The sequence below is a fragment of the Sphaerisporangium rufum genome, assembly GCF_016863395.1.
Lineage (GTDB): Bacteria > Actinomycetota > Actinomycetes > Streptosporangiales > Streptosporangiaceae > Sphaerisporangium > Sphaerisporangium rufum.
This window is the reverse complement of sequence record NZ_BOOU01000058.1, coordinates 1-57671: the sequence shown is the minus strand read 5'-3', so window position 1 is coordinate 57671 and position 57671 is coordinate 1. Positions and strand designations below refer to the sequence as shown.

At 73.1% G+C, this 57671-nt stretch carries 50 protein-coding genes and 1 pseudogene (1 of these 51 running past the window's edge); 25 read left to right on the top strand and 26 right to left on the bottom strand.

The features are described 5' to 3' along the window. Positions 1–1154: the 3' portion of a steroid 3-ketoacyl-CoA thiolase gene (locus Sru01_RS21655; RefSeq protein ID WP_203989320.1), read on the top strand. The gene continues 7 nt to the left of window position 1, outside the view; only the last 1154 of its 1161 coding nucleotides appear in the window; the start codon falls outside the window, past its left edge; it ends in the stop codon at positions 1152–1154. Positions 1155–1188: 34 nt separating this feature from the next. Here Sru01_RS21655 and Sru01_RS21650 read toward each other — a convergent pair whose 3' ends face one another. Beyond that, positions 1189–2082, bottom strand: a complete 894-nt coding sequence (locus tag Sru01_RS21650; RefSeq protein ID WP_203989318.1) for a LysR family transcriptional regulator — start codon at positions 2080–2082, stop codon at positions 1189–1191. A 73-nt stretch (positions 2083–2155) separates the two neighbouring features. On the opposite strand from Sru01_RS21650, the gene Sru01_RS21645 reads away from it, so the two are divergent. Beyond that, positions 2156–3073: an EamA family transporter gene (locus Sru01_RS21645; RefSeq protein ID WP_203989316.1), complete on the top strand. Its 918-nt coding sequence runs from the start codon at positions 2156–2158 to the stop codon at positions 3071–3073. 106 nt (positions 3074–3179) lie between these two features. Here Sru01_RS21645 and Sru01_RS21640 read toward each other — a convergent pair whose 3' ends face one another. Beyond that, complete coding sequence (locus Sru01_RS21640) at positions 3180–5105, bottom strand: serine/threonine-protein kinase (protein WP_203989314.1); 1926 nt, start codon at positions 5103–5105, stop codon at positions 3180–3182. A gap of 100 nt (positions 5106–5205) precedes the next feature. After that, positions 5206–5901 (bottom strand): superoxide dismutase family protein, encoded by a 696-nt coding sequence (locus Sru01_RS21635; protein ID WP_203989312.1) that lies wholly within the window; start codon positions 5899–5901, stop codon positions 5206–5208. Between the two features lie 513 nt (positions 5902–6414). Between Sru01_RS21635 and Sru01_RS21630 the strand changes: the two genes are divergently transcribed. The 4 genes from Sru01_RS21630 (at position 6415) to Sru01_RS21615 (ending at position 11711) form a co-directional block, all read left to right on the top strand. Continuing rightward, complete coding sequence (locus Sru01_RS21630; protein WP_203989311.1) at positions 6415–7617, top strand: cytochrome P450; 1203 nt, start codon at positions 6415–6417, stop codon at positions 7615–7617. 161 nt (positions 7618–7778) lie between these two features. Beyond that, entirely contained in the window at positions 7779–8225 is a 447-nt protein-coding gene (locus tag Sru01_RS21625; RefSeq protein WP_203989309.1) for a DUF6220 domain-containing protein, read from the top strand. Continuing rightward, positions 8222–10111, top strand: coding sequence for a multicopper oxidase family protein (locus Sru01_RS21620; RefSeq protein ID WP_203989307.1), 1890 nt, complete (start codon positions 8222–8224; stop codon positions 10109–10111). The genes Sru01_RS21625 and Sru01_RS21620 overlap by 4 nt, the downstream gene beginning before the upstream one ends. Before the next feature lie 172 nt (positions 10112–10283). Continuing rightward, positions 10284–11711, top strand: a complete 1428-nt coding sequence (locus Sru01_RS21615; protein WP_203989305.1) for a mannosyltransferase family protein — start codon at positions 10284–10286, stop codon at positions 11709–11711. Between the two features lie 42 nt (positions 11712–11753). Here Sru01_RS21615 and Sru01_RS21610 read toward each other — a convergent pair whose 3' ends face one another. Then, the gene (locus tag Sru01_RS21610; protein ID WP_203989304.1) at positions 11754–12779 is read right to left on the bottom strand and encodes a GDP-mannose 4,6-dehydratase; all 1026 of its coding nucleotides are present in this window, start codon (positions 12777–12779) and stop codon (positions 11754–11756) included. A gap of 326 nt (positions 12780–13105) precedes the next feature. Here Sru01_RS21610 and Sru01_RS21605 point away from each other — a divergent pair, with 326 nt between their 5' ends. The 3 genes from Sru01_RS21605 to Sru01_RS21595 are packed head-to-tail and all read left to right on the top strand — an operon-like array spanning position 13106 to position 16215. Further along, positions 13106–14383 carry a glycosyltransferase family 4 protein gene (locus Sru01_RS21605; protein WP_239137635.1) on the top strand — a complete coding sequence of 426 codons (1278 nt, stop codon included), beginning with the start codon at positions 13106–13108 and terminating at the stop codon, positions 14381–14383. After that, complete coding sequence (locus tag Sru01_RS21600) at positions 14384–15097, top strand: class I SAM-dependent methyltransferase (protein ID WP_203989302.1); 714 nt, start codon at positions 14384–14386, stop codon at positions 15095–15097. Continuing rightward, complete coding sequence (locus Sru01_RS21595) at positions 15094–16215, top strand: prenyltransferase (protein WP_203989300.1); 1122 nt, start codon at positions 15094–15096, stop codon at positions 16213–16215. Before Sru01_RS21600 ends, Sru01_RS21595 begins: the two co-directional genes overlap by 4 nt. 156 nt (positions 16216–16371) lie before the next feature. Here the strand turns inward: Sru01_RS21595 and Sru01_RS21590 are convergent, their stop codons facing one another. Together Sru01_RS21590 and Sru01_RS21585 are read right to left on the bottom strand one after the other, a co-directional pair. Continuing rightward, a complete protein-coding gene (locus Sru01_RS21590; protein WP_239137634.1) occupies positions 16372–16974 on the bottom strand; it encodes a PPOX class F420-dependent oxidoreductase in 603 nt (200 codons plus the stop codon). Further along, positions 16971–17885 (bottom strand): NADP-dependent oxidoreductase, encoded by a 915-nt coding sequence (locus Sru01_RS21585; protein WP_203989298.1) that lies wholly within the window; start codon positions 17883–17885, stop codon positions 16971–16973. The genes Sru01_RS21590 and Sru01_RS21585 overlap by 4 nt, the downstream gene beginning before the upstream one ends. Positions 17886–18147: 262 nt before the next feature. Between Sru01_RS21585 and Sru01_RS21580 the strand changes: the two genes are divergently transcribed. Further along, positions 18148–18735, top strand: coding sequence for a TetR/AcrR family transcriptional regulator (locus Sru01_RS21580; RefSeq protein WP_203989296.1), 588 nt, complete (start codon positions 18148–18150; stop codon positions 18733–18735). A gap of 61 nt (positions 18736–18796) precedes the next feature. On the opposite strand, the gene Sru01_RS21575 is transcribed toward Sru01_RS21580, so the two are convergent. Further along, positions 18797–19432, bottom strand: coding sequence for a class I SAM-dependent methyltransferase (locus tag Sru01_RS21575; protein ID WP_203989294.1), 636 nt, complete (start codon positions 19430–19432; stop codon positions 18797–18799). Between the two features lie 139 nt (positions 19433–19571). Here Sru01_RS21575 and Sru01_RS21570 point away from each other — a divergent pair, with 139 nt between their 5' ends. The 3 genes from Sru01_RS21570 to Sru01_RS21560 are packed head-to-tail and all read left to right on the top strand — an operon-like array spanning position 19572 to position 21386. Next, entirely contained in the window at positions 19572–20048 is a 477-nt protein-coding gene (locus tag Sru01_RS21570; protein ID WP_203989292.1) for a pyridoxamine 5'-phosphate oxidase family protein, read from the top strand. A gap of 34 nt (positions 20049–20082) precedes the next feature. Next, entirely contained in the window at positions 20083–20274 is a 192-nt protein-coding gene (locus Sru01_RS21565) for a ferredoxin (RefSeq protein WP_203989291.1), read from the top strand. Positions 20275–20300: 26 nt separating this feature from the next. Then, positions 20301–21386, top strand: coding sequence for a Zn-dependent alcohol dehydrogenase (locus Sru01_RS21560; RefSeq protein ID WP_203989290.1), 1086 nt, complete (start codon positions 20301–20303; stop codon positions 21384–21386). A 51-nt stretch (positions 21387–21437) separates the two neighbouring features. On the opposite strand, the gene Sru01_RS21555 is transcribed toward Sru01_RS21560, so the two are convergent. Both Sru01_RS21555 and Sru01_RS21550 read right to left on the bottom strand, forming a co-directional pair. Next, positions 21438–22793, bottom strand: a complete 1356-nt coding sequence (locus tag Sru01_RS21555; protein ID WP_203989289.1) for an FAD-dependent oxidoreductase — start codon at positions 22791–22793, stop codon at positions 21438–21440. 1 nt (position 22794) lies between these two features. Continuing rightward, the gene (locus Sru01_RS21550; protein WP_203989288.1) at positions 22795–23367 is read right to left on the bottom strand and encodes a PadR family transcriptional regulator; all 573 of its coding nucleotides are present in this window, start codon (positions 23365–23367) and stop codon (positions 22795–22797) included. A gap of 149 nt (positions 23368–23516) precedes the next feature. Between Sru01_RS21550 and Sru01_RS21545 the strand changes: the two genes are divergently transcribed. Then, entirely contained in the window at positions 23517–24320 is an 804-nt protein-coding gene (locus tag Sru01_RS21545; RefSeq protein WP_203989287.1) for an ArsR/SmtB family transcription factor, read from the top strand. Positions 24321–24482: 162 nt separating this feature from the next. Here the strand turns inward: Sru01_RS21545 and Sru01_RS21540 are convergent, their stop codons facing one another. From Sru01_RS21540 to Sru01_RS21485, 12 genes are all read right to left on the bottom strand, one after another. After that, positions 24483–25037, bottom strand: a complete 555-nt coding sequence (locus Sru01_RS21540; RefSeq protein ID WP_203989285.1) for a dihydrofolate reductase family protein — start codon at positions 25035–25037, stop codon at positions 24483–24485. A 340-nt stretch (positions 25038–25377) separates the two neighbouring features. After that, entirely contained in the window at positions 25378–26382 is a 1005-nt protein-coding gene (locus tag Sru01_RS21535; RefSeq protein ID WP_203989283.1) for a sugar phosphate isomerase/epimerase family protein, read from the bottom strand. A gap of 100 nt (positions 26383–26482) precedes the next feature. Beyond that, positions 26483–27661 carry a Gfo/Idh/MocA family protein gene (locus Sru01_RS21530; RefSeq protein WP_203989281.1) on the bottom strand — a complete coding sequence of 393 codons (1179 nt, stop codon included), beginning with the start codon at positions 27659–27661 and terminating at the stop codon, positions 26483–26485. 19 nt (positions 27662–27680) lie between these two features. Beyond that, a complete protein-coding gene (locus tag Sru01_RS21525) occupies positions 27681–28739 on the bottom strand; it encodes an ABC transporter substrate-binding protein (protein WP_203989279.1) in 1059 nt (352 codons plus the stop codon). 108 nt (positions 28740–28847) lie between these two features. Beyond that, a complete protein-coding gene (locus Sru01_RS21520) occupies positions 28848–29915 on the bottom strand; it encodes an ABC transporter permease (RefSeq protein WP_239137633.1) in 1068 nt (355 codons plus the stop codon). Next, the gene (locus Sru01_RS21515) at positions 29912–31420 is read right to left on the bottom strand and encodes a sugar ABC transporter ATP-binding protein (protein ID WP_239137632.1); all 1509 of its coding nucleotides are present in this window, start codon (positions 31418–31420) and stop codon (positions 29912–29914) included. The genes Sru01_RS21520 and Sru01_RS21515 overlap by 4 nt, the downstream gene beginning before the upstream one ends. A 58-nt stretch (positions 31421–31478) precedes the next feature. After that, on the bottom strand, positions 31479–32660 hold the full coding sequence (locus Sru01_RS21510; protein ID WP_203989277.1) for an ROK family protein: 1182 nt from the start codon (positions 32658–32660) through the stop codon (positions 31479–31481). 132 nt (positions 32661–32792) lie between these two features. Then, positions 32793–33689: an SDR family NAD(P)-dependent oxidoreductase gene (locus tag Sru01_RS21505; RefSeq protein ID WP_203989275.1), complete on the bottom strand. Its 897-nt coding sequence runs from the start codon at positions 33687–33689 to the stop codon at positions 32793–32795. A 116-nt stretch (positions 33690–33805) separates the two neighbouring features. After that, positions 33806–34384 (bottom strand): DUF305 domain-containing protein, encoded by a 579-nt coding sequence (locus tag Sru01_RS21500; protein ID WP_203989273.1) that lies wholly within the window; start codon positions 34382–34384, stop codon positions 33806–33808. Between the two features lie 103 nt (positions 34385–34487). Then, entirely contained in the window at positions 34488–35609 is a 1122-nt protein-coding gene (locus Sru01_RS21495; protein WP_203989271.1) for an MBL fold metallo-hydrolase, read from the bottom strand. Between the two features lie 51 nt (positions 35610–35660). After that, positions 35661–37055, bottom strand: a complete 1395-nt coding sequence (locus Sru01_RS21490; RefSeq protein ID WP_203989269.1) for an MFS transporter — start codon at positions 37053–37055, stop codon at positions 35661–35663. Further along, positions 37052–37630, bottom strand: coding sequence for an ArsR/SmtB family transcription factor (locus tag Sru01_RS21485; RefSeq protein WP_203989267.1), 579 nt, complete (start codon positions 37628–37630; stop codon positions 37052–37054). Before Sru01_RS21485 ends, Sru01_RS21490 begins: the two co-directional genes overlap by 4 nt. Positions 37631–37942: 312 nt before the next feature. On the opposite strand from Sru01_RS21485, the gene Sru01_RS21480 reads away from it, so the two are divergent. The 6 genes from Sru01_RS21480 to Sru01_RS21455 all read left to right on the top strand — a co-directional run bounded on the left by Sru01_RS21480 (position 37943) and on the right by Sru01_RS21455 (position 47215). Next, entirely contained in the window at positions 37943–40522 is a 2580-nt protein-coding gene (locus Sru01_RS21480; protein ID WP_239137631.1) for a glycoside hydrolase family 9 protein, read from the top strand. An 80-nt stretch (positions 40523–40602) separates the two neighbouring features. Beyond that, a complete protein-coding gene (locus Sru01_RS21475) occupies positions 40603–41289 on the top strand; it encodes a B3/B4 domain-containing protein (RefSeq protein ID WP_203989264.1) in 687 nt (228 codons plus the stop codon). Positions 41290–41487: 198 nt separating this feature from the next. Continuing rightward, the gene (locus tag Sru01_RS21470; RefSeq protein WP_203989263.1) at positions 41488–45255 is read left to right on the top strand and encodes a multifunctional oxoglutarate decarboxylase/oxoglutarate dehydrogenase thiamine pyrophosphate-binding subunit/dihydrolipoyllysine-residue succinyltransferase subunit; all 3768 of its coding nucleotides are present in this window, start codon (positions 41488–41490) and stop codon (positions 45253–45255) included. A 116-nt stretch (positions 45256–45371) separates the two neighbouring features. Then, on the top strand, positions 45372–45551 hold the full coding sequence (locus Sru01_RS21465; protein ID WP_203989262.1) for a DUF6104 family protein: 180 nt from the start codon (positions 45372–45374) through the stop codon (positions 45549–45551). Between the two features lie 99 nt (positions 45552–45650). Continuing rightward, positions 45651–46445: a DUF4097 family beta strand repeat-containing protein gene (locus Sru01_RS21460; protein WP_203989261.1), complete on the top strand. Its 795-nt coding sequence runs from the start codon at positions 45651–45653 to the stop codon at positions 46443–46445. Beyond that, positions 46442–47215 carry a PadR family transcriptional regulator gene (locus Sru01_RS21455; protein ID WP_203989260.1) on the top strand — a complete coding sequence of 258 codons (774 nt, stop codon included), beginning with the start codon at positions 46442–46444 and terminating at the stop codon, positions 47213–47215. Before Sru01_RS21460 ends, Sru01_RS21455 begins: the two co-directional genes overlap by 4 nt. A 94-nt stretch (positions 47216–47309) precedes the next feature. Here the strand turns inward: Sru01_RS21455 and Sru01_RS21450 are convergent, their stop codons facing one another. Then, entirely contained in the window at positions 47310–48275 is a 966-nt protein-coding gene (locus tag Sru01_RS21450; protein ID WP_203989259.1) for a zinc-binding dehydrogenase, read from the bottom strand. Between the two features lie 703 nt (positions 48276–48978). On the opposite strand from Sru01_RS21450, the gene Sru01_RS21445 reads away from it, so the two are divergent. After that, a complete protein-coding gene (locus tag Sru01_RS21445) occupies positions 48979–49710 on the top strand; it encodes an Ig-like domain-containing protein (protein ID WP_203989257.1) in 732 nt (243 codons plus the stop codon). Between the two features lie 125 nt (positions 49711–49835). Further along, on the top strand, positions 49836–50675 hold the full coding sequence (ldtCP, locus tag Sru01_RS21440) for a L,D-transpeptidase (RefSeq protein ID WP_203989255.1): 840 nt from the start codon (positions 49836–49838) through the stop codon (positions 50673–50675). A gap of 208 nt (positions 50676–50883) precedes the next feature. Here the strand turns inward: ldtCP and Sru01_RS21435 are convergent, their stop codons facing one another. The 4 genes and pseudogenes from Sru01_RS21435 to Sru01_RS36285 form a co-directional block, all read right to left on the bottom strand. Next, a complete protein-coding gene (locus tag Sru01_RS21435) occupies positions 50884–51744 on the bottom strand; it encodes an AraC family transcriptional regulator (protein ID WP_239137630.1) in 861 nt (286 codons plus the stop codon). A 111-nt stretch (positions 51745–51855) separates the two neighbouring features. Continuing rightward, complete coding sequence (locus tag Sru01_RS21430; protein ID WP_203989253.1) at positions 51856–53076, bottom strand: RNA-guided endonuclease InsQ/TnpB family protein; 1221 nt, start codon at positions 53074–53076, stop codon at positions 51856–51858. Continuing rightward, positions 53073–53369 (bottom strand): annotated as a pseudogene (locus tag Sru01_RS21425) (recombinase family protein); the annotation flags it as partial. The gene Sru01_RS21430 and the pseudogene Sru01_RS21425, both read right to left, overlap by 4 nt. 162 nt (positions 53370–53531) lie before the next feature. Then, positions 53532–54281, bottom strand: a complete 750-nt coding sequence (locus Sru01_RS36285) for an SSI family serine proteinase inhibitor (protein WP_203989250.1) — start codon at positions 54279–54281, stop codon at positions 53532–53534. 288 nt (positions 54282–54569) lie between these two features. Between Sru01_RS36285 and Sru01_RS21415 the strand changes: the two genes are divergently transcribed. The 3 genes from Sru01_RS21415 (at position 54570) to Sru01_RS21405 (ending at position 57245) form a co-directional block, all read left to right on the top strand. Beyond that, the gene (locus Sru01_RS21415) at positions 54570–54980 is read left to right on the top strand and encodes a DUF2000 domain-containing protein (RefSeq protein WP_203989249.1); all 411 of its coding nucleotides are present in this window, start codon (positions 54570–54572) and stop codon (positions 54978–54980) included. 244 nt (positions 54981–55224) lie between these two features. Beyond that, on the top strand, positions 55225–55599 hold the full coding sequence (locus Sru01_RS21410; protein WP_203989248.1) for a DUF1622 domain-containing protein: 375 nt from the start codon (positions 55225–55227) through the stop codon (positions 55597–55599). Positions 55600–56033: 434 nt separating this feature from the next. After that, positions 56034–57245, top strand: a complete 1212-nt coding sequence (locus Sru01_RS21405; protein ID WP_203989247.1) for a trypsin-like serine peptidase — start codon at positions 56034–56036, stop codon at positions 57243–57245. The last annotated feature ends 426 nt before the right edge of the window (positions 57246–57671 follow it).

Here is a 57671-nt window from a genome sequence, read left to right as displayed (position 1 = left end):
CGCCGGTGATCGTCGAGGCGGTGCGCACCCCGATCGGCAGGCGGAACGGGGCGCTGGCCGGCATCAAGCCGCAGGCACTGCTCGCCGCCGCGCTGCGCGGCGTGCTCGACCGGTCCGGCGTCGATCCCGCGGCGATCGAGCAGGTGTTCGCCGGCTGCGTCACCCAGGCCGGCGAGCAGGGCGGCCACATCGGCCGGCACGCCTGGCTGTACGCCGGGCTGCCCCACCAGGCCGGCGTCACCACCGTGGACGCCCAGTGCGGCTCGGCCCAGCAGGCCGTCCACCTGGTCGCCGCGCTGATCCAGGCAGGCGTGATCAAGGCGGGCATCGCCTGCGGCGTGGAGATGATGAGCCGGCAGCCGCTCGGCAGCAACGTGCTGCCCGCGAACCCCCGGCCGGACGACTGGTCCCTCGACCTGCCGGACCAGTTCACCGCCGCCGAGCGCATCGCCCACCGGCGCGGGCTGACCCGGGAGCGGCTGGACGCCTTCGGGGTGCGCTCGCAGCGGCTCGCCGCCGAGGCCTGGGCGGCGGGCCGGTTCGACCGCGAGGTGCTGCCGGTCACCGCGCCGGTGCTCGGCACGGACGGCACGCCCACCGGGGAGACCCGGGTGGTCCGCCGGGACGAAGGGCTGCGCGAGACCACCGCGGGCGGGCTGGCCCGGCTGCGGCCGGTCCTCGGCCCGGACGGGCTGCACACCGCCGGGACCTCCTCGCAGATCTCCGACGGAGCGGCGGCGGTGCTGCTGATGAGCGCCGCAGCCGCCGCCCGGCACGGGGTGCGGCCGCGCGCCCGCGTGCTGGCCCAGGCGCTGGTCGGCGCCGAGCCGTACTACCACCTGGACGGCCCGGTGGAGGCCACCGCCAAGGTGCTGGCCGCCTCCGGCTGCGCCACGCGGGACATCGACCGGTTCGAGGTGAACGAGGCGTTCGCCGCCGTCACGCTGTCCTGGGCCTCGGTGCACCGGCCCGACCTGGCCGGCGTCAACGTGAACGGCGGGGCCATCGCGCTCGGCCATCCGGTCGGCGCCACCGGGGCGCGCCTGGTCACCACGGCGCTGCACGAGCTGGAGCGGTGCGGCGGGGCCACCGCGCTGGTGACCATGTGCGCCGGCGGCGCGCTGGCCACCGCCACCATCCTCGAACGCCTCTGAGCCGTCCGGCCGCCGCCCGCCGGCCGTCGGGCGGTCACAGGGTGGCGGCGTGAGCGCACAGGGCCGAAAGCAGCGGCGTGGGACCGCTGCCGCGCCGCACCGCGGCGTACAGCAGACGGACCGGGACCCGGGGGCCGGTCAGCGGGCGGACGGTCACCCCGGCGGTCCCGGCGCTGCCGATCAGCCGGGGTATCAGGGTGACGCCCAGCCCGCACGCGACCAGCGCCAGCGCGGCGCTGAAGTCGGTCGCGCCGTGCATGATGCGCGGCTGGAACCCGGCCTGGCGGCAGCCGGCCTCCAGCACCTCGCGGCAGGCGGTCCCCGGCAGCGGGGCCACCCAGTCCTCGCCCGCCAGCGCGGCCAGGTCCACCTGTTCCTCGCCGGCCAGCCGGTGCCCGGCGGGCAGCGCCGCGTCCTGCGGATCGACCATGAGCTCGACGAGCCGGATCCGCGGATCGTCGGCGGCCGGAAGCTTCGCCGACGACATGACCACCACGATGTCGAGCTCGCCCCGGACGAGCATCGGCAGCGCCACCTCGGTCTCCACCTCGGAGATCTCCACCCGGCGGTCGGGGTGCGTCCGGCGCAGCGCGGCGGCGGCCGGGGCCAGCAGCAGCACGATGGCGGAGGGGAAGCCACCGGCCCGCTCCACGCCCAGCCGGCCGTCGGCGTAGGCGGCCAGATCCGAGCGCGCCGTCTCCAGCTGGGCGGCGACGGCGTCGGCGTGCTTCAGCAACACCTGCCCGGCGGCGGTGAGCCGGAGCCGCCGCCCGTGCCGCTCCAGCAGCGGCACGCCCGCCTCCCGGCCGAGCACGGCGAGCTGCTGGGAGACCGCCGACGGGGTCAGGTGCAGGGCCCGGGCCGCGCCGGCCACCGTCCCCTCGGCGTGCAGCTCTTGCAGGATGCGCAGGCGTCGCAGCTCCATCATGTAGAAAATCTATCGACGGATGCCAAGAAGAACCAGCTGGACTGCACGATCGGCCCGGCTGGAGACTCGGTCCGTGCGTCCCCGTCACTTCGCCCTCGCCGTCACCGTCGCGGTCATCTGGGGGGTCAACTTCGCGGTCATCGAGATCGGCCTGCGGCACTTCCCCCCGCTGCTCTTCGCCGCCCTCCGCTTCACCCTGGTGGCCCTGCCCGCGATCTTCCTCGTCCCCCGCCCCGCGGTGCCGGTCCGGTGGATCGTCGCGGTGGGCCTGTTCCTCGGAGCCGGCCAGTTCGGCCTGCTGTTCACCGCCATGCACCTCGGGCTGCCCGCCGGGCTCGCCTCGCTGGTCATGCAGTCGCAGGTCATCTTCACCCTCGGCCTGGCGGCGGCGGCGCTCGGCGAGCGCCCCGGCGGGCACCGGATCGCCGGCGTCGTGGTCGCCTCGGCCGGGATCCTGGTGATCGCCCTGGGCCGCGGCGCGCACGCCCCGCTGCTGCCGCTGCTGCTCGCGCTGGGCGGCGCGGCATCGTGGGGGGCGGCCAATGTGTGCATCCGCAAGGCCGAGGCACCGGCCGGCCTCGGCCTGCTGGTCTGGTCCAGCCTGGTGCCGCCGCTGCCGCTGCTCGCGCTGTCGGTGCTGGTCGAGGGCGGCGACCGGATCGGCGCCGCGTTCAGCCTCGCGGCGGTGCCCGGCCCCACCATGGCCGGCTCGCTGGCCGCGCTGGCGTACGTCGTCGTGCTGTCGACGTTCGTCGGCTTCGGCGCCTGGAACGCGCTGCTGCGGCGCTACCCGGCCGGCACGGTGGCGCCGTTCACCATGCTGGTGCCGGTGGTGGGCATGGCCACCGCCTGGCTGTGGCTGGGCGAGCGGCTGAACACCGTGGAGCTGCTCGGCGGCCTGCTGGTGCTCGCCGGCCTGGCCGTGACCCGCCCGCGGCGGCCGGCGCCGGCGGCCCCGGAGCGCGCGGCCCCCGCGACATCGCGGCCCTGACCCGCCGGCGGCCCGCCGGCGACCGGTAGCGCGCCCTGCGGGGGCGCGGCGGGCGGGGCGGACGCGGGCAGGAGGATGCGGGCCGCCGGCGGGGACGGCCGGGCGGTCAGCGAGGGGCGGGTACCCGGTTGACGTGACCGGAGTAGGCCGGAGCGGTGGCGTCCGCGCGCGTCACGCTCAGTGCCAGCCGGTCGCCGGCCGGCGCGGCGAGTTCGAGCCGCCCGGGGTAGCACTCCGCACCCCGGACCTGGTCCAGCCGGAACACCGTGTCGGACGCGCGGTCGCCGAGCCGGGTCAGCCGGCCGGAGCAACGCAGATCCGCGCCCCAGCGCATGCCGCCGCCGGGCGGGTCCCCCTTCAGGCTCAACTCCACCGGGAACACCCGCCCGGCGGCCGGATGCTCGGCGACGCCGGTCCAGCGACCCGCGTACGGCGAACCCTCGCGGCCGGTGGACGGGGAGGCCTCGCGGCCGGACGGCGAAGAGTCGCGGCCGGACGGCGAAACCTGGCGGCCGTCCGACGCCGCCCAAAGGCCCACGCCGGCCGCGCCCACCGCCAGCGCCGCCACCCCGGCCGCCAAGATCCGCGGGTTCACCCACCGGCCACCGGCGCGGGCCGCCGGCCGGCCGGGATCATCCGGGGTTCCCCGGCCACGGCGCAGACCGTCCAGCGTCACCGGACGCCTGGGCGAGACCGTCGCGTCCGGGTCCGGATCGCTGTCGTCCAGCGTCACCGGGCCGCCGGCCGGGTCGTACCCGTCCGGCTCCGGCCCGCCGGCCGGAGCCGGGGCGAACTCGTCCAGCGTCACCGGACCACGAACCGGGTCGTCTCCATCCGGCGTCACCGGACCAAGGACCGGATCGACGTCGTCCAGCGTCACCGGCCCTCGGATCGGGTCGTACTCATCCCGCGTCACCGGGCCATGGACCGGGCCGTACCCGTCCAGCGTCCCGAGGCCAGGCGCCGGAGCCGGGTCGCGCTCACCCGGCGATCGCGGGCCGTCGCGGCCCGGCCGGTCCCCGGTCACCTGACCGATCATGGCGTGCAGGTCGGCCGGCCGGAACGGCAGGGTGGCCGGTCCGCCGGACGCCGCGGCGATGCCGGTGCCCGCCTTCAGCGCCGCGGCCACCGGCCGCTCGCCGCCCAGGGCCGCCGGCCACCCGTCCCCGTCCCGGCCCGCCGGATCACCGGGACCGCCCCGGTCCGCCGGGCCGCCGGGCGCGGCGGTGCCGATCAGCCGGCGCAGCACCTCCTCGGCGGCCGGCCGGTCCGCCGGATCCTCCGCCAGGCAGGCGACCACGATCTCCCGCAGCCGGCCGGACAGCGGGTCGAGATCGGCCGCGCCGAACAGGATGCGGCCGAGGATCGCCTCGAACGACTCCGCCGCGTAGGCGTGCCGGCCGCTGGCGGCGAAGGCGATGGTCAGCGCCCAGCCGAACATGTCGGCGGCCGGACCGGCCCGCTCGCCCTTGAGCTGCTCGGGTGACAGGTAGGCGGGCGTTCCCACCGGCATCCGCCCGCTGGTCGTCGTGGTCCCCGCCGTCCGGGAGATGCCGAAGTCGATGACGCGCGGCCCGTCCGGGCCGAGCAGCACGTTGGCCGGCTTGAAATCGCGGTGCACCACCCCGGCGCCGTGCACCGCCACCAGCGCCGTGGCGGTCCCGACGGCGATACGGTCCAGGGATCCGCCGCTCAGCGGGCCGTTGCCGGCGATGTGCTCCTGCAGCGAGATCCCCTCGACGTACTCGCTGACGATGTAGGGCCGGTCGCCGTCCAGGTCGGCGTCCAGCACCTGGGCGGTGCAGAACGGCGCGACCCGGCGTACCGCCGCCACCTCGGCGGCGAACCGGCGGCGGGCCCGCTCCTCGTCCAGCCGCGAGTGCATCAGCTTGACCGCCACCCGGGTCCCGGTGGCGGAATCCGCCAGGTAGACCACCCCCTGGCCGCCGCGGCCGAGCCGCCCGAGCAGGCGGTAACCACCGATGTGCTCGGGGTCGTCGGCCTGCAGCGGCGCCGGGACGGACATGTGCATATGCCTACCATGACGACGATCACCACGTCCGCGCCTCGGCCGGGACGGCCGTTCCACCAGGCCGGGGGGCGGGCGGCCGCCGCCGCCCGCCCCCGGGCGGTCAGAGGTTCACGTCGACGCAGGCGACCCGAGGGCCGGCCATGCCGGCGTGGCCGGGGGCGGTGCTGGTGCGCTGCGCGTGCACCACTACCGAGCGCCGGGAGTCGCCGCGCACCCGCCACGGCACCTGGGCGCGGGCCTGGCCGTCGCCGCGGCGGTCGGTGGTGAAGTCCAGCCAGATCTCGTTGCGCGGGTTGGCGTAGGCGGGGTCGACGGACGGCTGCCGGGGGTCGGGGACGTTCTGGTAGTGCGGACCGGCGTGCTCGCCGGTGGGCCCGCACGGCCGGACGTGCACGTGCGCGCCGTAGGTGTGTCCCGGGCGCAGGCCCTGCACCCGCAACTGGACGATGGTGCGCCCGTCCTCGCCGGGGGCGGCCGCCAGCGCGACCAGCGTGCCGGGCGGCACCAGCCGGCGGTCGTAGGTGACCGCCGGCCGGCCCGGCCCGTACGGCTCGAACCGCCCGAGGGCCAGGAAGGGCTCGGGACGCGGCGCGGGCGGCCGGGGCGGCGCCGGGCGGGCGCCGGGACCGGGCGGCACCGGCGGGGATCCGGGCGCCGCCGGTCCGGCGACGGGCGGGCCCGGCGTCGCCGGGCGGGCGGCCGGCGTGGCGGCACCGGAGGTGGTGAATGTGGTGAGGGCAGCGAAAGCGGTCAGTGGCGCCAGCACCGCCGGCAGGGCGGCACGCATTTCCATCATGGATTCTCCTCGCTTTTCCAGGTCGTCCGGCCGGCGGTATCCGCGGCCGGTGCCGTCGGCGCCGCGCACCGAAACGGCCGGTCCGGCCGGATCGCCGGCAGCGGCATCGGAGCAGGGTGCGCGGCTGTACCTGCCGCCCATCATTTCCCGTCCGGTAGCACCGGAGTGGCCTTTTAGGAAAACGTCGCCATTATCCGGCCGATCACCTCAGTCGCCATTCCTGAATTCTCGCCACACACACTAATAAGTCAGCCGATCCGGGAAATACCGAAATATCGGTGATTCGTGGGTCAAGCGGCGAGCCCCCGGCCAGGGCGGCGTCCGGCGGTGTCCGGCGGCGGACCGGACGGCCGGAACCGGGACCGACCGGACCCGCGCCGGACGTAGACTCACGGCTCCGGGCGGATCGGCTCCCGCCGGCGGCCGGCCGCCTTGACGGACCCGGCGGGCCGTAATAGAACACGTTGCAGATATCCTTTTCGACCAAGCGCTTGCGCAACCACAGGTGGCCATATGGAGATCGACCTCGTCGACCAGGACCGGTACGCGCGCGACGGCGCCCCGTACGACCAGCTGGCCTGGCTGCGGGCGCACGATCCGGTCCACTGGCACGAGGGGGACGCCGCCCGGGGCTGGCCCGGGTTCTGGGCGGTCACCAGGCACCGGGACGTCGTGCACGTCTCCCGGCACCCGGAGCTCTTCTCCTCCCACCGCCGGCTCGCGCTGTTCAACGAGGTGCCGCCCGAGCAGCTGGAACTGCAACGGCTCATGATGCTCAACCAGGACCCGCCAGAGCACACCCGCACCCGCTCGCTGGTCAACCGGGGCTTCACCCCGCGGCAGATCGGCGCGCTGGAGGAGCACATCCGGGAGATCTGCGCGGACCTGGTCGAGCAGGCGGCGGCCAAGGGCCGGGTGGACTTCGTCACCGACGTGGCGGCCCCGCTGCCGCTGTACGTGATCTGCGAGCTGCTCGGCGCGCCGGTCGAGGATCGCGAAATGATCTTCGAATGGTCCAACCGGATGATCGGCTCGGAGGACCCCGACTACGCCGGCGACCCCGCCGAGGGCCGGGACGCCGCGATGGAGGTCTACGCGTACGCCAACGAACTCGCCGAACGGCGCCGGGCCGACCCGCGGCCGGACATCGTCACCAAGCTGCTGCAGTCCGGCGAGGACGGCCAGGAGCTGTCGGTCCAGGAGTTCGACCTGTTCGTCCTGCTGCTGCTGGTGGCCGGCAACGAGACCACCCGCAACGCCGCCTCCGGCGGCATGGTCGCGCTGTTCGAGCATCCTGAGCAGTGGGACCGGCTGGTGGCCGACCCGTCGCTGGCCCGGACCGCCGCCGACGAGATCGTCCGCTGGGTGTCGCCGGTGAACCTGTTCCGCCGGACGGCGACCCGTGACACCGTCCTCGGCGGCCGGGAAATCCGGGAGGGCGACAAGGTCGTGGTGTTCTACTCCTCGGCCAACCGCGACGAGGACGTCTTCGACTCCCCCGGCACGTTCGACATCGGCCGCGACCCCAACCCGCACATCGGGTTCGGCGGCGGCGGCGCCCACTTCTGCCTGGGCAACCACCTGGCCAAGCTGGAGCTTCGCGTGCTGCTGGAGACGCTGGCCCGGCGGCTGCCCAGGCTGCGCCCGGTCGGGCCGGCCCGGCGGCTGCGGTCGAACTTCATCAACGGCGTCAAGACGCTGCCCGTCGAGGTCTGATCCGGCACTCCCCCGGGAGACCGGCGTACTCCCGCCGTGGTAGCCGGCGCCCGCGCGGCGCGTCCGGCGGGGTAGCCGGAAAGCATCTGCCGGGCGGACGATCGGGCGGCGCCGATCCGCGACGATCCAGGGACTTCCCGAACCTCTAAGAGGAGGTCCCCGTGCGCAAGGTCTACACCGCCCTGGCCGGACTCACGCTGCTCGCCCTGGTCGTGCAGTTCTACTTCGCGGGGGTCGGCGCGTTCGACCGGCCGCTGGACGACGGCTCGTTCGCGTTGCACTCCATCACCGGCATGGCGGTCATCCCGCTGCTGTCGATCCTCGCCACCATCGCCGCCGCGCTGGCCCGGGCGCCCGGCCGGCTGATCGGCCTGACCATCGCCCCCCTCGGCCTGGTGATCGTGCAGGCGCTGATCGTCATGGTGGGCAAGGTGCTGTCCGACGACACCGGCGCCACCACCCCGGTGAGCCTGGCCGTGCTCGGCCTGCACGCGCTGAACGGCATGGCGACCATGGGTGTGGCCGCCACCGCGTTCCGCCGGGCCCGGCTGTTCATGGCCGAGGGCGCGGCGACGGCGGCACCGGCCGGCGCCATGCCCGCCCGATGAGCGTCACGGGCCTGACCGTCCTGGACCTGGTGGCCGCGGTGGCCGCCACCGTGGCCCTGCTGGGGGCGGCCACGGCCGCGGTGACCGGGCGGGCCCGGGCGGCGGCGGCCGCGCTGGCCGCCGGGCTGGCGTTCACCCTGGCCAGGCTGGGCGTCGTGGCGGCGCTCTGGCCGGCCGGGTGGTGGTTCGTCCAGGACAAGGTGACGCTCACCCTGCCGCTCGCCGCCGCCACCGCGGCGGCCGCGGTGGTGATGTCGCTGCCCCGGCTGCTGCCCGCCGCCCGCACCGGCCGGCCGGCCGGCGGCGCGGCCGTGGTGGTGCCGCTGTTCGCCGCCGGGTACGCCGCGGCGGCCGGGCCGGTGGTCACGCTGGTGGGCGGCTACCCGGTGTCATGGACCGCCGCGCTGCTCGCGGTGGCGGTGACCGGTGCCGCGACCCTGCTGACCTGGCGGGCGGCCCGCCCGCCGGTGCCCCGGGCGGGGTGGCTCGCGGCCGGGACGGCCGCGCTCGCGGTGGCGGCCGCCGGGACGGCGCTGGTCCCGGCCGCACCGGTCGACGCCGGCGGCGGCCCGGCCGCCGGGCACGTCCACCAGGCCCGCCCGGTGGCGGAGCTGCGCGGCCCGCGCGAGCCCGCGCCCGGCGGCACGGTCCGCCGTTACACGCTGACCGCGCGCACCGCGACCGTCACCCTGGCGTCCGGGCGGCGGGTCGCCGCCTGGACGTTCGACGGCCGAGTCCCGGGACCGGCGCTCACCGCCACCGAGGGCGACCTGGTGGAGGTGACGCTGCGCAACGCCGACATCGCCGCCGGGGTGACGCTGCACTGGCACGGCTACGACGTGCCGGCCGGCGAGGACGGCGTGCCCGGCCTCACGCAGGAGGCGGTGCGGCCGGGCGGCACCTTCGAGTACCGGTTCCGCGCCGACCAGGCGGGCACGTACTGGTACCACACGCACGAGGTGTCCGACCTGGGCGTCCGGATGGGCCTGTACGGCATGCTGGTGGTCGCGCCGCGGCGCGCCGGGCCCGCCGGGGAGGAGAACATCACCCTGGCGGCGCACACCCTGGGCGGGGCGCTCGTGCTCGGCGACCGGGACGGGCCGTTCGACCGGCGGACGGCGGCGGGCACGCCGGTCCGGCTGCGGCTGGTCAACACCGACAGCACCCCGCACCGGTTCACGCTGGCCGGCACCCGGTTCCGGGTGGCCGCGATCGACGGGCGGGATCTGGCCGGGCCGGGCGAGCTGGAACGGGTGGCGCTGCGCCTGCCGGCCGGCGGCCGGTACGACGTGGTCTTCCCGATGCCGGCGGGCGGCGCCGTGCTCGGGGTGGACGGCCGGCCGTCCTTCCTGCGGCTGGTCGCCGGCGCGGCGCCGGGACCGCCGGAGGGCACCGCCGGCTGGCCGGAGTTCGACCCGCTGGCCTACGGGACGCCGGCGCCGGCGCCGCTCCCCGCGGCGGGCCCCTTCGACCGGCGGTTCACCATGGTGCTGGACCGGGGGTTCGCGGTGTCCGGCGGCCGCCCGATGTACGCGCACACGGTGAACGGCCGGGCCTATCCCGACGTCCCCGCCCAGCTGGTCGGGGAGGGCGACCTGGTCCGGGTCACCGTGGTGAACCGGAGCCTGGAGACGCATCCCTGGCACCTGCACGGGCACACCGTCCAGGTGCTCGCCCGGGACGGCCGCGCGCCGTCGGGCACCCCGCTGCTGCTGGACACCTTCGACGTACGGCCGGGGGAGGTGTGGGAGGTCGCGTTCGAGGCGGGCAACCCGGGTCTGTGGATGAACCACTGCCACAACCTGGCGCACGCCGACCTCGGCATGATGCTGCATCTGGTGTACGCGGGGGTCTCCGGGTCGTTCCACGGCACGCACGGCGGCTGAGCCCGCCGTCCGGCGCCATGAAACTTTCGCGCCGGGCGGCGGCGGGCGGCGCGGCCGGCGGGCGGCGGGCGGCGTCGCCGCAGGTCAGCAGGGTGGCGCCGGCCAGCGCGGCACCGGGCCACTCATTCTCGCTTGTCATGATTCATCGGGATATATGAAGTTGTCCGGTGTGATGGAACGGACGCCAGCCCGCGACCCCCTGCCGGCCGCCCCCGACGCGGAGACCCGCGGCGCCGTCGGCACCACCGACGCGCCGGCACCGCCGGCCGATCGGCCCGCGCCCGAGCCGGCGGAGCCCGCACCGGACTCCCGGCGCTCCCCGGACTCCCCGGACTCGCCGGACTCCCCGGACTCCCCGGACTCGCCGGACTCCGCGGACTCCCCGAGTTCGGCGGGCTCGCCGGGCGACCCGGCTCCCGGCGACCCCGCGGCGGAGGCCTCCGCGCCGTCCGGCGAGCGGCCGGCGACGGACGCCGGACCGCGGGGCTGGACGCCGCCGCGCTGGGTGACCGACCGGACCGACCGGGCGGCGCTGCTGATCTGGCTCTGCTCGCACGCCGGGTTCCTGATCTACACCTACCTCGCCGGACCGGGACGGACCACCGACCCCTTCCTCAACCGGCTGACCCGCTGGGACGCGGAGAACTTCATCGCCATCGCCGAGTGGGGCTACGACGGGCCGCCCGGCATGCAGGACAGCGGCAAGCTGCCGGCCTTCTTTCCCGGCATGGCCCTGATCATCCGGCTGCTGCGGCCGATCGTGTCCGACGGCCGGCTGATCACCGTGCTGATCTCGCTGGTCGCGAGCGCGGTGGCCGCCGTCGCGCTGTCCCGGCTGGCCGAGCACACGCTGCGGGGCAGCGGGCCGTACGCGGTGGCCGCGCTGTTCCTCAGCCCGTTCGCCGCCTTCCTGTTCACCGGGTACTCCGAGGCGCTGTTCCTGGCGCTGGCCTTCCCCGCCTGGCTGCTCGCCCGCAAGGGCCGGTGGAGCGACGCGGCGCTGTGCACGGCCGCCGCCGCCACGGTGCGCATCAGCGGGATCTTCCTGGCCGCCGGCCTGGTGATCATGTACCTGGTCGCCGAGAACGGCCGCCGCTCGCCCGAGCACCGGCGCGCCTGGCCCTGGCTCGCGCTGCCCGCCGTCCCGGTCGCGCTGTACAGCCTGTACCAGTGGACGCGGACCGGCGACTGGCTGGCCTACAACAGCGTCCAGGCCCAGTACTGGGGCCGGCACGCCGTGTGGCCGTGGGAGGCGTTCCTCAACACCTGGAACATGTCCGACGACGTCCCAACGCTCACCGTCTCCTACTACGAGGAGATCATCGCCGCGGCGGTGCTGCTGGCCCTGACGATCTGGATGGCCGTACGCCGCCGCTGGCCGGAGCTGGCGTACCTGACCCCGCAGGTGCTGTCCTTCCTCACCCTGTCGTCGTTCTACCTGTCGATCGGGCGGGCGTCGCTGACCTGGTTCCCGCTCTGGCTGGCCCTCGGGTACGCCGGGGTGCGCCGGCCGTGGGTGTTCTGGACGGCGATGGCGATCATGTTGCCGGTCATGGCGATCAACGTCGGCAACTTCACCACCGGCGCGTGGATCGGCTGACCCGGCCCGCGGCCCGGTCCACGACCAGGCTCACGGCCAGGCTCACGGCCAGGAGGAGTCCTGGCCGGGGTCGCCGCCGTCGGACAGCAGCCGCAGGTCGGCCTCCACCATCATCGCCACCAGCTCCTCGAACGGCACCGAGGGCTCCCAGCCGAGCTGCGTCCGGGCCTTCTTGGGGTCGGCGCACAGCAGGTCCACCTCGGCCGGCCGGTGCAGGGCCTGGTCGTCGACCACGTACCGCTCCCAGTCCAGGCCGGCCGCCTGGAAGGCGGCGATCACCAGCTCGCGCACCGAGTGGGTGCGCCCGGTGCCGATGACGAAGTCCTCCGGGCCGGGTGCCTGGAGCATCAGGCGCATCGCCCGCACGTAGTCGCCGGCGTACCCCCAGTCGCGGCGGGCCGACAGGTTGCCCAGGCGCAGCTCGCCGGCCAGGCCGAGCTTGATCCGGGCGGCGCCCAGGGTGACCTTCCGGGTGACGAACTCCGCGCCACGCCGCGGCGACTCGTGGTTGAACAGGATGCCGGACACCGCGAACATGCCGTACGACTCGCGGTAGTTCTGGGTGAGGAAGTGCCCGTAGGCCTTGGCCACCCCGTACGGCGAGCGGGGGTGGAACGGGGTGCGCTCGTTCTGCGGCGTCTCGCGGACCTGGCCGAACATCTCCGAGGAGGAGGCCTGGTAGAAGCGGATCTGCCCCGAGCCCGCCCCGCGCGAGGAGGTGATGCCGGAGCAGACCCGGATCGCCTCCAGCATGCGCAGCACGCCCATGCCGGTCACCTCGGCGGTCAGCTCGGCCTGCTCCCACGACATGGGGACGAACGAGATGGCGCCGAGGTTGTAGACCTCGTCGGGCCGCACCTTCTCCACCGCGGAGATCAGTGAGCCCTGGTCGAGCAGGTCGCCGCGGACCAGCCGCACGTCCTGCAGCAGCCGGCGGACCCGGGACACCCGGGGGTTGGCCTGGCCGCGGACCAGGCCCCACACCTCGTAGCCCTGCTCCAGCAGGTGTTCGGCCAGGTAGGAGCCGTCCTGCCCGGTGATGCCGGTGATCAGCGCACGCCTGGCCAACGAGCCTCCTTGGTCTTCGGGCCGGGCGCGCCGGGGGCCTTGCCCGAACTTAGAGCTGTAAGACGCGAATGTACCGTCCTGCCCGGCGAGCGGCGCCAGCGGCCGTCCGTCCGCGGTCCGGTCGCCATTTGTAGAACACGTTCTACCGAGCGTCGCTCGGTGTGCCTAACAGGCCAGGTCAGGGCGTGTGAGAGTGACATGAGGCACAATTTCAGATTGGTAATCGGCACCTCCAGGGATGGTAAGGTCGCGGCTAAGATCCGCTCTCGCGGTACGCGTCCCCCCGACGGGCGGGTCACCGAGCACCGCGCGCGAAAGGGGTGCCCGTGGAGGTTCCAGACGACGCCGGAGAACGCGCCACGGCCCGGCCGCTGCGCGTCGCGCTCCTGTCCTACCGGAGCAAGCCGACCTGCGGCGGCCAGGGCGTCTACCTCCGCCACCTGAGCCGCGAGCTGGTCGCGCTCGGGCATCACGTCGAGGTCTTCTCCGGCCAGCCCTACCCCGAGCTGGACGACGGCGTCGTGCTCAACAAGGTGCCCAGCCTGGACCTCTACCGCGACGAGGACCCGTTCCGCACTCCCGCCCTCGCCGAGTACCGCGACTGGATCGACCTGCTCGAGGTCGGCACCATGTGGACCGCCGGCTTCCCCGAGCCGCTCACCTTCAGCCTGCGCGCGCTGCGCGAGCTGAAGGCCCGGCCAGGCGACTTCGACGTGGTTCAGGACAACCAGACCCTCGGCTACGGCCTGCTCGGCATCCAGAAGCTGTTCCCGGTCGTCGGCACCATCCACCACCCCATCAGCGTGGACCGCCGCATCGAGCTGGCGGCCGCCTCGCGGCGCAAGCGGCTGTCCCTGCGCCGCTGGTACGGCTTCGTCCGCATGCAGAGCATCGTGGCACCGCGGCTGCGCCCGATCCTCACCGTCAGCGAGTCCAGCCTCGCCGACATCCATCGCGACTTCAACGTGCCGCAGAGCAGCATGCGGCTCATCCCGCTCGGCGTCGACACCCGCCACTTCCACCCGCGCCCGCACCTGCCCCGGCGCAAGGGGGCGATCGTCGCGGTGGCCAGCGCCGACTCCCCGATGAAGGGCGTGGCGACGCTGCTGCGCGCCGTCGCCAAGCTCGCCACCGAGCGCGACGTCAACCTCACCGTGGTCAGCCGGCCGACCCCCGGCGGCCCCACCGAGCGGCTGGTGCGCGAGCTGGCCCTCGGCGACCGGGTGCGGTTCGTGCACGGCATCTCCGACGACGAGCTGGGCGAGCTCATCGCCACCTCGGAGATCTCGGTGGTGCCGTCGCTGTACGAGGGCTTCTCGCTGCCCGCCGTCGAGCACATGGCCTGCGCGACCCCGCTGGTCGCCAGCCGCACCGGCGCGCTGCCCGAGGTCGTCGGCGACGCGGCGGTCCAGGTCGCCCCCGGTGACCCCGAGGAGCTGGCCGCCGTGCTGCGCCGGCTGCACGACTCCCCGCAGGAGCGGGAGCGGATCGGCCGGGCCGGCTACGACCGGGTCATGGAGCGCTACACCTGGCGCGTCGTCGCCATGCGCACCGTCGAGGCGTACCGCGAGGCCATCGAGGCCCGGCAGAAAGGGGAGCGCTAAGTGCTGACCGTCGACTTCGGGAGGCTCCCGGTCGGCCCGGGCCACCGCGTGCTGGACCTCGGCTGCGGCGGCGGCCGCCACGCCTTCGAGGTGCTGCGCCGGGGCGCCGACGTCGTCGCGTTCGACCAGGACGCGGCGGAGCTGGAGGGCGTCGCCGCCATGTTCACCGCGATGGACAAGGCCGGCGAGGTGCCGGACGGCGCGACGTCGGAGGTGGTGACCGGCGACGCGCTCGCCATGCCCTTCCCGGACGGCTCGTTCGACCGGGTGATCGCCGCCGAGGTGCTGGAGCATATCCCGGACGACATGGCCGCGATGCGGGAGATCCACCGGGTGCTCAAGCCGGGCGGCCTGGCCGCGTTCACCGTGCCGAGCTTCCTGCCCGAGCGGGTGTGCTGGGCCCTGTCGGAGGACTACCACACCACCCCCGGCGGCCACGTGCGCATCTACACGCTGGCCGAGCTGTCGGCCAAGCTGAAGGCGACCGGGCTGCGCGTCGGCCCGCACCACCACGCGCACGGCCTGCACACCCCGTACTGGTGGATCAAGTGCGCGGTCGGCGTGCGGAACGACGACCACCCGCTGGCCAAGGCCTACCACCGGTTGCTGGTGTGGGACATCATGGAGCGTCCCGCGCTCACCCGGGCCGCCGAGGCGGTGCTCAACCCGCTGATCGGCAAGAGCGTGGTGCTCTACGCCCGGAAGCCCGGATGACGGCACCCGACCGCGCCGCGCTGCCCGCCCCGCCGGCCGCGCCGCGGCATCCGGTGCCGGCGGTGCCGGGCGCCATCACCGCCGAGCAGGTGGTGGCCACCGCGCGGAGCATCGCCGCCGTCCAGCAGGCCGACGGCGGGGTGCCGTGGCCGCAGGGCCACGTGGACGCCTGGAACCACGTCGAGTGCCTGATGGCGATGACCACGGCCGGCCTGGTCGCCGAGGCCCGGCACGGGTACGCCTGGCTGGTCCGCCACCAGCGCCCGGACGGCTCCTGGCCGATGAAGCTGGTGGACGGCGCGGTGGCCGAGCCGGACGGCGAGAGCAACCACGCCGCCTACGTCGCGGTCGGGGTCTGGCACGACCTGCTGGTCACCGGGGACACCCGGTTCGCCGCCGCCATGTGGCCGGTCGTCCGCCGCGCCCTCGACTTCGCGGTCGGCCTGCAGACCGCGCGCGGCGAGATCCGCTGGCGGCGCTCGGCCGCCGGCGAGCCCGCCGGATTCGCCCTGCTCACCGGCTGCTCGTCCATCTACCAGGGCCTGCGCTGCGGGGTGTCGCTTGGCGAGCGCCTGGGCGAGCCGCAGCCGGACTGGGAGCTGGCCGCCGACCGGCTGGGCCACGTGATCGCCGCGCACCCCGAGGCGTTCGCCGACAAGAGCCGGTTCTCGATGGACTGGTACTACCCGGTGCTGGGCGGCGCGGTGCGCGGACCGGCGGCCCTGCGGCGGCTGGACGAGCAGTGGGACACCTTCGTGGTGCCCGGCCTCGGCGCCCGCTGCGTCTCCGACCAGCCCTGGGTCACCGGCGCGGAATCCTGCGAGCTGGTGATGGCGCTCGACGCGGCCGGCGACCGCGAGCGCGCGCTCACGATCTTCGGCGACATGCAGCGGCTGCGGCATGAGGACGGCTCCTACTGGACCGGCTGGCAGTTCGCCAACCGGGCCTGGTTCCCCCACGAGCAGTCGGCGTACACGGCCGCCGCGGTGGTGCTGGCCGCCGATGCGCTGGCCGGCGCCACTCCGGCGGCGGCGCTGTTCCGCGACGCCGGCCGCCATTCGGTCCCGGCCGGCGACCCCGCCGCCTGCGGCTGCTCCCCCACCCCCACCCGCGCCTGACCTCCGCGCCCCGGCCCGGGCGGCCCCGGACCGGGGCGACGAAGAGCCGGCACGCCACGGGGGAAGCGCCGCCACCGGACCGCACCGGCCGGCAGGCGGCACCCAGGCGTTCAGCGACCCGCCGGTGGTGCTTCCCGCATGGCGGGTCCAGACCGGTCAGCCCTCTCCCGGACGCACATCGCGGGCGCCGCAGGCCAGGTGCGGCGGGTCGATGCCCCAGCTGATCACCCGGCGCGGGCGGATGCGGATGATCGCGCCGGGCGCCCGGGCGGCGCTGTCGTCCGGTGCCTCGATCGCCTCGGCGGTGCCGCGGATCTCCAGGCAGCGGATGGTCTCCATGCCGCCCGGCATGTCGTCCACCACCACCGCCACCCGGGGGTTCGCCCGCACGTTGCGGAACTTGCGGCTCGCCGCCATGGCGTGCCCGCCGATGTCGATCGTGCCGGTGGCCGGGTTGTAGTAGCAGGACACCGGGTTGACCTGTGGCGCCCCGTCCGGCGCGACGGTCGCCAGCCGGCCGAGCCGCCGCGCGCCGAGGTAGGCGATCTCCCCCGCGGTGAGCGCCGGGACGCCCGGCACCGTGCGGCCGGAACCGGCGGGCTCCCGCGTGGTAGGCGCCCGGACGTCCGGCGCGGCGCGCCCGGTGGCGGCGGGCGTCTCATCGGGCCCGGCGGCCGGCGACACGTCCGGCGCGGCGCGCCCGGTGGCGGCGGGCGTCCCGGCGGGCCGGGCGGCGGCCGGTGGCCGGTGGCCGGTCACGGCGCCACCAGCACGATCTTGCCGCGGGTGTGCCCGGTCTCGATCGCCCGGTGCGCGGCCGGCGCCTGGTCCAGCGGGAAGGTGGCGGTGACCGGCACCTGAAGGGTGCCCTTCTCGTAGTGCGCGAGCAGCCTGGCCAGCCGGGCGGCGGACCGGCCGGTGCCGACCCGGCGGACGCCCACCCGCCGCCCGGCGTCCCAGTCGGCCAGCGTGACCGCCCGGTCCGGCGAGCCCAGCAGCTCGACCGACACCTCGTTGGCCTGGCCGCCGACGCAGTCCAGCGCCGCGGTGATCCCGCCCGGGGCGAGGGCCCGGACGCGTTCGGCGAGCCCCGGGCCGTAGGTCACCGGGATCGCCCCGAAGGCGCGCAGGTACTCGTGGTTGCGCTCGCTCGCCGTGCCGATCACCGTGGCGCCGCGGGCGACCGCGAGCTGGACGGCGAACGAGCCGACGCCGCCGGCCGCCGCGTGGACCAGCAGGGTGTCCCCGGCGGTCACCCCCAGCTCGTCCAGCGCGGTGTCGGCGGTCTGCCCGCTCGCCGACAGCGCGCCCGCCTCCGGCCACGGCATCCCGGGCGGCCGGTGGACGGCGGACGTGGCCGGCGCGACCACCGTGTCGGCGTACCCCACGGCGTCGACGAACGCGATCACCTCGTCGCCCGGGGCGAACCCGGTGGCGTCCTGGCCGGCCGCGTCCACCACGCCGGCCACCTCGTTGCCCAGCCGGGCTGGGAATGTGGCCGGCCGGTAGCGGGCGAAGTCGCCGCGCCGGTAGAAGGCGTCGAAAGGCTGCACGCCCGCCGCGCGCACCCGCACCCGGATCTGCCCCGCCGCCGGGCGCGGGTCGGCCGTCTCGATGACCCGCAGCACCTCCGGCCCGCCGTACTCCTCGAACACCACGATCCGTGCCATGCCTCACCCTTCTCCGGTCGCCTGCGCCAGCCGAGTATCAATCGTTCGATTGAAATTTGTCAATCAAACGATTGACTGATGTACTGCCGGAGTGACGAGCGAGCGAGACCCCGGCGGCGGCGGGAGCGGGACGGGGAGAGCCCCTAGGGACGGCCAGGCGCGCGGCCCTGGGGACGGCTCCGCGAGCGGCCCTGGGGACGCCGCGAGCGGCCCGGGAAGGCCGCGGCCGCCGCGCCGGCACCGCGGCGGCGGCGAGCGCGACATGGCGGCCGAGCGCACCCGGGGCAAGATCCTGGACGCGGCGGTGGCCGAGTTCGGCGCCAAGGGGTACGCCGGCGCCCGCACCGCGGGCATCGCCGCCCGGGCCGGCGTGAACCAGCAACTGATCGCCTACTATTTCGGCGGCAAGCAGGGTCTGCTGGACGAGCTGCGGCGCCGCTGGGCGGCCGGGCAGGACGCGGTCGCGCCGGCCGACGGCACCTTCGCCGCGTCGGTGGCGGCCTACCTGGACATGACGCTGGACGCGCCCGACTGGGCCCGGCTGGTGGTGTGGCAGGCCCTCGGCGACGGCCCGGCCCACGGGACACAGGAGGCCGCCGCCGCCCAGCGCGACCGGCTGGCCGAGGGCGTGCGGCGGGTGCGCGAGCGCCAGCGGGCCGGCGAGCTGACCGGGGCGGTCTCCGCGGAGTTCGTGATGTTCCTGGCGCATCTGGTGGCGTTCGCGCCGATCGCGCTGCCGCAGCTCACCGGCGACCTGCTCGGCGTGCCACCCGGCTCTCCGGAGTACCGCCGGCGCTGCCTGGACCAGCTGATGACCCTGCTCACGCCGCCGGAACCCGCCGGGCAATGACCCCGCCCCGCCGACGGCCGAGCGGCCGGCCGCGCCCCGCCGGAGAGACGTCCGGAGCGGCTCAGGAGGCGGTGCGCTCCAGCACCCGCAGCGAGCCGTGCGCCCGCACCTCGGTGTACTCGCCGGTGTCCAGCGCCCGGCGGTAGACGCCGAGCGGCGCCTGGCCGCCGGCGGCCGGGTCGGGGTAGATGTCGTGGAAGACCAGCGCGCCGCCGGGCATCACGTGCGGTGCCCAGCCCTCGTAGTCGTCGGTGACCGGCTGCTCCGCATGCCCGCCGTCGATGAAGAGCATGGCCAGCGGGGTGTTCCAGTACCGCGCGACCGTGGCCGAGGCGCCGACGATCGCGATCACCTGGTCCTCCAGCCCGGCGTAGGCGATGGCGGCGCGGAAGTACGGCAGCGAGTCCATCTTGCCGAACCGGTGGTCCATCAGGGCGGGGTCGTGGTGCGCCCAGCCCGGCTGGATCTCCTCCGAGCCGCGATGATGGTCCACGGTGAACACCACCGAGCCGGTCTCCCGGGCGGCGGCGCCGAGGTAGATGGCCGACTTGCCGCAGTAGCTGCCGATCTCCACGATCGGGCCGCGCTCGCCGTAGGCGCGGGCGGTCTCGTACAGCGCCATGCCCTCGTCCGGCGGCATGAAGCCCTTGGCCCGCTCCGCGGCGATCCGCAGCGCGGCCGGCAACCCATCAGTCATGAAATATCCCCCGTGTCCGGCGCCTCCGGCACACTACCCGGCCATCGCCCATCACCATCCCGAGTTCTTGATCCAGGGCGTCCCGAACAATGTTCGCCCTGGTCTTGCCGCACCTTATGGAACGTGTTCTACTTTGTCGGTGAACCAGCGCGCCCGGGTGACGATGACGGACGGCGAGGTGGCGAGCCTGCTGCGCGACTCGCGCAAGCTGCAGCTCGGCACGATCAATCCGGACGGCACCCCGCACCTGGTGACCATGTTCTACGGTTTGGTGGACGGCCGGATCGCGTTCTGGACGTACGCCAAGGCGCAGAAGGCGCGCAACATCGAACGCGACCCCAGGGTGTCCTGCCTGATCGAGACCGGCGACGACTACGCCGAGCTGCGCGGCGCGCTGGTCTACGGCACCGCCCGCCCGGTGCCCGAACCCGGCGCCGTGCTCGGCATCGGCCTGGAGATCACCCGGCGGATGACCGGGCTGCCGGAGTCCGGAGTCACCGAGGAGCTTCGCGGCTACGTCGCGCACACCGGGCGCAAGCGGATCGCCTACCTGGTCGAGCCGACACGCGTCGTCTCCTGGGACCACCGCAAGCTGACCGCCCCGGCCGCGCCTTAGGCTCTCTGCCGTACGTCACGCGAGGAGGGCTCTGATGAGAATCAAGGTCGACTACGACGCCTGCGAGGCCAACGCCGTCTGCATGGGTCTCGCCCCCGACGTCTTCGAGGTGGACGAGGAGGACAACCTGCACGTCCTGCTGCCCGAGCCCCCGCCGGAGATGCTCGACCGCGTGCGCCACGCGGTCCGGTCCTGCCCCAAAGCCGCCCTCTCCCTCGAAGAGTAGAAACGCTCCCTAGGAGGTCTCCCGTTATGCGAGCCGCGCTGCTGCACGCCGTCGGCGATGACAAGCTGGACATCCGCGACGACTTCACCCTCACCCCGGTCGGCCCCACCGACGTCCGGGTGAAGATCAGAGCGACCGGCGTCTGCCATTCGGACCTGTCGGTGCTGTCCGGCGTGCTGCCCATGCCCCTGCCGGTGATCCCGGGACACGAGGGCGCGGGCGAGGTCGTGGAGGTGGGCGACCACGTCACCTCGGTGCGGCCGGGAGACCACGTGATCATCAACTGGACACCGGCCTGCGGGAGCTGCCCCAACTGCATCGTGGGCCAGCCGTACCTGTGCATGACCTACGTCATGGAGAGCTTCTCGCTGGCCCGGTTCCGGTTCGGCGGCGACACCCCGGCCTTCGGCATGGCCGGCTGCGGCACCTGGGCCGAGGAGATCGTGGTGCCGTGGCAGGGCGCCGTCAAGGTGGACCCGGACGTGCCGTTCGAGGTGGCGGCGCTGATCGGCTGCGGCATCACCACCGGCGTCGGCGCCGCGATCAACACCGCCCAGGTGCGGCCCGGCTCCACCGTGGTGGTGATCGGCTGCGGCGGCGTCGGGCTGTCGGTCATCCAGGGCGCCCGCATCTCCGGCGCCACCACCATCCTGGCGGTGGACCCGGTGGCCGCCAAGCATGAGCTGGCCCGCAAGGTCGGCGCCACCGACGCCTGCACCCCCGAAGGACTGCCGGAGGCGATGGGCGCCCTCACCGGCGGGCTGGGCTTCGACTACGGCTTCGAGGTGGTCGGCAGGTCGGCGACCATCATGTCCGCCTGGCAGGCCACCCGCCGCGGCGGCGACGTCGTGGTGGTCGGCGCGGGCGCGATGGACGACACCGTCCAGCTGTCGGCCTTCAGCCTGCTCTTCGAGGGCAAGCGCCTGCTCAGCTCGATGTACGGCGGCAGCGACGTCCGCCGCGACTTCCCGTTCTTCGCCCGGCTGTGGAAGGCCGGCAAGCTGGACCTGGACAGCATGATCAGCTCCCGCATCCGGCTGGCCGACCTCAACGACGCCGTCGCCGCGCTGCGCACCGGCGAGGTCCTGCGCCAGGTGGTCCTGTTCGACTGACCCGCATGCACCGGCCCGCGCGCCGAGCACGGCACGGCCGCGGGCCGGCGGTCAGGACGTGGCGAAGGCCAGGCGCTCCGGCTCCTGCGGCGTGCCGTCGGTCCACATGCCGCCGAAGCTCAGCCGCCGCAGCGGCCCGGCGGCGTCGCAGAGCCGGAACCAGCCCTTCGCCACCCGCCGCAGCCGCCGATCACCGGAGATCATGAAATCGGTGAGCAGGGCGGCCTTCCGGACGGCCTGGAACCCGTACCGGCGCATCCGCTCCTCGTACTCCCCGATGGCGGTGACCAGGTCCGCCTCGCCCCGGTGCACCGCCGCCAGCCGGCTGGACAGCAGCGCCGCGTCGCGCAGCGCCACGTTGGCCCCCAGACCGAGCGCGGGCGTCATGCTGTGGACGGCGTCGCCGAGCACGGTCACCGGACCGGGACGCCAGCGGCGAACCGGGGTGGAGGTGACGAACGGCATCAGCCGGACGGTGCCCGGATCGGCGGCGGCGAGCATCCGGCGCAACTCCGGATGCCAGCCTTCTGTCCGCCGGCCGACCAGGTCCAGCAGTTCCGGCCCGTCCAGCCCGGCGGCGTCCGGCGGATAGCTCCCCCGATGCGCGATATACGCGAACAGCACGTAGTCCGCCATCTCATCGGCCAGCGAGCCCAGATCCAGGCCGTAAGGCGTGAGATCCACGTCCAGCCCCAGGTTCGCCGCCGCGTGCCGCCGGCCGGTGAAGGACGCGGTGAACAGCGCGCACCCGCTGCCGGGCAGCACCAGGTTCAACCCGTCGCCGAACCCGGCCGGCAGCAGGTCCTGCGTCTCAGGGGTCAGCGGCACCCGGCCGCCGATCGCGGTGGCCTCGGTGCGCACCCGCGCCGCGGCCGGCAGGTACTGCGCGCGTACCCGCGAGTTCACCCCGTCCGCCCCGACCAGCACGTCCCCGGTCTCGCTGGTGCCGTCCGCGAAGTGCGCGGTGACCCGGCCGTCCGGCCGCGTCTCGTACCGCTCGAAGGTGCGGCCGAACCGGACGACGTCCGACATCCCGGCCAGCAGCAGGCGGCGCAGCACCGCACGGCTCGCCGCGTACTGCATGTCGGGCGGCTCGGTCGCCCGCCCGCACATCACCTCCTCTTCGACGAACAGCAGGTGGTCCAGGGTCTCGGTCCGGAACCGGAAGCCGGGCCCGGGACGGCCCGCGGTGGCGGTGAACGCCTCCCACAGCGGGCCGGGCAGGCACTGCCGCAGCGACCGCGCGCCCATCTGGTTGACGTGGATGCGGTAACCGCTGACCCACGCGTCCGGGGCGTCGCCGCGCTCGAACACCCGGACGTCGACCCCGGCCCGGGTCAGGGCCTGCGCCAGCGCCAGGCCGCCGATGCCCCCACCGGCGACCAACACCACCGGAGAGTCCCCCATCTCAGGCCTCCTTTCCGCCGCCGGCCCCACCGGCGGCTTCTCCGGCATCCGGAATGGCTGCGAGCACCCGCTCGTGCCAGGCGACCTCGGTCTCCAGGCGCATGAGGGTGTGCTCGAAGCCGAGTGACTCCAGCGTGCTCAGATGCGGGGCGGCGGTGCCGTGCAGCCGCCGCCACCGCTCCAGCTCCAGCCCGAGCGCCGCCAGCCGGTCGGCGACGGCCGCCCGCAGCTCCCCGGCGGGCAGCTCCTCGCTCAGCTGCAACGCCAGGTCCACCGGATCGGTGGCCAGCCGGGTGGCCCGCAGCGTGGCCTCGCGCAGCTGCCCCAGTTCCAGCCGGCCGTCCTCGGTGATGGCGTAGACGGTGCGGGCCGGCAGGTTGCCCTCCTGCTCGGTGCGCACCTCCTCGATGACGCCCTCGGCCGCCATCCGGTGCAGCGCGCCGTACAGCGAGCCGACCTTGATGTCGGTCCACAGCTCGGTGCGGTCCTGCTGCGCGTTCTGCCGGATCTGATGCCCGTGCATGGGCCCGCGCCGCGCCAGCGCCCCCAGAATGAACAATCGTGTACTACTCACGCGAGTACTCAAACACGAGTACTCGCATAAAGCAACCCCCGTCCCCCGACCGCCCATTCGACCGGCGCGCCTTGACAGGCAGCTTTTCGGCTGCCTAAATTATTGGCAGCCAAACGGCTGCATATTGATGGACGGCAACGAGGAGCGGCATGGACGAGGTGTTCAAGGCGCTGGCCGACTCCAGCCGGCGTGCGCTGCTCGACTCGCTCAACGCCCGCAACGGGCAGACGCTGCGCGAGCTGTGCGCCGGGCTGGACATGGCCCGGCAGTCCGTCAGCAAGCACCTGGCGGTGTTAGAGGAGGCCGGGCTCGTCACCACCGTGCGGCGGGGCCGCGAGAAGCTGCACTACCTCAACGCCGCACCCGTGCACGAGATCGCCCACCGATGGATCAGCCGCTACGACCAGGCCAGGGTCCAAGCCCTGGCGGACCTGAAACTCGCCCTGGAGGACACCCCGATGGACACCAAGACCGACGCGCCGACCTTCGTCTACACCACCTACATCCGCACCACGCCGCAGAAGCTCTGGCAGGCGCTGACCGACCCCGCCTTCACCCGCCGCTACTGGGCGACCGAGTTCCAGACGGACTGGACCCCCGGCTCACCGATGACCTGGGACAACCACGGCGTGATGATCAGCGACCCCGAGCAGGTCGTGCTGGAGGCCGATCCCTACCGCCGGCTCTCCTACACCTGGCACGCCATGACCCCCGAACTCGCCGAGCGCTTCGGCTGGGACGACGACACGCTCGCCCGGCTGTCCGCCGAACCCCGCTCCAAGGTCACCTTCACCATGGAGGAGGAGGCCCAGATCGTGAAGCTCACCGTCGTGCACGACGGCTTCGAACCCGGCTCGACCCTCGTCGAGATGCTGAGCCAGGGCTGGCCGAACGTGCTCTCCAGCCTGAAGACCTTCCTGGAGACCGGCGCCCCCCTCCCCGAAGACGCCTGACCGAACGATCACCACCGCCCCACGGAGCGGGCGATCAACCTCGTGCCCGCCCCAAGGTGCCCGACCGCTCCCCACCCCGACGTCCGGGCGTCCTTCACCCGCCGTCCGGCGGATCGTCCTGGTCAACTCCACCATTGGCCTGCCCGCCGAGCAGCCCGGCGGTCAGGCCGGGTGGTAGCAGGTCAGTACGATCCCAGAGCGGAAACGCCTGGTCTCCACCAGCTCGAGCCTGGGTAGGGCGTAGCCGTCCGGGAAGAGCCGGCGACCGCCGCCTTGGACGGCGGGGTAGGTGAACAGACGGTACTCGTCGACGAGTCCGGACGGCACCAGTGCGTGCACCAGCGAGATGCTTCCGGTGCAGACGATGTCCTGTCCCTGAGACTCCTTGAGTGCGCGCACCTCCTGGATCGGGTCGCCGGTCAGCACGACCGTGCCCTGCCACTGCGGGTCCTTCAGCGTCGAGCTGACGACGTACTTCGTGACGCGGTTGAGGGTATCGGTGACCCCGGTCCGGTCGTCGGTCTGCCCGGGCCAGTAGCCGCGCATGTCCTCGAAGGTCTGGCGGCCCCACAGGACGGCGTCGTTGGTCGCGTCCTGGCGGGCCATCTCCTCGACCAGGTCGTCCTGGTCGTTCTCGGCCTCGGGCGAGAACCACGGGCCGAGCATCTCGATCGATCCGTCCAATGTGACGTTCTGGGTGATGACGAGCTTGCGCACGCGTTCCTCCTCTCGGTCGGCCAACGCCTCACCCACCCCCTCATGCCTCACCGCTGGATGGACAAACCTGCGATCAACCCCACGCCCGCCCGCCCACAGAGCATGACGGGTCACCCCGCCGCTCCACCACCCCCGCGGGGCGAGCGATCAAGCCCACGTCCGCCCACCCCGCGGAGCCCGAGGTCACTCCACCGCTCGACCACCCCGGCGTTCGGGCGCGCCGGTGTTGTGAGGAGGAGGGAGTAAGCCTGAGGAACGAAGGCTTGCGAGCGACGCTCGAAGAACGCCGGCTGAAGGCGCCCGAACGCAGCGCGCGCGAAGCGCGCGCCAAGAAACACAGTCACGAAGAGAATGCCGCGTCGAACGAGGCGCTGGGCGGGGTGATGGCGTTGAGGCCGCGGATGTAGGCGAGGGCCTCGGGGGCGCCGTGCAGGCGGTCCATGCCGGCGTCCTCCCACTCGATGGAGATGGGGCCGTCGTAGCCGATGTGGTTGAGAGCGCGGAAGCAGTCCTCCCAGGGGACGTCGCCCCGGCCGGTGGACACGAAGTCCCAGCCGCGGCGCGGGTCGGCCCAGCCCAGGTGGGAGGAGAGCCGGCCGCGGCGGCCGTCGCCGGTGCGGACCTTTGCGTCCTTGCAGTCGACGTGGTAGATCCGGTCGGCGAAGTCGAGGATGAAGCCGGCCGGGTCCAGCTCCTGCCACACCATGTGCGAGGGGTCCCAGTTCAGCCCGAACGCGGGCCGGTGGCCGATGGCCTCCAGGGTGCGGACGGTGGTGTGGTAGTCGTAGGCGATCTCGCTCGGGTGCACCTCGTGGGCGAAGCGCACCCCGACCTCGTCGAACACGTCGAGGATGGGGTTCCACCGGTCCGCGAAGTCCTGGTAGCCGGCGTCCAGCATCGCGGGCGGCACTGGCGGGAACATGGCCAGGGTGTGCCAGATGGACGAGCCGGTGAAGCCGACCACGGTGTTGACGCCGAGCTTGGCGGCGGCGCGGGCGGTGTCCTTGATGTCTTCGGCGGCGCGCTGCCGGACGCCTTCGGGCTCGCCGTCGCCCCAGATGCGGGGTGGCAGGATGCCCTGGTGGCGCTCGTCGATGGGGTGGTCGCACACGGCCTGGCCGACCAGGTGGCTGGAGATGGTCCACACCTTCAGGCCGTACTTGTCCAGCATCTCCAGCTTGCGGGGGATGTAGGAGTCGTCGGCCAGCGCCTTGTCCACCTCGAAGTGGTCGCCCCAGCAGGCGATCTCCAGGCCGTCGTAGCCCCACTCACCGGCCAGCCGGCACACCTCCTCGAACGGGAGGTCGGCCCACTGCCCGGTGAACAGCGTGATCGGTCGGGTCATGTCGCTATCCTTCCTCGCCGCGGGCCGCCGGGCCCGCGTTCGCTTCGCTGCCTGCCGCGCCGCCGGGCGGGCCGGTCGTCCCGGCCCGCCCGGCGCCGGGTCATCCGGTGATCGCCGTCCAGCGGCTGTCGTTCGCCGCGCTCTCCTCGACCGCCCGCAGCACCCGCTGCACCCGCAGCCCGTCGGCGAACGACGGCGTCGGGTCGGTGCCCGCGGCGAGGGCCTCCAGGAAGTCCTTCACCTCGTGGGTGAAGGTGTGCTCGTAGCCCAGGCCGTGGCCGGGCGGCCACCAGGCCGCGGCGTACGGGTGGTCGGACTCGGTGACCAGGATGCGCCGGAACCCGGCGTCGCCGGCCGGGAGGGTGTGGTCGTGGAACCACAGCTCGTTCATCGCCTCGAAGTCGAAGGCGAGGCTGCCGAGCGAGCCGTTGATCTCCAGGCGCAGCGCGTTCTTGCGCCCGGCGGCGAACCGGGTGGCCTCGAACGAGGCGAGGCCGCCGCCGGACAGCCGGCCGATGAACAGCGCGGCGTCGTCCACGGTGACCTCGCCGCGGCCGGTGCCGTCCGCGCCGGCGGCCAGGCCGGCCGAGTCGCCGGCCAGCGGGCGCTCGCGGATGAACGTCTCGGTCAGCGCGGACACCCCGGTGAGATTCTGCCCGGTGACGAACTGGGCGGTGTCCACGATGTGCGAGCCGATGTCGCCGAGCGCCCCGGAGCCGGCCTTGTCCTTCTGCAGCCGCCAGACCAGCGGGAACTCCGGGTCGGTGATCCAGTCCTGCAGGTACTGGGCGCGGACGTGCCGGATCTCGCCGAGCCGCCCGTCGGCCACCATCTGCCGGGCCAGCGCGACGGCGGGCACCCGGCGGTAGTTGAAGGCGACCATGCTGCGCACGCCGCGGGCGGCGGCCTGCCCGGCCGCCGCCACCATGGCCTCGGCCTCGGCGACCGTGTTGGCCAGCGGCTTCTCGCACAGCACGTGCTTGCCGGCCTCCAGCGCGGCCACGGCGATCTCGGCGTGCGAGTCGCCGGGCGTGCAGATGTCGACGATGTGCACGTCTTCCCGGCGGATGAGCTCCTTCCAGTCGTTCTCCACGGCGGCCCAGCCGAGGGTCGCCGCGGCGTCGGCCGTGCGGGCGGACCGGCCGGACAGCACGGCCATGACCGGGGTGACCGGCAGGTCGAAGAACGCGCCGACGCTGCGCCACGCCTGGGAGTGGACCCGCCCCATGAACGCGTATCCGACCATGCCGACCCCGAGCGCGGGCCTGCTGGAACTCATGTCATTCACTCCTGGATCTCTAGGACTCGAAGCCGAGCGGCAGGTACTTCTCCGCGTTCTCCTTGGTGATCGTCTCCGACGCCAGGGTGATGGACTGCGGGACCTGGTTCTCCACCAGGTCGCTCAGGCCCTTGCCCTGCGCGATCAGCCGGGCGATCTTGATGGCCGAGGAGGCCATCGTGGGGCTGTAGGTGACGGTCGCCTCCAGCACCCCGCTGCCGGCCTGGATGTCGCGCATGGCGTTGGCCGAGCCGGCCCCGCCGACCATGAAGAACTCGTTGCGGTTCGCCTCCTTGATGGCGGCGAGCACCCCGATGCCCTGGTCGTCGTCGTGGTTCCAGATGGCGTCGATCTTCTTGTGCGCCTGCAGCAGGTTGCTGGCCACCTGGGTGCCGGACTCGACGGTGAACTTGGCGTCCTGCTGGGCGGTGACGCTGAAACCGTAGGTCTTCAGCGCGTCGGCGAAGCCCTTGCTGCGGTCCTGGGTGAGCGGCAGAGTGGCGATGCCCTGGATCTCCAGGATGACCGGGTTGGCCACCCCCTTGTCCTTGAGCTTCTTGCCGATGTAGTGGCCGGCGGCCACGCCCATGCCGTAGTTGTCGCCGCCGATCCAGGTCCGGTAGGACAGCTTGTCGGGGAACACACGGTCCAGGTTGATCACCGGGATGCCGGCGTCCATCGCCTTGCGGGCGACCTGGTTGAGCTGCTCACCGTCGTTGGGCAGGATGACCAGCGCGCTCACCTTGGCCTGGATCAGCGACTCGACGGCCGAGATCTGCTGGTTGATGTCGTTGGTCGGCTCCACCGGCTTGAAGGTCACGTCGGAGTACTGCTTGGCCTGCGCCTCGGCGTTCTTGGCGATGGCGGCGATCCAGCCGTGGTCGGCGGCGGGCGCCGAGAAGCCGATGGTGACCGCGGTGCCCGGCTTGTCATTGTCGGTACCGGCCGCGGCGGCCTGCGGGGCGGCCGAGGACGGCGCGGCGGCGGGCTCGTTGCTGGTGCACGCGGAGACCAGGGCCCCGACGCCGACGGCTGCTCCGCTGGCGAGGAACCCTCGCCGGGCGACGCGCTTGTTCATGTGACGTTCTCCTTCTTTACCTGGGGCGATATGGGGGCGCCGCCCCCGACGCGGGACGCTCCACGAGTGGTGATCCTCCGCCGCGGTCCGGCGGGGTGGCCGGTGCCGCTATGGCACCTGAGATCGCAGCCCGCGCCGCTGCAGCAGCACGGCGATCACGATGATCAGGCCCTTGGCGATGAGCTGGTCGCTGGTGTTCAGCCCGTTGAGGATGAACAGGTTGGTGATGAGGGTGAAGATCAGCAGGCCCAGGATGGAGCCGATGATCGTGCCGCGGCCGCCGGTGAGCAGCGTGCCTCCGATGATCACGGCGGCGATCGCGTCCAGCTCGTACAGGTCGCCGTGGGTGGAGGAGCCGGTGGTCGTCCGCGCCATGATCAGGATGGCCGCGATGCCGCAGCACAGCCCGGACAGCGCGTAAAGGATCAGGGTGTGGCGCCGCACGTCGATGCCGGCCAGCCGGGCCGCCTCGGGGTTGCCGCCCACCGCGTAGGTGCGCCGGCCGAAGGTGGTGCGGTTGAGCACCAGCCAGCCGATCGCGATCACCAGCACGAAGATGTAGACCAGCAGCGGCAGGCCGAGCACCCGGGTGGTCGACAGCTCCACCAGGGCGTTGTTGTCCGGCCGCACCAGCTGGGTGCGGCGGTCCGACATGCGCTGGGCCAAGCCGCGCGCGGCCACCAGCATGGCCAGGGTGGCGATGAACGGCACCATCCGCCCATAGGCGATGAGCAGGCCGTTGACCAGTCCGGCGCCGGTGCCGACCAGCAGCGCGCAGATCGCCATGACCACCGGGCCGTAGGCCTGGGTGGCCAGCGTGGTGGCCCACACCGAGGCCAGTGCCATGATCGCCCCGACCGACAGGTCGATGCCGCCGCCGATGATGACGAAGGTCATCCCGACGGTGATCACGCCGATCGTCGCGGCCAGCGCCAGGATGCTGACCAGGTTGGACGACGTGGCGAAGGTGCCCGGCGCGGTCACCAGGCCCACGATGGCGAGCAGCACCAGCGCGACGGCCAGGCCGAGGTGGTGCGCCTGGCCCACCCGCCCGAGCAGGCCGGTCCGCCGCGGGGCCGCGGCCCGCGCCTGGTGTTCCACCCGGTCGTGCTCGTCCGCGGGTGGCGCGTCCTTCGGCAGGTCCTTCGGCGTGCCGGCGCCGCGTGCGTTCGTCACCGCTCGCCCCCTTCCATGATCATGTCCAGCACCCGTGACTCGTCGAGGTCACGCGCGTCCGACTCGTGGATGACCCGGCCCTCCCGCAGCACCAGGACCCGGTCGGCCAGGCCGAGGACCTCGGGCACCTCGCTGGAGACCAGCAGCACCCCGACGCCCTCGTCCGCCAGCCGGCGGATCACCGCGTACAGCTCGGCCCGGGCGCCGACGTCGACGCCGCGGGTCGGCTCGTCCAGCAGGAGCAGCCGGCGGCCCTGGACCAGCCAGCGGGCCAGCACCGCCTTCTGCTGGTTGCCGCCGGACAGCGTGCGGACCGGGCGGGAGGGGTCGGGCGGGCGGATGCCGAGCGTGCGCACCAGCCGGTCGGCCGCCTCCTGCTCGGCGCGCCGGTCCACCCAGCCGTGGCGGGAGTAGGTGGACAGGCCGGCGATGGTGATGTTCCGGCCGACGGTCTCGTTCATCAGCAGGGCCTGCGACTTGCGCTCCTCGGGGGCCAGCCCCATGCCGCGCCGCACCGCCCGGGTGGTGGATCCGGCGGGCACCGGCTCGCCCGACAGCAGCACCCGCCCGGCGGTGGGCCGCCGGGCGCCGTAGACCGTCTCCACGATCTCCGAGCGGCCGGAGCCGACCAGCCCGGCCAGGCCGACGATCTCGCCGGCCCGGACGGTCAGCGACACGTCGGCGAACCGGCCGGGCAGGGTCAGACCCTCCACCCGCAGCACCTCGGGCCGGTCGTCGTGCGCGCCGGGCTCGGGGCGGGGCGGGAAGACGTACTCCACGTCCCGGCCGGTCATCAGCGACACGATCTCCGGGGTGGGCGTGTCGCGGGCGGGCAGGCCGACCGCGACCGTCCGGCCGTCCTTGAGCACGGTGACCCGGTCGCCGATCTCGCGGATCTCCTCCAGCCGGTGGGAGATGTAGACCACCGCGACGCCCTGGGCGGTCAGGTCGCGGATGATGCGGAAGAGGTTCATCACCTCGTCGTGCGCCAGCGCGGCCGACGGCTCGTCCATGATGATCAGCCGGACGTCGTGGGACAGCGCCCGGGCCATGCTGACCACCTGCTTGCCGGCGGCGGGCAGCCGGCCCACCTCCGTCGTCGGGCGCATCTCCCGGTGGCCGAGCCGGGCGAGCAGCTCGGCCGCGGCCCGGTTCATCTCCGCCCGGCGGGTGAAGCCGAGCGAGGCCCGCTCGTGACCGAGGAAGATGTTCTCGGCGACCGACAGGCCGTCCACCAGGTCGAGCTCCTGGTAGATGGTGGCGATGCCCGACCGGATGGCGGCCACCGGCCCGGCGAACCGCGCCTCCGCGCCGCCGAAGGTGATGGTGCCCTCGTCCGGGCGGTGCGCGCCGGCCAGGATCTTGATCAGCGTGGACTTGCCGGCGCCGTTCTGCCCGAGCAGGCAGTGCACCTCGCCGGCCCGGACGTCCAGGTCGACGCCGTCCAGCGCCCGCACGCCGGGGAACTGTTTGACGATCCCTCGCATGATCAGCAGGTCGCTCACGGGGCCTCCGGGGGGAGCGGGAGAAAAGGGGCGGGACGGTCGTGGGGCGGTGGGACGGTCAGCCCGCCGAGAAGACGTGGTCACTGATCAACCGGGTGCCGCCGATCACTCCGGCGGTGTCGCCGAGCTCGGAGAGCACGATGGGCAGGTTGCCGGTCGCCAGTGGCAGCGATCTTCGGTAGACGACGCTGCGCAGCTCGGCGAGCAGCACGTGCCCGAGCCGGGCCACGCCGCCGGCGATGATCATCAGGCTCGGGTTGAAGAAGCTGACCAGGCCGGCCAGCACCTGGCCGGTGTGGCGCCCGCCGTCCCGGATGAGCCGCACCGCCACCGGGTCGCCGAGGTCGGCGGCGGCGCCGACGTCCTGCGCGGTGAGCCGGCCGCCATCGGCCAGCCGCTGCGCCAGGTACGGCGAGCGCGGCGCGGCGCGGGTCGCCTCCCGGGCGAGCGCGGCACCGCCGAAGTAGGCCTCCAGGCAGCCGGTGTTACCGCACGTGCAGGTCGGTCCCTGATCGTCGACCCGGATGTGCCCGATGTCCCCGGCGCTGCCGGAGGCGCCCCGGTAGATCTTGCCGTCCACCACGATGCCACAGCCGATGCCGGTGCCGATCTTGATGAGCAGGAAGTCGTCGACCTGCCGGGCCAGCCCGGCGTGCAGCTCGCCGAGGGCGAGTAAATTGACGTCGTTGTCGACCATGGCCGGGCAGCGCAGCTCCTGGCTGACGATCTCCTTGACCGGGAACCGGTTCCAGCCGGGCATGATCGGCGGGGCCACCGGGACGCCCTCGCGGAAGCTGACCGGGCCGGGGACGCCGATGCCGGCGCCGTGCAGCTGGGTGAACAGCCCCTGGTCGCGCAGCTTGCCGAGCAGGTCCAGCGCCCGGTCCAGCACCGCGACCGGGCCGTCGCGCACGTCGCACGGCTCGCCGGCGTGGCCGAGCACCTGCAGCTCGCCGTCGGTGACCGCGACGTCCACCGAGGTGGCGCCGATGTCGATGCCGGCGAACCGCAGGTGCGGGGACAGCCGCACCATCCCGGACCGCCGGCCGCCGCGGGACGCGGCGAGCCCGGCCGGCTGGACCAGGCTCATCGCGATGAGCGCGTCCAGCTCCTGGGTGAGCTTGGCCCGGGACAGCTCGACGACGTCACCGAGCTCCGCCCGCGACCGGCCGCCGTCCCGCAGCAACCGCAACAGGGTCGCCTGGTGGGCGTTCGCCGGTCGGACGGGCGTGCGTTTCACCGGACCTCCGAAGTCGGGGTTATGTGACGCCGAAGGTAGTTGAGTTCCGGCTCGGAGGGAAGAAGTTATGTAGATGTTTCGGTAACTTTCGTCGTTATCAACGAAAGTAGTGATGAGGCGCCGATGCCGTGGTCAGAGCATGGCCTTCATCGAGGCGGTCGCCTGCTCACCGATGGTGGTCGGCCGCAGGTAGGGCTCCTCGGCCAGCACGGCGTCCCAGTTGTCGCGGATCGCCTCGACGGTCGGCTCGTCGGCCCGCCAGCCCGGGCCCTCGGCCACGAACACCCTGGCCACCCGGCCGGCGCCGACGCTGAACACTTCGCCGCTGGTGGGGCAGCTCTCGTGCGCCAGGAACGCCACCAGCGGGCTCACCCGCTCCGGGGTGAACCGCTGCTCGAACTCGGCCGGAAGCAGGGTTTCGGTCATCCGGGTCCAGGCGATCGGCGCGATCGCGTTCGCCGCGATGCCCGCCCGGGCGCCCTCGATGGCGAGCGTCTTGGTCAGCCCGACCAGCCCCATCTTGGCGGTCGAGTAGTTGGCCTGGCCGAAGTTGCCGAACAGCCCGGCCGGCGAGGAGGTGTTGACGATCCGGCCGTACCGCTGCTCCTTCATGTGGCCGAACGCCGCCCGGCTGACCAGGAACGAGCCGCGCACGTGCACCGCGAGCACCGCGTCGAACTCCTCCACCGCCATCTTGCCGATCGACCGGTCGCGCAGGATGCCGGCGTTGTTGACCACGATGTCGAGCCGGCCGAACGCGTCGATCGCCGCGCCCACGATTCCCTCGGCGCCGTCGGGGACCGAAACGTCGTGGTCGTCGGCCACCGCCTCGCCGCCGGTCGCCCTGATCTCCTCGGCCACCCGGGCGGCCGGGCCGGCGGAGGCGCCGCTGCCGTCCAGGGCGCCGCCGCGATCGTTGACCACGACCCGCGCGCCGCGCGCGGCGAGCAGCAGCGCGTGCGAGCGGCCGAGGCCATGCCCCGCCCCGGTGACCACCGCGACCTTCCCATCGAACCTGAGTTCCGACATGCGCCCGCCTCTCCAGGAGAACAAGATTCCGGCGGTGCCACCATAACCGGCGGCCTCCGGCCGGCCGCGCCGCTCCCCGCGCGCGCCCCCGCGGCGCCGCCGGCGGGCGGCCGGCGTCAGGACAGGTGGCGGACGATCTCGGTGACCAGGGCGCGCTGCGCGGTCCCGGCGGCGCCGGCCCGCGCCACGGTCGCCCGGTCCTTGCCCTCGGCCCGCGCCTTGTCCGCCAGCCGCACCCCGTAGGTGTAGTGCCGGGCCAGCGTGGTGAGCCACAACCGGTCGAACTCCGCGCCGGACCGCTTGCGCAGCATCAGCAGCTGGGCCGGCGACAGCATGCCGTCCATGTTGTGCTTGGGCGGTTCCTTCAGGTCGGGCACCTGGAAGCTCCAGGCGCGCAGCGTGCCGGCCAGCGCGTCGATCTTCGGCCGCTCGTCCCGGGTGATCCGGCCGGCGACCTCGCGCACGTAGGCGGAGCCGCCACGGCCCGGCACCAGCTCCGCCAGGATGACCGCCTGCTGGTAGTGCAGGATCATCTCGCGGGTGAAGAGCACGTCGGTCAGGTTGTAGGGCAGGTCGTCGGCGGTCGCGGCGACCGGGGCGACCCGCGGCGCGGAGGCCGCGGCGCAACCGGCCAGTCCCAGGGCGGCCGGCAGCAGGACGATCCCCGCCACCGACGCCGCGACGGCCCCGCGCATGCCCGCACCTCCCGCACCCGGCTGGTGGGCGGGACGCCCCGCGTCCCGCCCACCCTGGATACGCGCGCGCCGGGCGCGGAGTTCAATCTCGATCCGGCCGGCGTCAGCGGGTGGCCGGATGCCACAGGTCGGGCGCGCCCGGGCCGCCGGGGACCCGGCGCAGCCGGCCCCGCGTCTCCAGGTGCACCAGATGCGCCAGGGTCTCGTTGCCGGCCGCCCGGCGCATGTACGCCGGGATGCGCTCCCAGGCCCGCGACCAGGTCAGCCGGGTGGTGACGTCCCAGCAGGTCACGCCGTCCGCACCGGCCACCGCCGCCTCGACCTCGGCCAGCCGCCGCTCGTGGTGCGTCATGACGTAGTCGACCCGGTCGGCCAGCTCCAGGAAGCGGTACTCATGCGCGGGCAGCACCTCGTCCACCTCGGCGTCCCGGATCGCCGCCAGCGAGCCGAGGTACTCGGCGAGCGGATCGTGGCCGGACTGCGCGTGCACCGCCACGTTGGGCGTGATCCTGGCCAGCACGTGGTCGCCGGAGAACAGCAGCCGCCGCTCGGGTGAGGCGAAGCACAGATGGCCGGGCGAGTGGCCGGGCGTCCAGATCGCCCGCAGGTCCCAGCCGGCCAGCCCCAGCGCGTCGCCGTCCTCGATCAGCCGGTCCGGCGCGGCCATCATCACGAACTGCTTGATCATCACCGAGGCGCCGCTCAGCTCGTCCAGCTCGGCGGCCGGGACGCCGGACCGCACCATCATCTCGCGCTGCCGCTCGACCAGGCGCTCGATCTCGGAGTCGGCGTACCGGTCGTGCAGCAGCGCCGCGTCGGCGGGATGCAGGCCGATCCACGCGCCGGACGCCTCGCGGACCCGCCCGGCCAGCCCGTAGTGGTCGGGGTGCATGTGCGTCACCAGCACCGCCCGCACGTCGGTCATCCGGTACCCCGCCACCGCCAGGCCCGCGTCCAGCGCGGCGTACGCCTCCTCGGTGTTCCAGCCGGCGTCGATGATCGCGACACCGTCCGGGAGCTCCAGGGCGTAGACCAGCACGTACCGCAGCGGGTTGATCGGGATCGGCACCGGGATCGACCACAGACCCGGCCGTACCCGCTCCACCGCGGGCAGCGCGCCGCCCAGCCACGCCGCCCGCTGCTCCTCGCTGGCCGGGGTGACCCGGCGTCCCCGCTCCCCGGCCGCCGGTGCCCCGTCCGTGGTCGCCGCCGCCTGCTCGCCCATGCCCCGCTCCCTTCGGCTCCCCCGATTGTGCCGTCCCGAGCGAATTTTGTTCTACTCGGGGTCCGCGGCCGGGGGCAGCCGCAGGTACAGCAGCACCGACGGCAGGACCAGCCCGGCGGCCACCGCCCAGGCCGGCGCCGGACCGGACCGGGCGGCCAGCGCGCCGAGACCGAGCCCGGCGGCCATCCCGCCGAACTGCAGCTGCAGCGAGTCGACCGACATCAGCGTGGCCCGCCGCCCCGGGCCGACCCGCCGGTGCATCATCTCCACCCGCATGACCTCCGCCACCCCCAGCGCGGCGAACATCGCGACGTAGGCCGCGCCCGCCGCCACGATGCCGGCCGTCCCGGACAGCGCCACCGAGGCGGCCAGCCCGGCCAGCGCGGCCGCCGCCGCCACGCCGCCGGTCACCGCCGCGCGGACCGGCCCGCCGAGCAGCCGCGCCGCCCGGGGCGCGGCCCAGGACCCGGCGCCGCTCGCGGCGAACCCGGCCGCGATCACCAGGGCGTACGCCGAGCTCCCCGACTCCAGCCGGCCGGTGAGCTGGGCCAGCCGCCCGGGAGTGAGCAGCTCGATCGACGACAGGGCCACCCCGGCGGCGAAGGCGACCAGCAGCAGCCGGTTCAGCCCGCGGTCGCGCACCGCCAGCCGCAGCCCGGCGCCGATGGTCGGCGGCACGTCCCGCAGCACGCCGCCGAGAGTGGGCCGGGGCCGCGGCGGCTCGGGCAGCGCGACCAGCACGACCGCGAACAGCACGCCCGCCGCGACCGCCGCGGCGATCATCGGGGCCACCAGGCCGCCGGGCAGCAGCAGCGGCAGGCAGCCGCCGATCAGGGTCGCCGCGCACAGTGAGATCGAGGCGGTGGCCTCGCCGCGCGACAGGCCCGGCTTGAGGTCGGCGCCCGGCCCTTCGGCCGCGTGCAGGGTGTCGACGTACCAGGCCTGGGCCGGCCCGCTGGAAAGCGCCCGGGCCACGCCCTTGAGCACCGAGGCGGCGGCGAACATCCACCAGCTGGTGGCCAGCGCGAGGGTGGTCAGCGCGGCCACGCTGACCAGCGCGGAGGCGGCCAGCACCACCCGCCGCCCCAGCACGTCGGCCAGCCCGCCGGTGGGCAGCTCCAGCACGACCACCACCGCGGCGAAGATCGCCGATGCCGCGCCCACCTGGCCGAGGTCCAGGCCGCGGGCGGCCATCAGCAGCACCATCGACGACATCATCAGCCCCGGCGGGAACCAGGTCAGCCCGGTCACCAGCGCGTACCGCCGCAGCGCCGCCCGCGCCGAAAGCACCGGGCCGCCGGGGCGCGCCGAGGGCGGGACCTTCGCCGAGGCCGGCATCCCCGTCTCCACCGCGCGCCCGGGCCGGTCCTCCGCCACCGCCGGCGGGCCGGTCCCGGCGGCGGTGGACCGGCGCGGACCGGCCGCCGGCCCGTTCCCGGAGGTCATCGGACGTACCCGCGGCTCGGGAAGGCGGCCAGGTGGACGGCCACCCGCGCCGTCCGCGGATCGCCGGCGTCGGCCGCCGCCAGCTCGCGGACCAGGGCGCTCGTCCGTTCCATCAGCAGGCGCACCGAGTCAGGGGTCAGCCGGGCGACGTCGTCGGACATGCCGGCCGCGTCCGACCAGTCCGGCCCCCATTCCTCGCGGTGGCTCTCGAAGTCGGCCCGGTCCTTCAGCAGCACCTCGACCTGCCGGTCGCGCATGAACCCGGCCGCCGCGCGCCCCTCGGGGCTGCCGGCCAGCTCGCGGTCGCTCCACGCGGTGTACCGGTGCACCGAGCGCCAGCGCCGCTCGCGGGCGTCCCGCTGATCGGGGTCCTGCTCGACGAAGCCGTACTTGGCGAGCTGCCGCAGGTGGTAGCTGGTGGACGCGGAGCTCTCGCCGAACCTGGCGGCGAGCTCGGTGGCCGTCGCCGGCCCGTCCAGGCGCAGCGCGCCGAGCAGCCGCACCCGCAGCGGGTGGGCCACCGCCTTGAGCGTGCGCGGATCGCGCACCCGGTACACATCTGGCGAGTCGTCCATACGCCAAAGGTAGCTTTGCAAAATTCCATTTGCAAAGCTTTGTTGGGGATATTCGATGGCCGGCCACTGAAACTTTCATCGGGCCACCGGCCCCGCGCCCGCCGTACCGGCCCGATCCTGGCCGCCGGAACGCGGCGTTCACACACCTCGCCACCGGTCGGGCACGCACCGCACCCCCGGCCCGGGCCGGGCGTACGGCCCCGGTGCCGTTGACGCCGCCGGGCGGCGGCGGCGAGCATGCGGGGACCGTGGCCCGGCGCGCTCTTGGGAGCGCTCCCACGACTCCCGACCTCGACCCCCTGGGGACATCGCGTGATCAGACCATCCCGGCGGTGGGCGGCCTCGCTCGCTCTCACCGCGGCGGCCGCGCTGGCCGCGTCCGCACTGTCCGGCCCCGCGGCCCGCGCGGCCGACGACGCGCCCGAGCAGATCCGCAACGGCACCTTCGACGACGGCAGCACCCCCTGGTGGGGCAGCGGCAACCTCACGCTGGACACCACCGGCGGCCGGCTGTGCACCGACATCCCGGCCGGCACGGTCAACCCGTGGGACGCCATCATCGGCCAGAACGACATCCCGCTGGTCAAGGGCGAGACCTACGCGTTCAGCTTCTGGGGGTCCGGGGACCCGGCCAAGGTGGGCAAGGCCCTGGTCCAGATGCCCACCGACCCCTACACCGCCTACGTCACCGCCAACCCCCAGCTCGGCCCGGACGGCGAGACCTTCTCCTACACCTTCACCTCGCCGGTCGACCTGCCCAACGCGCAGGTCGTCTTCCAGATGGGCGGCAGCTCGACGGCCTGGCGCTTCTGCATGGACAACGTCTCGCTCAAGGGCGGCGCCCCGCCGGACGTCTACGTCCCCGACACCGGGCCGCGGGTCCGGGTCAACCAGGTCGCCTACCTGCCCAAGGGCCCGAAGAACGCCACCGTGGTGACCGAGGAGACCGCGGCGCTGCCCTGGAAGCTCGCCAAGGCGGACGGCACCGTGGTCGCCACCGGGCAGACCGCGCCGCGCGGCGTGGACCCCTCCTCCGGCCAGAACGTGCACTCCATCGACTTCGGCTCCTACACCAAGGCGGGCACCGGGTACACGCTGACCGCCGACGGTGAGACCAGCCGGCCGTTCGACATCGGCGGCGCCGCCTACGCGGGCCTGCGCTCCGACGCGCTGAAGTTCTTCTACCCGCAGCGCAGCGGCATCGAGATCCTCGACAGCCTGCGTCCCGGCTACGGCCGGCCGGCCGGCCACGTGGGCGTCGCGCCCAACCAGGGCGACACGAACGTCCCCTGCCAGCCGGGGGTGTGCGAGTACTCCCTGGACGTCGCCGGCGGCTGGTACGACGCCGGTGACCACGGCAAGTACGTCGTGAACGGCGGCATCTCCGTCGCCCAGGTGATGGGCGAGTTCGAGCGCACCAAGAACGCCGCGACGTCCCAGCCGTTCACCGACGGCATGCTCGACACCCCCGAGAGCGGCAACGGCGTCCCCGACATCCTGGACGAAGCCCGCTGGGAGCAGGACTTCCTGCTGAAGATGCAGGTACCGGACGGCAAGCCGCTCGCCGGGATGGCGCACCACAAGATCCACGACGAGAACTGGACCGGCCTGCCGCTGCTGCCGCACCTGGACCCGCAGAAGCGCGAGCTGCACCCGGTGTCCACCGCCGCCACGCTGAACCTGGCGGCCACCGCCGCCCAGGCCGCCCGGCTGTTCGCCCCGTACGACGCGGCGTTCGCCGCCCGCAACCTCACCGCGGCGCGCAAGGCCTGGGCGGCCGCCAAGGCCAACCCCGCCCGGTACGCCCTGGACTCCGACGGCACCGGCGGCGGCGCCTACGGCGACCAGAACGTCACCGACGAGTTCTACTGGGCCGCGGCCGAGCTCTACATCACCACCGGCGAGAAGGAGTTCCAGGACTACGTGCTGGCCTCGCCGCTGCACGCCACCGACATCTTCGACCCCAAGGGCTTCAACTGGGGCAGTGTCGCGGCGCTCGGCCGGCTGGACCTGGCCACCGTGCCGAACGCGCTGCCCGGCCGGGCCGCGGTGCGCGACTCGGTGGTGGCCGGCGCCGACAAGTATCTCGCCGCGATCAACGGTCACGCCTACGGCCTGCCCTACGACACCACGCGCTACGAGTGGGGCTCCAACAGCGGCATCCTGAACAACGTGCAGGTGCTGGCGACCGCGTACGACATCACCGGCGCGGTCAAGTACCGCGACGGCGCGCTGCGCGGCATCGACTACATCTTCGGCCGTAACGCGCTGAACCAGTCGTACGTCACCGGCTACGGCGAGGTGGCCTCGCGCAACCAGCACAGCCGGTGGTACGCCCACCAGCTGAACCCCGACCTGCCGAACCCGCCCAAGGGCACTCTGGCCGGCGGCGCCAACTCCGGCATCGAGGACCCGCTGGCCGCCGACAAGCTCAAGGGCTGCGTCGGGCAGTTCTGCTACATCGACGACATCAACTCCTGGGCGACCAACGAGCTGACGATCAACTGGAACGCCCCGCTGGCGTGGGTGGCCGCGTTCGTGGCCGCCCAGGGCGACGGCACGGTCAAGGCCCCGGCCAAGTGCAAGGTCACCTACACCACGCACGGCGCCTGGCCGGCCGGGTTCACCACCCAGGTCACCCTGAAGAACACCGGCACCAAGGCGATCGACGGCTGGTCGCTGGCCTGGTCGTTCCTCGGCGGGCAGCAGGCCGGGCACGCCTGGAGCGCCGACCTGACGCAGCAGGGCGCCACGGTGACCGCGAAAAACCTGCCGTGGAACGCGAAGATCGCCCCCGGGGCGTCGATCACCTTCGGGTTCAACGGCACCTCCTCCCCCGGCGCCAACCCGGCGCCCGACCTGTTCACCCTCAACGGCTCTCCCTGCGCGTAGCCGCCGGGCCCCGTAATGCGGGCCGCCGCCCGATCCAGGGCGGCGGCCCGTCCGCGTGCCGGCCCGCTAGGGTGAACGCCGTGATCACTTCCATCCGAGTGGACGAGGCGGTGACCCGGCTGCGGCCGGACTTCGCGGTGCTGGCGGTCGCCGCGTACGGTCTCACCGGCGGACCGTCCGACGAGCGCTCGCGCCGCTGGCTGTCGGAGGCGGCCGCGGCCGCCGTCCCGCCGGGGGACGAGAAGATCACCGCCTGGCACGACGCCTACCGGGCCTTCGGCGCCAAGCCGCAGCGCACCCGGCCGTCGGTGGACGCCCTGATCCGCCGCACCCCGCCCCCGGAGATCAACCTGGTGGTGGACGCCTACACCGCGGTGAGCATCCGGCGGGCGCTGCCCATCGGCGGCGAGGACCTGGCGCACTACGCCGGCCCGGCCCGGCTGGTGCGGGCCGGCGGCGACGAGCCGTTCGACGTGGTGGACCGCGGCGAGGCGGTCGTCGACCACCCGGAGATCGGCGAGGTCGTCTGGCGCGACGACCTCGGGGTGACCTGCCGGCGGTGGAACTGGCGGCAGTGCGTGCGCACCCGGATCACCGAGGAGACCACCGACGCGCTGTTCCTGCTGGAGCGGCTCGCCCCGCTGTCCCTCGCCGAACTCGCCGCCGCCGGGGAGGAACTGGCCGCCCTGCTGCGGGAGATCACCCCCACCGTGCGGATCGAAACCCGGCTGGTCGGCGCCGGGAGCGCCCAGGAAAGTCCGAGCTGACGGCGGGACGCACTAAGGTGTAGGTGAGCATGCCCTCACCCCCCGGGCGGGCTACCCGCGCGTGACCAGTTCGAACGGTCCTGGGATGATCGGGCGGTGAGCCGGTCCGAGAGGGCGCACGCCGGGCTTCCGGGCGAGTAGCCTTGGACAGGATCTCTTATCATCAACGCCGATCTGCGGAAGAGGGCGATTTCCGCCGTGTCGTCTGAGTCGTCGCGGACAAACCCACTGGCCAACTTCGGACAGAACGAGTGGCTTGTCGACGAGCTGTACCAGAAGTACCTCGAGGATCCCGAGTCGGTCGACCGGGCCTGGTGGAACTTCTTCGCTGACTACAACCCCGATGCCGGAACGAGCCGGTCGCCGGCGCCCGCCGGTGCCAACGGCGCGACGGCCGACGCCGCTCCCGCGACCTCCACCCCACCCGCGACGACCTCCGCACCATCCGAGGGCAAGGCTCCGGCCGAGGGCAAGGCTCCGGCCGAGGGCAAGGCTCCGGCCGAGGGCAAGGCTCCGGCCGCCGGGAAAGCCAAGGCGGCCAAGACCGACGGCGCACCGACCGGCAAGGCCAAGCCCGCCGCCACCGCGCCGGCCGCCTCCGCGGGCGCCGAGGAGGTCCGGCTGCGCGGCGCCGCCGCGCGCACCGCGGCGAACATGGACCTGAGCCTGGCGGTGCCGACGGCCACCAGCGTGCGCGTCGTCCCGGCCAAGCTGCTGATCGACAACCGCATCGTGATCAACAACCACCTGTCCCGCGGGCGCGGCGGCAAGGTGTCCTTCACCCACCTGATCGGGTTCGCGATCGTCAAGGCGCTGGCCGCGATGCCCGACATGAACTTCTCCTACGCCGAGGTCGACGGCAAGCCGACGCTGGTCAAGCCCGAGCATGTCAACCTGGGCCTGGCCATCGACGTGAAGAAGAGCGACGGCTCGCGCCAGCTGCTGGTCCCGTCGATCAAGAACGCCGAGACGCTGGACTTCCGGCAGTTCTGGATGGCCTACGAGGAGATCGTCCGCAAGTCCCGGGCCGGCAAGCTCGGCGTCGACGACTTCGCGGGCACCACGATCAGCCTGACCAACCCCGGCACGATCGGCACGGTCCACTCGGTGCCGCGGCTGATGCCCGGCCAGGGCACCATCATCGGTGTCGGCGCGATGGAGTACCCCGCCGAGTTCCAGGGCGCCTCCCCCGAGACGCTGAACCGGCTGGCGGTGAGCAAGACCATGACGCTCACCAGCACCTACGACCACCGCATCATCCAGGGCGCCCAGTCCGGCGACTTCCTGCGCCGCATCCACCAGCTGCTGCTCGGCGAGGACGGCTTCTACGACGAGGTCTTCCAGGCGCTGCGCATCCCGTACGAGCCGGTGCGCTGGGAGCACGACATCTCGGCCTCGCACGACGACGACGTGGCGAAGTCGGCCCGGGTCATCGAGCTGATCCACGCCTACCGGGTGCGCGGCCACCTGATGGCCGACACCGACCCGCTGGAGTACAACCAGCGCAAGCACCCCGACCTGGACATCAAGTCGCACGGGCTGACCCTGTGGGACCTGGAGCGGGAGTTCGCCACCGGCGGCTTCGGCGGCAAGCCGCTGATGAAGCTGCGAGACATCCTCGGCGTGCTGCGCGACTCCTACTGCCGCACGGTCGGCATCGAGTACATGCACATGCAGAACCCCGAGGAGCGTGCCTGGATCCAGGCACGGGTGGAGAAGCCGCACGCCCGGCCGGACCGCGCCGAGCAGCTGCACATCCTGCGGCGGCTCAACACCTCCGAGGCGTTCGAGACGTTCCTGCAGACCAAGTACGTGGGGCAGAAGCGCTTCTCGCTGGAGGGCGGCGAGTCGCTGATCCCGCTGCTGGACTCGGTGATCTCCGCGGCCGCCGAGGAGCGGCTGGACGAGGTCGTCATCGGCATGGCCCACCGCGGCCGGCTGAACGTGCTGGCCAACATCGTCGGCAAGTCCTACGCCCAGGTGTTCGGCGAGTTCGAGGGCAACCTCGACCCGCGCAGCGCCCACGGCTCCGGCGACGTCAAGTACCACCTCGGCGCGTCCGGCGACTTCACCGCGCCCAACGGCGAGAAGATCGCCGCCTCGGTGGTGGCCAACCCCTCGCACCTGGAGGCCGTCGACCCGGTGCTGGAGGGCGTCGTCCGCGCCAAGCAGGACCTGCTGGAGCGCGGCGAGGAGGGCTTCACCGTGCTGCCCGTGCTGGTGCACGGCGACGCCGCCTTCGCCGGCCAGGGCGTGGTCGCCGAGACGCTGCACCTGTCGCAGCTGCGCGGCTACCGCACCGGCGGCACCGTGCACGTCGTGGTCAACAACCAGGTCGGCTTCACCACCTCGCCGGCCTCCTCGCGGTCCAGCGTCTACGCCACCGACGTGGCGCGGATGATCCAGGCGCCGATCTTCCACGTGAACGGCGACGACCCCGAGGCCGTGGTGCGCGTCGGCCGGCTGGCCTACGAGTACCGCCAGGCGTTCCGCAAGGACGTCGTGATCGACCTCGTCTGCTACCGCCGCCGCGGCCACAACGAGACCGACAACCCGAGCTTCACCCAGCCGCTGATGTACGACCTGATCGACGCCAAGCGGTCGATCCGCAAGCTGTACACCGAGGCGCTGATCGGCCGGGGCGACATCACGGTCGAGGAGGCCGAGCAGGCCCTTCGCGACTACCAGGAGCAGCTGGAGCGCGCCTTCACCGAGACGCGCGAGGCCGGCAAGAAGCCGCTGGAGCCGGGCGCGGTCGTCAAGCCGGCCGCGGGCGAGGTCGTCCCGTGGTCGCATGACGACACGCAGACCGGCATCAGCGAGGAGACGATCAAGCGGGTCGTCGAGACGCAGCTGACCCTGCCGGACGGCTTCACCGTGCACCCGCGGCTGGCGCCGCTGCTGCAGCGCCGCGGCCAGATGATCACCGAGGACGCCATCGACTGGGCCATGGGCGAGACCCTCGCCTTCGGCTCGCTGCTGATCGACGGGCACCCGGTGCGCCTGGTGGGGCAGGACTCGCGCCGCGGCACCTTCGGCCAGCGGCACTCGGTGCTGGTCGATCGGGTCACCGGCGCCGAGCACACCCCGCTGAAGACGTTCAACGAGGGCACCACCAAGTTCTACGTCTACGACTCGCTGCTGTCGGAGTTCGCGGCCATGGGCTTCGAGTACGGCTACAGCGTCGTGCGGCCGGACGCCCTGGTGCTGTGGGAGGCGCAGTTCGGCGACTTCGCCAACGGCGCCCAGTCGATCATCGACGAGTTCATCTCGTCCGGCGAGCAGAAGTGGGGCCAGCGCTCCTCGGTCGTGCTGCTGCTGCCGCACGGCTACGAGGGCCAGGGCCCGGACCACTCCTCGGCCCGCATCGAGCGGTTCCTGCAGATGTGCGCGAAGGACAACATGACGGTGGTGCAGCCGACCACCCCGGCGAACTACTTCCACCTGCTGCGCTGGCAGGTGCTGTCCGGCCGGCACCGGCCGCTGATCGTCTTCACGCCGAAGTCACTGCTGCGGCTGAAGGCGGCGGGGTCGGCGACGGCCGAGTTCACCTCCGGCGCGTTCCGCCCGGTGCTGGGCGACGCCAAGGTCGACCAGGCGGGGGTGCGGCGGGTCGTGCTGTGCTCGGGCCGGGTCTACTACGACCTGGTGGCCGCGCGGGACAAGCAGGAGCGCTTCGACGTGGCGATCGTCCGGATGGAGCGGCTCTACCCGTTCCCGGGCGAGGAGCTGCGCGCCGAGCTGGCCCGCTACAGCTCCTCGGCGGAGCTGCTGTGGGTGCAGGACGAGCCGGTCAACATGGGTCCCTGGCCCTACCTGACCCTCAAGCTCACCGAGGACCCCGACGTCCTCGGCGGCCGGCGGCTGCGCCGGGTCTCCCGGCAGCCGAACTCCTCGCCGGCGGTGGGCTCGCACGCCACGCACGACGCCGAGCTGCACCACATCGTCAGCGAGAGCCTCGCCTAGCGTGGCACGCCGCCGCGCCCGGGTGCCGGGCGCGGCGTGAGGAGTCCCCCACCGGCGGCCGCCGTGGGGGACTTCGCCGTCTGGGACGCGACGTCCGCTTCAGCACTGGAGATCGCATGTACTTCACCGACCGGGGCATCGAGGAACTCGTCGAGCGGCGCGGCGAGGAGGAGGTCGGCATCGGCTGGCTGGCCGAGCGGCTGCGCGAGTTCGTCGACCTCAATCCGGAGTTCGAGACGCCAGTGGAGCGGCTGGCCACCTGGCTCGCCCGGCTGGACGACGACGAGGAGGACTGACCCGCCCTCCCGGCCGAGCAACACGATATATCTTGACTTTTGGATAACGAGATATATCGTGTTGTATGTCAGTTATCGACGCCGTGAAAGGGCGGGACCATGCCCACCTGGATGATCGACAAGCCGGAACGGCTGACGTTCGACTCGGTGAGCGCGCTCAGCGTGCGCATAGTGGCGGGCCGGCTCGCCGTGCTGGCCAGTGACGGGCCGCCCACCCTGGAGGTGAGCGAGATCGACACCCCACCGCTGCTGGTCGAGCACGACGAGGACGGCCGGCTCACCGTGGCGTACCAGGACCTCACCTGGGACGGCCTGCTGGGCTGGCTGCGCCGCGGCCGGCGGGCCGCCACCCTGACCCTCACCGTGCCCAAGGACTGCCCGGTGCAGGCCGGCGTGATCTCCGCCAGCGCGGTGGTCGCCGGCTTCGAGCGGCGGACCAGCGTGAAGAGCGTGTCCGGCGAGATCGTGCTGGACGGGGTCAGCGGCGAGGTGGACGCCGAGACGGTGTCCGGCCCGGTGGAGAGCCGCGGCCTGGCCGGCGACCTCGCCTTCACCAGCGTCGCCGGCGAGCTCACCGTGGCCGGCGGCACGCCGCGGCGGCTGCGCGCCAACACGGTGTCCGGCCGCATCACCGCCGACCTGAGCCTGCCGCCCACCGGCCACATCACCCTGCACAGCGTGTCCGGCGAGATCGTGGTCCGGCTGCCGCACACCGTCGACACCGACGTGGCGCTGCGCACCGCGGCCGGCCGGCTGCGCACCGGCTTCGACGACCTGCGGCAGTCCGGCCGGGTCGGCGCCAAATGGATGTCCGGCCGGCTCGGCGGCGGCATGGCCTCCCTGTCCGCCACCACCGTCTCCGCCGACGTGACCCTGCTGAGGAGAGATCAGTGAGCCCGGTCTTCGCCCACGGACGGCTCCGGCTGTACCTGCTCAAGCTGCTGGAGGAGAGCCCGCGCCACGGGTACGAGGTCATCCGGCTGCTGCAGGACCGCTTCCTCGGCGTCTACTCCCCCTCGCCCGGCACCATCTATCCCCGGCTGGCCCGGCTGGAGGAGGAAGGGCTGGTCACCCACGAGGTGGTGGAGGGCAAGAAGGTCTTCACCATCACCGACAAGGGGCGCGCCGAGCTGGCCGCCCGGGCCGACGAGCTCGCCGAGCTGGAGCAGGAGATCTCCCAGTCGGTGCGCGACATCGCGCGCGAGGTGAAGGAGGACGTCCGCGACACCGTCCGCTCGCTGCGCGAGGAGCTGACGCAGATGGCCCGCGAGGTCCGCCGTCCCCGCGACGACGAGGGCCCGGCGGCCGGGGAGACCCGGACGGCCAAGGACGAGGCCATGGCCGCCGCGGAGGACTACCGGCGTGCCTGGCGCGAGCAGAAGGACGCCTGGCAGGACCAGAAGCGGGAGTTCCAGCGCCAGAAGCAGGCCTGGAAGGAGGAGACCCGGCGCTGGAAGGAGGACTGGGTCCGCGGCATGTGGGGCGACTCGTGGGCGGGCCACGGGTCGCGGGACCGCGACGCCGAGCTGGGCCGGCTGCTCGCCGAGTTCGTCGCCGACATCCGCGGCGCCGCCTCCGGGGCCGCGGTCACCGACGAGGCGCTGGCCACCGCGCAGGACGCCCTGTACGAGGCGGCCACCCGGATCCGCGCCGCGCTGCGCTGACCCTGCACCGCGCCGCGGCGCGCTGCGTCGGGCATGCACCGCGCCGCGCCGCCGAGGAGGATCGAGAACGCCTCTCGCCGGCCGGTCCGGCCGGTCAGGGCAGGGTGAACACCACCTTGCCGAAGACCTCGCCGCGCTCCAGGGCGGCGAAACCCTCGTCCGCCCGGTCGAGCGGCAGCACCCGGTCGACCCGCGGGCGCACCCCGGTCTGCTCCAGGAAGGTGGCGAGCCGGGCGAGCTGGTCGCGGGTGCCCATGGTGGTGCCGACCACCGACAGCTGCAGGAAGAAGACCCGGTTCAGGTCGGCCGGCGGCACCGCGCCGCTGGTGGCGCCGCTGACGACGATCCGGCCGCCCGGGCGCAGCGACTTCAGCGAGTGGTCCCAGGTGGCCTGCCCGACGGTCTCCATCACCGCGTCCACCCGTTCGGGCAGCCGGGCCCTGGACGGGAACGCCTGGTCGGCGCCGAGTTCGACCGCCCGGGCGCGCTTGTCCGCCGACCGGGACGTCACCCATATCCGGTAACCGCCGGCCCGTCCCAGGGCGATCAGCGCGGTGGCCACCCCGCCGCCCGCGCCCTGCACCAGTACCGTCGACCCCGGCTGCAGCCCGGCCTTGTCGAACAGCATGCGGTAGGCGGTCAGCCAGGCGGTGGGCAGGCAGGCGGCCTCCTCGAACGACAGCGCCGCCGGCTTGGGCACCAGATTGCCGCGCGGCACCGCCACCCGCTCGGCGAAGGTGCCGTCGTGCACCTCCGACAGCAGCGAGCGCCGCGGGTCCAGGGTCTCGTCCCCGTGCACCGGTGAGCCGACCACCGCGTGCACGATGACCTCGTTGCCGTCCTCGTCCACCCCGGCGGCATCACAGCCCAGCACGATCGGCAGCCGATCCGGCCGGATGCCGACGCCGCGCAGCGTCCACAGGTCGTGATGGTTGAGCGCGGCGGCGCGGACGCGCACCGTGGTCCAGCCGTCCGGGATCTCGGGCTCGTGGCGGTCACCGAGCGTGAGACCGGCGAGCGGGTTGTCGGGGTCGGCGGCTGTGCAGGTCACGGCGAACATGCCGGAACCCTATCCCTGAGGCCGGCGGGTGTTCCGGCGGGGCGCGCGGCCGGCCCGCCTCCCCCGCCGAGGCGGGATATCCGCGGCCGGGCCCGGATATCCGTGGCCACGGTGGGCGGAAGCCGGCCCCCGGGCCGGGCCCTTCTCGCACTCTATTCGACCCCGGACGCCGCCCGGCGACTTTTCCAGCCACCTGCACAAAAGCCGCGAAAGCCACTGGACTGCGCCGGCGACCCGCCGGGACGGATGTGAATGCCGGCCAAAATCACGCCGCACCGCCACGTGTCGTCCGATCGGCGGTTCTCCCTGCGCCATCGGGCTTTTCACCGGACATCACCGCAGGTAGTTGGCCCGACTTATCGCAATAAACCAAGGAATGGACACCTTCTATTTTTTGCAATTAACTCCCCTGGCAGCGCGAATCTCCCGCATGTCGGACAACGGTATCGACGTCGAGCATGAGTAGGGTCGGACATGCAGGCGCGCCAGCATCGAGGTGCTCCTTTACTTCGAACTGCAGAAAGAAAAGGACCGCTTTATGATAGACGTCGGTCACACTCGGTCTTCACAACGTAATGTCGGTCGGTCATGGCTGACGGCAGGTCTCACGGGCGCTCTCTCGCTGGGCGTTCTCGTCGCGACACCAGGAATGGCCGGCGCGGGCCAGGCATCCGCGGCAGCGTCCCTGCCCGCCGGTGCGCCCGTGACGGCTTCCTTCGCGGTCACCGTGCGTCAGCCCTTCGTCACCACCACGACGCTGACCTCGTCACGCAACCCGAGCAAGGTAGGGGAGCCGGTGACGTTCACCGCCACCGTGGCGGCGACCGGTACCGCTCTCCTGCCCACCGGGAACGTGGTGTTCTCGGAAGGCACGACCACCCTGGCCACGGTCCCGCTCACCGGGGCCGCCCAGGCGACCTTCACCACGTCCAGCCTGACCGCGGGCTCGCACATCATCACCGCCACCTACCAGGGCAACGCCTCGTTCAACTCCAGCGCCACGAGCCTCACTCAGGTCGAGACCGCGCTGCCGAAGCCGAAGCCGGTCGTCGCCGATGAAGACGACGAGGCGGAGGAGGACACGAGCCGGAGCGATCTCGCCCGGATCTGCCGTCCCTACCTTCGCAGCTTCATCGGCCTCGGCGACCCGGTCGCGACCGACGGGGACGGGGACGGCGACCGGTGGAACCGGCGGCGCCGGCTGCGCGAGATCTGCGCGCAGTGGTTCCGGCACAACAACGACCTGGTCACGGTCATCGACCGTGGGCACCGTCGAGCCATCGAGGGTTACTTCGACCGGGGCGGCGGCCACCGGGAGTTCTGGGACCAGCGCAAGCAACGCTGGGTCCCGATGCACCACCACAAGGTGCACAAGCACTACGCACCGCCGCCACCGCCGAAGCGGCCCATGCCGCACTTCGCCGTCACCGGTTGATCCACCGGTCGGCGTATCCAAAGGGCCCGTCCGATCCGTTGGACGGGCCCTCCGGGCGTTTCCGCCCCTTGATCCGACCGGCCGCCTGACCAGCGGCGACCACGACTCCCGGGGGTCTTCGTCCCATGTTCCAACGCCGCCCCGCCACCCGCACCCTGGTCATCGTGGCCGCGGCCGTGGCCGCCGCCGTCGCCGGGCTGGCGCTGCTGCTGTACCTCATCAACCGCAAGGTCGACCGCGAGCTGACCCCGCGCACCCCGGTGGCCAGGCCGGAGGTCCCGGTCCCGGTCGGGCGCAAGCAGCTCGCGGCGCTGCCCCGGGCCACCACCTGGACCACCGTCGGCAAGGCCGGCCGCGATCCCGCACCACTGGCCGCCACCGACGGGCTCATCCTCCACCCGCGCCGGTCCACCGTCGTCTACGCCTCGCCCGGCGGCCCGCCGATCGCCGTCGTGCCGCCCACCCAGCTCGACCAGCCCACCTGGCTCCCGGTGGTCGAGCGGCGCCCGGCGTGGATGCGCGTGCTGCTGCCCAGCCGGCCGAACGGCTCCACCGGCTGGATCCACACCGGCGACGGCGCCGCCAAGATCGGGCACACCCCCTACGAGGTGCGCATCGACCTGTCCGATCGGCGGCTCGTCTTGCGCAAGAACGGGCGTCCGGCCGGCTCGTGGCGGGTCGGGATCGGCACCCGCCGGACGCCCACCCCGGTCGGCCGCACCTTCCTGCTCGCCGCGCTGGCCCCCTCCGGCGTCGACTACAGCCCGGTGATCCTCCCGCTCGGCATGCACTCGGAGAAGCTGAGGACCTACGACGGTGGCCCCGGCACCATCGGCCTGCACGGCTGGCCGGACGGCAGCGTCTTCGGCCAGGCGATCTCGCACGGCTGCGTCCGGCTGCCCGCCGCCGCGCTGGACGCCGTCCGCCACATCCCGCTGGGCAGCATGATCTTCATCCAGGCCTGACCGTGACCGATGATCCCCGGCATCCTGCCACCGCGCCGCCGTTGACACCGTCCCGCCCGCTACGTTCGCCGGGGACCCGCCACGTTCATCGAGGCGCCCGCCGTCCCGGAGGCCGGGGTCGTCAGCCCGTCACCGTTCATCTTGCCCACCACGTTCGGCGGGGGCACCACGTTCGGCGCGGCCCCCGCCGTTCCGCCGGCCGGGGCCGTCAATGCGACGTCCCAACGCCTGCCGCCCGGCGGTAGGCGCCGGGAGTGACCCCGTAGCAGCGGGTGAACCACCGGGTCAGGTGGCTCTGGTCGGCGAACCCGGCCTCGGCCGCGGCCTGTGCCGGCGACCGGCCCGCGGCCAGCAGCCCGCGAGCGGCGCGTAGCCGCAACTGCCGCTGGTAGTCGCTGGGCGCCATCCCGTAGACCGCGTGGAACGACCGGTAGACGGCGAACCGGCTGCGCCCGGCCGCCGCCGCCAGCTCCGCCGCGGTGATCTCGCCCTGGTCGCGGTCGTGCAGCACCTCCCGGGCGATCCGCGCCGTTCGTGCCATCTCCGGCGCCGAGCCCGCGGCCCGCGGCTCGACCGGCCGGCCGCCGGCCCGCCGGGCCAGGCCCGCCACCACCGTGTCGAGCAGCTCGTCCCGCCGCAGCGGCGGCGCGCCGTCCAGCAGCGCCCGATGCAGCCGGCGCACCGCCCGAGCCGCGCCCGCGTCCCGCACCACCGGCTCGGCGAACAGCGGCGGCCCGACCGGCCGGCCGGCCGCCGCCGCGAGCACGTCGGCGACCAGGTCCGGCCCGACGTGCAGCATCCGGTAGGTGAACCCCTGCTCGGTGGCGGCGTGCCCGTCGTGCGGGTCGTCCGGGTTGAAGACCATCAGCATGCCGGCCACGCTGGTGCGCGACGCGCCCCGGCAGGTGAAGCTCTGCGCGCCCGCCTCGGTGACGCCGAACGAATACGTCTCGTGGCTGTGCCGGTGATAGACGTGCCGCTCGAAGTGCGCGTGCATCGCCTCCAGCGGCCGGTCACCCGCCCGCCAGTACCGCGACCAATCCGTTGAGTGATTCTCAGTAGTTCTCACCGAGTCTCTTCCTGCTTCCTCGACCGCAGCCAACTCCGGAGAGTGAGGTCCTACGTGGTCTCCACGAGGCGTTTCTCCTCTCCGGGCAACTTCCCGGCGAGGGTTCCGATGTCAAGCGTTGGTGTCGGCGAGCATCGCGGCCAGGAGGTTGCCTGCCGCGTTGTCATCTCGATCATGCAGGGTGCCGCAGCCGGTACAGACCCATACGCGGTCGGCGAGGGCCAGGGCGCGGTTGATCTGCTCGCAGTGCCCGCAGGTCTTGGAGCTGGGGAACCAGCGGTCGGCCTTCCAGATGCGGGAGCCGTACCAGTCGGCCTTGTAGCCGAGCTGGCGGATGAACTCGCCGAATCCGGCGTCGGAGATGGCGCGGGACAGCCTGCGGTTCTTGACCATGCCCTTGACGTGCAGGGTCTCCACGGCGATGGCGGACTTGGTTCTCGTCAGCCGGGTCGTGGTCTTGTGCAGGAAGTCTCCTCGCCGGTCGGCCACCCGAAGGTGGAGCTGTCCGACGCGCTTGCGGGCTTTGGCCCGGTTCCTGGAGTCCTCAGCCGAGCGGGCCAGCTTGCGGTTGGCCCGCTTCAACTGCCGCAGGGCCGCCTTGAGCGGCTTGGGCGCGTGTATCTCCTCACGCGTGCCGTCGCTGTCGCGGATGACGGCGAACGTCTTCAGGCCGAGGTCGATGCCACACGCGGGTGCGTCGTCGTCGACCTGGTGGCGCTTGTTGATGTCGTCGCGATCCACCTCGACCTGGAAGGAGATCCACCAGCGTCCGGCCTGCTCGCGGATGGTCGCGCCGAGTATGCGGGCGTTGCCGGTGGCCATGCGGTCGGTGAGCCAGGACATGTCCTCACGGGTCGCCACCTCGCCGATCGCCGGGAGGCGAACGGCGTGGGCGCCCAGGGGCTTGGCGCGGTCGGCGTCGTAGCGGAAGCGGGAACCGTGCTTGCGCTTGCGCCACTTCGGCCAGCCAAGCTTGGCGCCCTTGCGGTTGCCGGTTTTCGAGTCGAAGAAGTTCTTGATGCCGGCCGCCCGGACCCGGCACGCCTCCTTCGGCACGCGGGAGGACAGCTTGCCGTCGGCGAACCACGGGTAGCGCTCGGGGTGGGCTGCCCGCCACTCCCGCTCCAGCGCCGGGGCGGACCAGGGGACCTTGGTCAACTCGTCGCCGGTGATGCCATAGGTCTTCTCCGCTTCCTGCTGGGCCTTCTTCTTCTGCACGGTCTCCAGGCAGAAGTTCTCCACGACCCGCGACAGGCCGCAGTGACGGCCCATAAGGATCGCCTGCTCCTCGGTGGGGGCCAGTTCGACCCGGAAGCCCTGCTTGTGACTCATCCGGCGTCCTCCGCCGCTGCGGCGAGCGCCTTCTCGGCCCGGTCGCGGGCAGCGCGACGGCCGTACAGGCGGGCGCAGAACCAGGTGAGGACATCGGTCATGTCCCGCACCAGATCGTCTTCCACCTCGCCGTCATCCACCACGCGCACCATACGGCCCTGCGCTGACAACGCGGCCTCGATGTACTCCACACCGAAGCGGGCGAGCCGGTCGCGGTGCTCGACCACGATCACCGACACGCCCGGATCGGCGAGCAGCCGCTTGAGCAGTCGCATGTGACTGTTAATACCAGAGAGAAACCAGGAAACACTGATGAATCCTCCAGCAGAAGTTAGCCCCGTCGCGTAGGGCCTTCACGGGGCGACGCCCGGCGGGCGGCATGAAGGCCCGGCACGGCGGCCGGGCCTTCGCTATGCGGATGGTGTCGGGCCGGTGGTCCACCGGCCCGACACGGCTCAGAACTGGAAGACCACTCCGGTGTAGGCGCGCAACATGCAGGGGTTGCCGAAGGTGCGCTGCAACCGGTACTGCCGGCCGTCCCAGATGCCGACCGCGGTCACGGTGACCGGGTCGTAGATGCGGGTGCAGTTGGCGGACGGCGACACGTTGAGCGACGCGACGTTCCCGCGGACCGTCGCCAGCGTGCGGCAGGCGGCCGCCGCGCGCGGGTGGGTGCCGCCCACCGGCATGCAGCGCAGGGTGACCACCCGATCGGCCGGGAAGGGCCGGGTGCCGCGGTGCCGGCTGAGGATGAACACCCGCGCGGTGCGGTCGATCGCGTTCTCCTCGTTGATCTGCCCCCAGCCGGTGTCCGCCTGCTCCGGCTCCGGCCCGCCCGGCTTGCCAGGAAGCCCCGGCTTGCCCGACTCGACCGGCTGACCAGGCTTACCCGGCTCGGCGGGCTTGCCGGGAAGCCCGGGCTTGCCCACCTCGATCGGCTGACCAGGAAGACCAGGCTTGCCCGGCTCGGCCGGCCTGCCAGGAAGGCCGGGCTTGCCGATCTCGCCGGGCTTCCCGGGAAGGCCGGGCTTGCCCACTTCGACCGGCTGCCCGGGCAGGGCGGGCGCGATGGCGGGCGGCAGGGCCGGCTGCTGGCCCACCGGCTGCGGCGGCGGCGGGCCGGCCGAGGCGGCCTGCGCGGCGGGCGCGCCGGCCACCCCGATGATCAGGACGGCGGAGCCGAGCCCGGTGAAGAATCGTCGCATGGTGAATCCCCCGATTGACCTGAGTCGTGACTCTGGGCGACCGTAAGCCTCCCGTGCGCGACCGCCCAGCGCAACGACCTCCCCGGGCCTCGTCCGCCTTGTCCGGAAACACCCCGCCCACCGCCGGGCGGGATCACCGTCTCACCCGGCCGTCCGCACCGGATCGGCGCGGACCGCCGGGACGCGCCGATCATGACGGGATCCGGCGGCAATGTGCTGGAATGCCGCCGATCTGGCGCCGCACCGGCGTACAAGACGGCGGGCGTTCCGGTCACCAGGCTGGTCCGCATGCGTTTCGACACGAAGATCGGCATCGTGGTCCGCGAGGACCTGGCCGCTTGGCAGAAGCTGAACGTCACCGCGTTCCTCGCGAGCGCGGTGGCCGGCGGCGCCGAAGGGATCATCGGGGAGCCGTACCAGGACGGTTCCGGCAACCTCTACCTGGCGATGTTCCGCCAGCCGGTGCTCGTCTACGCCACCGATGCCGAAGGGCTCGCCCGCACGCACGCCCGCGCCCTGAGCCGCGAGCTGGCCATCGCGGTGTACATCGAGGACATGTTCAAGACCGGCCACGACGAGGCCAACCGCGCCACCGTCCGCGCCGTCCCCGCCGACGCCCTCCCCCTGGTCGGCCTGGCCGTCCACGGCCCGCGGAACGCCCTCGACAAGACGCTCAAGGGCCTCACCCTCCACCCCTGAGCCGGCCCGCCCTTCCATACCGGGCCCCGCGCCGCGGCGCCCCGCCGACTCCCGCCGCCCCTCGTCCAGCAGCGGACGGGGGGCCGCCGTCGTCCCATGCGACGCGACCCGTACTTGGAGGTGCCGATCATTCCGTCCGGCTGAGCCGATCACCGCCATCGACGCCGGGAGGACCTGGTCACCGGCGGGTAGGACCAGGACCAGGGCTCCGCAGCCGGGCCCGGATCCGCAGGGAGGGCCGGCCGTGGACTTCGTCTCGGTGGTGGAGGGCGCCGGGAAGGCGGTGGATCTCGCCGGGGTGGCGGTGATCGCGCTGGGGGCGCTGCTCGCCACCACCCATTACCTGCGGCAGTCGTTCCGCGGCCGGCCGGCCCAGGAGGCCTACCACGGCTATCGGCAGAGTCTCGGCCGGGCGGTGCTGCTCGGCCTGGAGTTCCTGGTCGCCGGGGACATCATCCGTACGGTCGCGGTCTCCCCCAGCTTCCAGAGCGTCGGCATCCTGGCCGGGATCGTGGCGATCCGTACCTTCCTCAGCTTCTCCCTGGAGGTGGAGTTGGAACGCCGCCTCCCCTGGCTCCCCCGCTCCGCGACCGACACCACCGCCGGCCCTCGCCGCTGACCGGCGGGCGGGCCGGGGCAAGGACGCCGTCTCGGTGGGCGGAATTGGACGCACCATCCGGCGTTCCGGCTCCGTGGTTCCGGTAACGGAACCCTAACGTCGCAGGGCGTTTGTCCCATTTATGGCGACCTGAGAGTGATAGTCGGAGTAGGATCCCGGCTGTTCCCGCTCATCCGACGGGGACGTTCCGAGCGCGGCACGCCGTCCCTCTGTCGATCGGCGGGCTTACGGCGACCTGACGTCCGGCCCGGCAAGGTGGAAGATCGGCCCCCGTCCGACCCCGTCCCCTCGTCCGCCACCATCCATGACGCCACGGCCCGCATCGGCGATAACGAAGCAGTCCCAGGTCGACCGACCCGCTACCTTCCGTAGCAAGATCTGGAAAAATCGCCCTCGCCTGCTGTCCGCCGACTTCTGATCACGGAAGGGTAGAAATGCCAGCCCCAGCGAAGCGGATCGCGCTGTTGTTCTGCGCCGCCCTCGCGGCCGCGAACGCGCTCGTGTCCGTGACGCCCGGGCCGGCGGCCGCGGCCAAAGCGCCACCCGCCGGGGTCTCCCGATTTCCGCTCGCGCAGAACGACGAGGACCGGCAGAAGGTCATCGACTGGTGGACGCCGGACCGGCTCAAGAAGGCCAGTAGCTTCACGCCCAAGGCGGGCGACGGTCCGCAGCGGAGCTCGGCCAGCGCCAGCGCCACCAGCACCCCATCCGCGTCTCCGAGCGTGACGGCCCGCGCGACACCGACGGCGACGGCGAGCGGCTCGGCGGCGGACTCCGCCCGCGGCACGTCGGTCGCCGGCTCGGTTCCGCCTAAGGCGGCCATGGGCCGGCCGGCCCTGAAGAACCCCGCGCTGCCACCCACGGTGGGGAAGGTCTTCTTCCGGATCGGGCAGGCGGAGTACTGGTGCTCGGCCACGGCGCTGCGCTCCAAGAACCACGGCAACCTGGTGGCGACCGCCGGGCACTGCGCCTACGACGTCGGCGGGCACGCCGCCGTCCAGTACTGGGTGTTCATTCCCGGCTACCGCGATGACGGCTCCACGCCCTTCGGCATCTACGTCGGCCACACGCTGTACATGCACGACGGGTTCGTCGGCAGCGGCAGGTACGACTACGACTACGACTACGCCTTCGTGACGGTGTACCGCGGCTACCGCTGGGACACCGACAAGAACACCGACGGCACGGTGAAGCGGAACGCCCAGGGCCAGCCCGTCTACAAGCGGGTGGACGTCGGCCGGCTGGAGGACACCGTCGGCGCCCAGGGCTTCGCCTGGAACCGCGGGGTGAAGGTCGCGGCCTACGCGTTCGGCTATCCGGCCGGCACCCATCCGAACGGCAGCCGCCCCTACGACGGCCGGACGCTGCTGTGGTGCCTCAGCCGGGCCACCACCAAGATCTCCACACCCAAGTACGGCCTGGCGCAGGGCGTCCTGATCAAGTCGTGCGCGTTCACCGCCGGAGCGAGCGGCGGTCCGTGGCTGACCAAGTACCGCAGTTCCACCAGGATCGGCTACCTCACCGGGGTAAACAGTCTGACCTGGGACCTGGACGGCGACGGCCGCTACGACGGCATCTCCTCGCCTTACTTCAACACCGCGACCTACAGGGTCTACGCGTTCGCCACCCAGCAGAAGACCGACTGAGCGCGCGACACCGTCATCGGGCCGGGCATCCCCCGGCCCTTTTTCATGCGTCCGCCCGGGCGTCCCGCTGTGGATCGTCCGCCCCCTTGACGATCATCGAGCGAGATTAGACGCGGCCGACCCCGAATCGGCTCCATCTGACCAATGTGATCTGCATCACATATCAAGATCTTTTTGCCCAGTATGTTCACCTTCGTCACACGCGTCCCAATGATCGAGGCGGCGCGGTGATCTGCGAAGACCTGCGACCGTCGCGATCAACGACCGGCGCCCGGCAAACATCACGGAATGGTCACGGGTCGACGGGGCGCGGAAACCTGCCCGATTCGGGTTACCAACCGGAAGATCGACTCTGTATGTTCCTGGTTATCCCTTTTCTGACGTCTGGGGCGAAAGATGCGTTCCACGACAGCCCAAGGAGTTTTC

Excerpts from the sequence above, each read along its gene's own strand:
- Sru01_RS21650 (WP_203989318.1), bottom strand. The coding sequence starts at position 2,082 with ATGATGGAGCTGCGACGCCTGCGCATCCTGCAAGAGCTGCACGCCGAG.
- Sru01_RS21640 (WP_203989314.1), bottom strand. The coding sequence starts at position 5,105 with ATGCACATGTCCGTCCCGGCGCCGCTGCAGGCCGACGACCCCGAGCAC.
- Sru01_RS21635 (WP_203989312.1), bottom strand. The coding sequence starts at position 5,901 with ATGATGGAAATGCGTGCCGCCCTGCCGGCGGTGCTGGCGCCACTGACC.
- Sru01_RS21630 (WP_203989311.1), top strand. The coding sequence starts at position 6,415 with ATGGAGATCGACCTCGTCGACCAGGACCGGTACGCGCGCGACGGCGCC.
- Sru01_RS21620 (WP_203989307.1), top strand. The coding sequence starts at position 8,222 with ATGAGCGTCACGGGCCTGACCGTCCTGGACCTGGTGGCCGCGGTGGCC.
- Sru01_RS21615 (WP_203989305.1), top strand. The coding sequence starts at position 10,284 with ATGGAACGGACGCCAGCCCGCGACCCCCTGCCGGCCGCCCCCGACGCG.
- Sru01_RS21595 (WP_203989300.1), top strand. The coding sequence starts at position 15,094 with ATGACGGCACCCGACCGCGCCGCGCTGCCCGCCCCGCCGGCCGCGCCG.
- Sru01_RS21585 (WP_203989298.1), bottom strand. The coding sequence starts at position 17,885 with ATGGCACGGATCGTGGTGTTCGAGGAGTACGGCGGGCCGGAGGTGCTG.
- Sru01_RS21580 (WP_203989296.1), top strand. The coding sequence starts at position 18,148 with ATGGCGGCCGAGCGCACCCGGGGCAAGATCCTGGACGCGGCGGTGGCC.
- Sru01_RS21575 (WP_203989294.1), bottom strand. The coding sequence starts at position 19,432 with ATGACTGATGGGTTGCCGGCCGCGCTGCGGATCGCCGCGGAGCGGGCC.
- Sru01_RS21565 (WP_203989291.1), top strand. The coding sequence starts at position 20,083 with ATGAGAATCAAGGTCGACTACGACGCCTGCGAGGCCAACGCCGTCTGC.
- Sru01_RS21560 (WP_203989290.1), top strand. The coding sequence starts at position 20,301 with ATGCGAGCCGCGCTGCTGCACGCCGTCGGCGATGACAAGCTGGACATC.
- Sru01_RS21555 (WP_203989289.1), bottom strand. The coding sequence starts at position 22,793 with ATGGGGGACTCTCCGGTGGTGTTGGTCGCCGGTGGGGGCATCGGCGGC.
- Sru01_RS21545 (WP_203989287.1), top strand. The coding sequence starts at position 23,517 with ATGGACGAGGTGTTCAAGGCGCTGGCCGACTCCAGCCGGCGTGCGCTG.
- Sru01_RS21535 (WP_203989283.1), bottom strand. The coding sequence starts at position 26,382 with ATGACCCGACCGATCACGCTGTTCACCGGGCAGTGGGCCGACCTCCCG.
- Sru01_RS21530 (WP_203989281.1), bottom strand. The coding sequence starts at position 27,661 with ATGAGTTCCAGCAGGCCCGCGCTCGGGGTCGGCATGGTCGGATACGCG.
- Sru01_RS21525 (WP_203989279.1), bottom strand. The coding sequence starts at position 28,739 with ATGAACAAGCGCGTCGCCCGGCGAGGGTTCCTCGCCAGCGGAGCAGCC.
- Sru01_RS21505 (WP_203989275.1), bottom strand. The coding sequence starts at position 33,689 with ATGTCGGAACTCAGGTTCGATGGGAAGGTCGCGGTGGTCACCGGGGCG.
- Sru01_RS21500 (WP_203989273.1), bottom strand. The coding sequence starts at position 34,384 with ATGCGCGGGGCCGTCGCGGCGTCGGTGGCGGGGATCGTCCTGCTGCCG.
- Sru01_RS21495 (WP_203989271.1), bottom strand. The coding sequence starts at position 35,609 with ATGGGCGAGCAGGCGGCGGCGACCACGGACGGGGCACCGGCGGCCGGG.
- Sru01_RS21490 (WP_203989269.1), bottom strand. The coding sequence starts at position 37,055 with ATGACCTCCGGGAACGGGCCGGCGGCCGGTCCGCGCCGGTCCACCGCC.
- Sru01_RS21485 (WP_203989267.1), bottom strand. The coding sequence starts at position 37,630 with ATGGACGACTCGCCAGATGTGTACCGGGTGCGCGATCCGCGCACGCTC.
- Sru01_RS21465 (WP_203989262.1), top strand. The coding sequence starts at position 45,372 with ATGTACTTCACCGACCGGGGCATCGAGGAACTCGTCGAGCGGCGCGGC.
- Sru01_RS21460 (WP_203989261.1), top strand. The coding sequence starts at position 45,651 with ATGCCCACCTGGATGATCGACAAGCCGGAACGGCTGACGTTCGACTCG.
- Sru01_RS21450 (WP_203989259.1), bottom strand. The coding sequence starts at position 48,275 with ATGTTCGCCGTGACCTGCACAGCCGCCGACCCCGACAACCCGCTCGCC.
- ldtCP (WP_203989255.1), top strand. The coding sequence starts at position 49,836 with ATGTTCCAACGCCGCCCCGCCACCCGCACCCTGGTCATCGTGGCCGCG.
- Sru01_RS21430 (WP_203989253.1), bottom strand. The coding sequence starts at position 53,076 with ATGAGTCACAAGCAGGGCTTCCGGGTCGAACTGGCCCCCACCGAGGAG.
- Sru01_RS36285 (WP_203989250.1), bottom strand. The coding sequence starts at position 54,281 with ATGCGACGATTCTTCACCGGGCTCGGCTCCGCCGTCCTGATCATCGGG.
- Sru01_RS21415 (WP_203989249.1), top strand. The coding sequence starts at position 54,570 with ATGCGTTTCGACACGAAGATCGGCATCGTGGTCCGCGAGGACCTGGCC.
- Sru01_RS21405 (WP_203989247.1), top strand. The coding sequence starts at position 56,034 with ATGCCAGCCCCAGCGAAGCGGATCGCGCTGTTGTTCTGCGCCGCCCTC.